Genomic DNA, 54111 nt, shown 5'->3' on the forward strand with positions numbered 1-54111 from the left:
CCTCGGCGGCCACGGCCGAAAAAGGTCGTGCGGTGCTGGATGCGGCGGGCAGGGCACTTGCACAACTGCTGTCAGAAATTGAGCAGCTTCCTCTGTCCATCCTGGTGGATACGTCCGCCGCGTAATCTGTCGTCGGTGCCGTTGCAGGTGCCGCCACCTGCACCAAACTGGCACAGCCATTGCTTTCAGCACCGGCATGCTCACCGATACGCTCCAAATTCCGTCAACTTCTGACAAAGGGGTCGATCCCTTGTGGCAACACCAGCTGGGGCTGTTGCTGGAGTCCACCGGAGAAGGCATTTTTGGCATCGATATGGACGGACTGTGCGTCTTTATCAACCGGGCCGGCGCGCGCATGCTGGGCCGCGAGCCCCACGCGGTGTTGGGCTGCAACATGCACGACCTGACGCACCACTCGCATGCCGATGGGTCGCCCTACCCGGTGACCGAGTGCCCTATTTTCAAGGCCTTTCGCCAGGCGTTGCCCTGCCGTATTGAAACCGAGGTGTTCTGGCGGCAGGATCACACCGCGTTTGCCGTCGAGTACACCAGCTATCCGCTGGTGGACGGCTCCGACGTGCGCGGCGCAGTGGTGACCTTTGTCGATATAACCGACCGCAAACAGGCAGCGCAGGCTTTGCAGCGCGCCAATGCCGACCTGGCGCGCGCCAACGATGAACTGGAGTTGCGTGTGGGCGAGCGAACGCAAGAGTTGTCGGTGGCATTGGGTCAGTTGCGTGAGCTGGCGGCCTACTCCGAAAAAGTGCGGGAAGACGAACGCACCCGCATAGCCCGCGAGGTGCATGATGAGCTGGGCAGCTTGCTGGTGGCGCTCAAGATGGACGTGAACTGGATGGACAAGCGTCTGGGCGAGCAGCAGCAGCGCGCACCGCTGGAGGCACAAGCCATGCGCACCCGGTTGCGCTGCAAGTGCCAGAACATGAGCCGCCTGATCGAATCGGCGGTGGACAACGTGGGGCGCATCATCACCGACCTGCGGCCCAGCATTCTGGACCACCAGGGTCTGTGGGCGGCGCTGGAGTGGCAGGCGCATGAGTTTGCGCAGTCCGCCGAATTGAAGCTGGACTGGGCCATGCGGGGTGTCGAGGGTATCGAGTTGCCCGAGCCGCAGGCCATGGCGGTGTTTCGCATCTTTCAGGAAATGCTCAGCAACGTGGGCCGCCACGCACGCGCCAGTGCACTCGACCTGCGCATACAGGTAGACGATGCGGTGCTGACGATTGCCGTGCAGGACAACGGTTGCGGTGCGGCGGCCCAGGCGTTTGAAGCGCCGACGGCCTATGGCGTGATGGGCATGCGCGAACGGGCCCGGCATTTTGGTGGTCAGCTGGATATTTCAAGTGAAATAGGCCACGGGTCCACGTTCTGCCTGCGGTTGCTGCTATTGAATGCATAGCATGATCCGTATTTTGATTGGTGACGACCACCGTATCGTGCGCGAAGGCCTCAAGCAGGTATTCGCGGACGCGCCCGAGGTGGCTGTGCTGGCTGAGGCGCAAACTGGCCCGCAGGTTCTGGATCAGGTCCGCATGCTGGGTGGTCCAGCCGGGCTGGACCTGGTGTTGCTGGATATCGCCATGCCTGGCAGTGACGGTCTGGAAGTGCTCCAGATTCTGCGCCGCGAGTACCCGGCGCTGCCGGTGCTGATGCTCAGCACCTACCCGGAAAAGCAGTACGCGGTGCGCTGCATCAAGTTGGGTGCGGGCGGCTACCTCAACAAGAGTGCAGACCCGGACGATATGGTGGCGGCCGTGCGCAAAGTAGCAGGCGGCGGCATGTACGTGACCCCGGCCACGGCGGAGGCACTGGCTGCGGCCATGGCGGCGGCGGCGGCCCGTCCGGGTAGCGGGGCTGGAGGCGCTGGCGGGGTGGAGGCGCTGTCGCACCGGGAACATCAGGTGTTTCGCCTGCTCACAGCCGGGCACACCGTGAGCGAAATTGGTGCACAGCTCAAACTCGCGCCCAATACCGTGAGCACTTACCGGGCACGAATTCTGGAAAAAACCGGTGCCAAGAACGATGTGGAGCTCGCGCTGTTCGCCGAGCGACACACCCGCGCTACGCCTGCGACGGAATTGCCTCCGCTTTTGTAGGGCCAGCCCTACAGGGCGTCGTGCCACACGGTGCGACTTGGGGTGTGGGGCCATTCCCGGCGCCAAACTGGCCCGCACCTTGCAATGACTTCGGCATCAACTCGACGAGGTGTGCCATGTCCGAATTCTTCTCTCCCTATGATGCCGACCGTCCACTGATGCTCAAGTGCAGTTGCGGGCGCGAACATTCCGTCGCCGACCACCATGCCGAGGTGGCTGCCGACAGCGCCGCCATCGAGCTGCGTCGTCGCAGCGAGACGGCCGAATTTGAGGCCTACAGCAACGAATTCATTGAAGCTACCCTGGTGAAGGCGCTGTTTCCGCAAGACGCCGTGCGCCGCCGTTTTCTGAAGGCCGTGGGCAAAAGCACGGCCATGGCGGCCATCGCCAGCGTGCTGCCCATGGCCAGCATGCAGGCCATGGCGCAGGAAAAACAGGGTGCGCTGGAGAAGACCAATCTCAAGATCGGCTTCATTCCCATCACCTGCGCCACTCCGCTCATCATGGCCCACCCACTGGGCTTCTACCAAAAGCAGGGCCTGAATGTAGAAGTGACCAAGACCGCAGGCTGGGCGCTGATCCGCGACAAGATGATCAACAAGGAATACGACGCCACGCATTTCTTGTCGCCCATGCCGTTGGCGATCTCCATGGGTCTGGGCTCCAATGCCACCCCCATGAATGTGGCCACCATCCAGAACATCAACGGCCAGGCCATCACCATGGCCCTCAAGCACAAGAACAACCGCGACCCCAAGAACTGGAAGGGTTTCAAGTTTGCCATTCCGTTTGAGTTCAGCATGCACAACTTCCTGCTGCGCTACTACCTGGCCGAAGCGGGCCTGAACCCCGACACCGACGTGCAACTGCGCGTAGTACCACCCGCCGAGATGGTGGCCAACCTGAAGGCCGGCAACATCGACGGCTTCCTCGGCCCCGATCCTTTCAACCAGCGCGCGGTCTACGAAGAGGCCGGTTTTATCCACGTGCTTACCAAAGACCTGTGGAATGGCCACCCCTGCTGCGCCTTTGGCACCAGCACCGAGTTCATCCAGAAAAACCCCAACACCTTTGCCGCGCTGTACCGTGCTGTGTTGACCTCTGCCGCCATGGCACGCGACCCCAAGAACCGCGAACTCATAGCCAAGGTGATCGCACCAGCGCAGTACCTCAACCAGCCCGAAGCCGTGCTCAACCAGGTGCTCACCGGCAAGTTTGCTGACGGCCTGGGCAACATCAAAAATGTGCCTGACCGTGCCGACTTCGACCCCATGCCCTGGCAGAGCATGGCGGTGTGGATGCTCACGCAGATGCAGCGCTGGGGCTATGTCAAGGGCGACGTCAACTACAAGCAGATCGCTGAAAAAGTGTTCCTGTTGACCGACGCCAAAAAGCACATGAAGGCGCTGGACCAAAAGGTGCCCGATGGCGCTTACCCCAAGTTCAAGATCATGGGCAAGGAGTTCGACGCCGACAAGGCCGCCGCCTACGCCAAGAGTTTTGCCATCAGCAAGGCGGCCTAGATGACGGTCTGGCGTTCCCTCAACTTTCGGGCCGGGTTGCTCTCGGTGCTGATTCTGCTGCTGGTACTGGGAATCTGGTACGCGGCCACCGGATCCACGGCGGCGGCCACCAGCTCGGCGGGCATGACACCCGAGCAGATCGAGTACGCCAAGATGATGGGCAAAGACCCCGGCAACGCCAAGGCCGCCGGGTTCCCCACACTGGGGCAAATGGGCACCACGGTGTGGGGGCACCTGTCCAACCCGTTCTATGACAACGGCCCCAACGACAAAGGCATTGCCATCCAACTGGCCCATTCCCTGGGGCGTGTGGGCCTGGGCTTTGGGCTGGCTATGCTGGTGGCCATTCCGCTGGGCTTTGTGATTGGCATGTCGCCGCTGATGCGCAAAGCGTTGGACCCCTTTATCCAGGTGCTCAAACCCATCAGTCCGCTGGCGTGGATGCCGCTGGCGCTGTACACCATCAAGGACTCGTCCATTAGCGGCATCTTTGTCATCTTCATCTGCTCCATCTGGCCGATGCTGGTCAACACGGCTTTCGGCGTGGCCTCGGTCAAGCGCGAGTGGCTTAACGTGGCCAGCACACTGGAAGTGAATCCGCTGCGCAAGGCCTTCCTGGTGATCCTGCCCGCGGCGGCACCCACCATCCTGACCGGCATGCGCATCAGCATGGGCATTGCCTGGCTGGTGATTGTGGCGGCCGAGATGCTGGTGGGCGGCACCGGCATTGGCTACTTTGTGTGGAACGAGTGGAACAACCTGTCGCTGACCAATGTGATCTTTGCCATCGTGTTGATCGGTGTGGTGGGCATGCTGCTCGATATGGCTTTTGCACAACTGCAAAAGGCGGTGACCTATGTGGAGTAATCGGTAATGGAAGGCTTTCTCAAAATAGAAAACCTGGGCAAGACCTATGTTCCTGGCAAGCCCGTGTTCGCGGATGTGTCGTTCGCACTGAACCGCGGCGAGTTTGTCTGCATCATCGGCCACTCTGGCTGCGGCAAGACCACTATCCTGAACGTGCTGGCCGGTCTGGACACCGCGTCCGACGGCTATGTGTTCATGGACAACCGCGAAGTCTCCGGCCCCAGTTTGGAACGCGGCGTGGTGTTCCAGAGCCACGCGCTCATGCCCTGGCTGACCGTGCGCCAGAACATTGCGTTTGCCGTGGTGTCACGCTGGCCCGAGTGGCCTCGTGCCAAGGTCAATGTGCATGTAGAAAAGTTTGTCGCCATGGTGGGCCTGAGCGCGGCCATCGACAAAAAGCCCAGCCAGCTTTCCGGCGGCATGAAGCAGCGCGGGGGCATTGCGCGCGCCTTTGCCATCCAGCCCAAGATGCTGCTGCTGGACGAACCCTTTGGCGCGCTGGATGCACTGACGCGCGGCACCATCCAGGACGAACTGATGGGCATCGTGCGCGAAACCCGGCAAACCGTCTTCATGATCACCCACGACGTGGACGAAGCGATTCTGCTGGCCGACCGCATTTTGCTCATGAGCAATGGTGCCGAGAACGACACCGGCTACAAACCCGGTGGAATTGCCGAAGTGGTGGTCAACCCGCTGCCACGCGAGCGCAAACGGGCGACCCTGCACCACCTGGACGGCTACTACGACCTGCGCAACCACATCGTCGATTTTTTGGTGACGCGCGCCAAAGCCCATTGATCTATTCGTCTTATTCACTTACCTCAACCGACACAGGAGTCTTTATGAACCGCATGGAAGTTACCGAGAAAATCATCACCGCCAAAGTTGCCAAGGGCATCCAGTGGGCCGACGTGGCCAAGAAGGTCGGCCTGTCCAAAGAATGGGTGACCGCTGCCTGCCTGGGCCAGATGACGCTGGACGACAAGCAGGCCAAGATCGTCGGCAAAATCTTCGGGCTCACCACCGAAGAACAGAAGTGGCTGCAAGTGGTGCCCTACAAAGGCTCGCTGCCCACACCGGTGCCCACCGACCCGCTAATCTACCGCTGGTACGAGATCGTCAGCGTGTACGGCACCACCATCAAGGAACTGATCCACGAAGAATTTGGTGACGGCATCATGAGCGCCATTGACTTCAGCATGGACATCGTGCGCCAGCCCGATCCCAAAGGCGACCGTGTGAACGTGGTGCTGTCGGGCAAGTTCTTGCCGTACAAGCAGTACTGAGAGGTTTAAATCCTCTGGTCAGGGGTGCGCCGCCTGCGCCACAACGCGACAACCTGACGCTGTGCGTCCGCGACGAACAATACTAGCGGGCAGCGCCCGACACCAACGGGAAAGCTGCAGGATTGCGTATGGACTGCACCGACAAATCGACATCCAACTCTGGCCAATACAAATGGTCAGGGGCAGGCCATTGAACATCTGATATTTGCTCAATCGTGCTCTTTCGAAACCAGGGAAATTGGTCGAAAGGCACGAGTAATTCTTCGTCTGCAAGCAGCAGCCAAAACCCATGTTTCGAGATGTGGGTAACTTCAACCGCCGAAGTGGTGGTTCCAGGCATCCTGAATCTCCTTTAAATGCGCGTTCACAACTGCTTGCGCTTGACGGATTTGCGCAGCAGAGAGGCCCGTGTGGTTGGCTAAAACCACTTGCGGGGTAAGCCAGAACTTAGCTTCGCCATCAGTGTGCGCAACATGCACATGAATGCGCGTTTCTTCACGAGAAAAGAAAAAGAGACGAAACTGGCCGTCGCGAACAATGGTTGGTGCCATCTAGCTACTTTAACCAACTTTCTATCCAGCAGCACGTTGGAATTGACAGGCGCTGCACCGCTTCATGGTGCGCAGCGTCCACCGACCCGCTGATCTACCGCTGGTGCCAGCCCGATTCCAAAGGCGACCGCGTGAACGTGGTGCTGTCGGGCAAGTTCTTGCCGTACAAGCAGTACTGAAGGGGGGGCTCAACTTCGGTTGCGCAGCGGTTGGCGGTACCGACGTGCCAGTCACGGAGCACGGTGGCTTATTTTTACCCGGGTATTATTGACAAATCAATTTTACCCGGGTATTATTGGGCCATCCAATTCAGGCCCGATCTCACCGTGATTGATACCGCTACTCCTTCCTATACCAGCTTCAACGGCCACAGGCGCATCGCCTCTGGCAGTTTGCCCGTCAATGCATTGACTGTAAAACATGCTCTGGCGTCCGGCGCACTCACTCCGCTGCTGACCTTCTGCGACCAGACAGGCCAAGTTGTTGATCTCGACATTCGAGGCAGCGATGCCGAGATGTTGGCACGTCTACCTCCAGAGGGGTACCTGCTTCATGGACACGAATCGGCACGGATTGATTCCGGGGAGTCTGGTGAGCCACGTGGCCGTGGCCGGCCAAAGCTTGGGGTTGTCGCGCGAGAAGTCACGCTACTGCCGCGCCACTGGGATTGGTTAGCTACACAGCCAGGCGGTGCATCTGTGACTTTGCGGAAGCTGGTTGATGAGGCACGCCGGACCAATGCGGACCGGGACAGGCAACGCCGGGCGAATGAATGTGCTTACCACTTCATGTCAGCCATGGCGGGTGATATGGCTGGCTTTGAAGAGGTCTCGCGTGCGCTGTTCGCGAACGACGCGGCAAAGTTCTTCCAACAGACCGAAGCCTGGCCGGCAGACGTTCGCGATTACGTCAGGTACCTGGCTTACCCGCTACCGATGACAGAGCTGCCATCGCTTACGCCGTGACTCATTTGGAACAAAAGGATTGATGATGACAAACAAACAAGCGCTGAAACGGCAGTATCTGGAGACGAAAACCCGAGCCGGTGTCTATGCGATCCGTAACCAGATCACGGGCCGGGCGTTGGTGGCAGGCAGTACGAACGCTCAGGGAACACTCAACCGACATCGTTTTGAACTGCAGCATGGACTGCATCGCAATGCGAGGCTTGCGCAGGATTGGGTCGAGCATGGCGAAACCAACTTTCTCTTCGAGGTGCTTGACATGGTCAAACCCTGCGAAGACCCAACGTTCAATGCCGCACAGGAATTGGAAATGCTGGTTGGCCTCTGGCGCCAGGAAGTCCCTTGCCTTGGCGAATTCAGCTACGACAAACCGAGAGGCAAACCATGATGAACACGAATCTCGACTTCTGTTTGGCGCTACATCGTGCCCATGCCAGCCTGCAACTCAAGCTTGACAACGAGTTGGGCACATACCATGGCATCCATTTCAACGACTTCGCGCTGCTGAATTTGCTCGCGCAAGCGGACGGTGGTCGGGTCAGCATTCCGGAACTCGTGCGTCCGCTTGGTCTGCCTCAATCGGCTGTGCTGCGTCAGTTGATCGTGCTCGAAAAGATTGGCCTTGTGGTGCGCGAGGGTGCAAATGGAAATCGTCAAGTTGTGTTGCGTCCAGCCGGGCGTGCGCTGGTGAACGCCGCACGCGAGACCGCCGATAGCATTTGCACCGAAGCCGTTGAATCAATCGCCCCTGCAGTGGTAGCGACGGTTTCCGCAGCACTGGAAACGCTTGCACACACGCCAACCTTGGCACTCTCATGAATCGAAGCGCTCCCCAAAAGCGCACGACCCAAGAACATTGAAGGACCACACGCCATGCCCAAGACTAAAGCGAACGGAATTGAAATTGAATACGATTCTTTTGGCAATAACGAGGCGCAAGCTGTTCTGCTGATTTCCGGTCTGGGTACGCAGATGATTCGCTGGAGCGAAACGTTTTGCCAGATGTTGGCAGAACAAGGCTACCGCGTGATTCGCTTTGACAATCGCGACGCTGGCCTTTCAACGCACTTCGATAGCGCATCCATGCCAGATCTCGCTGCAATTGCCGACGCAGTCTCTCGCGGCGAAACGCCCAATGTCCAATATACGCTGTTCGATATGGCGAACGACGCAGTGGGACTTCTCGACTCGTTGAGGATCACACGCGCGCACGTGGTTGGGAGATCAATGGGCGGAATGATCGCCCAACTGATGGCCAGCGAGCATGGTGAACGCGTTCTCTCTCTGGTTTCCATCATGTCGAGCACTGGCAATCGTGATCTGCCGGGAGCCAGCCCTGCAGTGATGGCGGCGATGACATCGCCCGCGCCACATCCTTTGAAAGACGAACAGGGCTATCTCGCACATTGCGTTGCCTTTTCTCAAACGATTGCCGGGCGAGGCTATCCGTTCGACGAATCCGCTCAACGTGACCAAGCCTTGGCTGAAGTCATACGCGCATACAACCCCAACGGGTTTTGGCGGCAACTCGCCGCCATCGCAGCAACCGGTGACTTAAGAGAAAGACTGGCCAACATAACGACTCCGACGCTTGTGTTGCATGGGTCAGACGACCCACTCGTTCCTGCGGAAGCTGGAAAGGACACGACGGCCCATATTCAAGGAGCCCAACTACTGATCGTCGAGGGAATGGGCCACGATCTTCCACCCTCGTTGTTCGGGTTTGTGGCCGGCGTCATCGCAGATAACGCACGCCGCAGTTTCAACCCATTGGCAATTCCGAGAAAAATAGGCCTCTAGCCCTCGTGGAATATGCGCAAGCAGCTATCAAATAGATAGCGAGCAGCAGTTGCTGCTTCAGGCACAGACAGCCGTTACTCCGGCGCTTCCACCGACCCGCTGATCTACCGCTGCTACGAAATCGTCAGCGTCTACGGCACCACCATCAAGGAACTGACCCACGAAGAGTTTGGCGACGGCATCAAGAGCGCGAGCGCGACTCCAAAGGCGACCGCGTGAACGTGATGCTGTCCGGCAAGCGCCTGCCGCACAAGCCGTACTGAGGGGTTTGAATGCCTCGGTCAGGTGCGCGTTTCTGGTTTTCGACATCGACCCATTGGCTGTGTAGGTGGGTGATGGTCAGTTTTGGTGATGACTGTCTCGCCCCGTCTGACTGGGAACGGTCAGACGATTTTTGTTTTGACCGGCAACAGTCGCGCCAGAAACCGACCTTTACGGTTTCCATTCGTGTGATCGCAAATGGCAGATTGCGGGTATTCCCAGAACTACCGCCAATAACGGGAGTGGGCCAGGTGCAGTCTGTCAGTTCTGCAAGTTGCATGACTGCTTGAGACCCTTACCGGCTGTTCACACGGTATCGTCGTCAGTCAGGTATGCCGCGGTAGGAGTCAGTCAGAAAATCCAGCAAGAAATGCTTGTCACTGCCGTTGCAGTCATTGAAACCTAAGCGGGCCATCTCATTTGCAGACATTGAGACTGATGGTGACTGTTTCCGGATCAATTTTTGAATCTCCATCAATTGTGGAATTTCGTTAAGAAGAACGACAAAGCAAAGCTCTCAAGACCCTATACCGTGGGGTGCCGGGGCCATATGGGCAATGCGGCTGAATAGCTGCTCGTAGGCCACCTCCACCGGATATTTGCCGGTCAGGGCATCGCGGTTGCTTTGGAACGCGGCGTCCAGTTCTTCCCAGTCAGCGGGCGTGAGCGACTGGCGCGCGGCCGGCAGGATGACGCTTTCTTCCAGTGCCATGTGCTCACGGTAAAAGCGCAGGTAGCGGTCGAACACCTCCACAAAGCCTGGGCGGCGCAACTCCCCCATGAACCCCCAACCCATCAACAGGTGCTGCAGTTCGCGCACCGCGGCTTCGCCCTTGGAGTGGTCCATATCCAGCTTGGCAATAGTTTCAAGCGTCTGCGGCGCGCGTTGGGCCACCAGCGGGAACAGCAATTCGGTTTCCTTGCGGTGGTGCAGGCGCTCGGGAAACTCGTCGATGTAAAACAGCATGGCGCGCAGGCTGTCAAAGAAGCGGCCTGGCTCCTCACCAGGCCCTTTTCTTACCATCAGGCTCATCGTTTGCAACAGCACCGACAGAGCGTTGTGTTCGTCAAGAATCACCCGCAGGGCTCCTGGTGTTTTCATTTTTTGTTCCGGTAAGGTTGGCCTGTTCTCACACCCGCTCCAGCACCAGCGCAATGCCCTGGCCCACGCCTATGCACATAGTGCACAGGGCGTAGCGCCCGCCTGTTGCATGCAGGCGGTTCACCGCGGTGGTTGCCAGGCGCGCACCGGAGGCACCCAGCGGATGGCCCAGCGCAATCGCACCGCCCCAGGCGTTGACGCGGGCATCGTCGTCCTGCAGCCCCAGCATGCGCAGCACGGCCAGGCCCTGGGCGGCAAAGGCTTCGTTGAGTTCGATCACATCCATCTGTGCAAGCGTCAAGCCGGTCAGGGCCAGCACCTTTTGCGTGGCCGGTGCCGGGCCCATGCCCATGACGCGCGGGGCCACACCGGCGGTGGCCATGCCGACAATGCGCGCTCTGGGTGTGAGTCCATTCTTTGCAGCGCTGGCTTCGCCGGCCAGCAGCAGAGCACAGGCGCCATCATTGACACCACTGGCATTGCCGGCGGTGATGGTGCCGTCAGGACGCACGATCGGTTTGAGTTTGGCAAGTGCCTCCAGCGTGGTGACGCGCGGGTGTTCATCCGTATCCACCAGCAGAGCATCGCCCTTCTTCTGGGCAACCGGCACACCGACAATCTCGCGCGCAAAGTGCCCCGCCTGCTGGGCGGCCAGCGCGTTGAGCTGGCTGCCCAGAGCCATGCGGTCCTGTGCCTCGCGTTCAATCTTGTAATCGGTAGCCACGTTCTCGGCCGTCTCGGGCATGGAGTCCACGCCGTACTGCGCCTTCATCAACTTGTTGACGAAGCGCCATCCGATGGTGGTGTCGTACACGGCGTTGTTGCGGCTGAACGCACTCTCGGCTTTGGGCATGACAAAGGGCGCGCGGCTCATGCTTTCCACACCGCCGGCAATCATCAGCGTGGCCTCGCCGGCCTTGATGGCGCGCGCAGCCGTACCAATGGCGTCCAGACCGGAGCCGCACAAGCGGTTCACTGTTGAGCCGGGCACCTCCAAGGGAAGACCTGCCAACAAGCTGCTCATGCGGGCCACATTGCGGTTGTCTTCACCGGCCTGGTTGGCGCAGCCGTAGATCACGTCGGTTATGGCGGCCCAATCCACGTTCGGGTTGCGTGCCATCAGGGCGCGCAGGGGAATGGCACCCAGGTCGTCGGCACGCACGCTGGAGAGCGCGCCGCCGTAGCGGCCAAAGGGGGTACGAATGGCGTCGCAGATAAAGGCTTGGTTCATGTCAGTTCAATCGGTGTGATGGGATGAAAGGCGGCTCAGGCCTGTACGGGCAGGCCCAGCAGACGCTCCAGTTCGGCATGCTCCAGACCTTCGACCTTGTCGATCAGCTTCAGGCCGGTGGGCGTGCATTCCAGCGTTGCCAGATCGGAGTAAATGCGTTTGACGCAGGCAATGCCGGTGAGCGGATAGCTGCAGCTCTGCACCACCTTGCTCTCGCCCTTTTTGCTCAGCAGGTCCATCATCACCCAGGTCTGCTTGGCACCGATGGCCAGGTCCATGGCACCGCCCACGGCGGGGATGGAGCCCGCCTCGCCGGTGCTCCAGTTGGCCAGGTCGCCTGTGGCCGAGACCTGGAAGGCGCCCAGCACGCAGATGTCCAGGTGCCCGCCGCGCATCATGGCGAAGCTGTCGGCGTGGTGAAAGTACACGCCGCCGGGCAACAGAGTGACCGGCTGCTTGCCGGCGTTGATCAGGTCGTAATCTTCCTGGCCGGCCGGAGGGGCTGCCCCCATGCCGAGGATGCCGTTCTCGCTGTGCAGCACCACCTCCATGCCGGGTGGAATATGGTTGGCCACGGTGGTGGGCATGCCGATGCCGAGGTTGACGTAGGCACCGTCGAAGATGTCTTGCGCGACGCGTTGGGCCAGCTGGTCTTTGCTGCGCTTTTGGTAGAGGCTCATGGTCTGGTGTTTCTGGATGAGGGCTTTAGGCAGCTTGTTTGAAACCACCGGCTTGGGTGGCGATGCGGTCAATCCGGACGATGCGGGTGACGTGGATGCCCGGGGTAACCACCGCCTCCGGGGCTAAGCTGCCGAGCTCCACAATCTCATGCACCGTGGCAATGGTGCGCTTGGCAGCCGTGGCCATCACCGGGCCAAAGTTGCGCGCCGCCTTGCGGTAGACCAGGTTGCCCCAACGGTCACCCGCCTCGGCCTTGATCAGGGCCACATCGCCATGGATGGGATATTCGAGCACGTAGGATTTGCCATCAATGACACGGGTTTCTTTCGGCGTTCCGCCGGCCTGCAGGGCCAGCTCGGTGCCGTAACCAGTGGGCGTGAAGAAGGCCCCTACACCGGCACCGGCAGCGCGCAGGCGCTCGGCCAGGTTGCCCTGGGGCACCAGTTCGAGTTCGATCTTGCCGCTGCGGTACAGCGCATCAAACACATGCGAATCGGCCTGGCGCGGGAAGCTGCAGATGATCTTGCGCACGCACCCGGTCTTGAGCAGTGCGGCCAGGCCAGTGTCGCCATTACCGGCGTTGTTGTTGACCACGGTGAGCTCGCGCGCACCCTGCTCGATCAGACCGGCAATGAGTTCATTGGGAATGCCTGCGGTGCCGAAGCCGCCAATCAACACGGTGGCTCCGTCCTGCACGCCGGCCAGGGCCTGTTCAATCGAGGGCGCTATTTTGTTAATCAAAGACCTGCTCCTGTAATGCAAAAAATGACGGGGTCACTTCAGCTGCAACCTGCGAGCCGTGGGGAACAAAGTCCAACCCCAGCGCTGCTGCACAAAGCCCCACAGGCCTTGCTTGAAATAGACCGTCATGACGATGGCAAGTAGCCCCAGACCAATCAGGTACCAGGTGCCGTACTCGCTGAAAAACTTGTTCATGGCCCAGAACACCAGGGCGCCGACCAGCGGGCCTTCAATGCGTCCGATGCCACCGATGACGACCATGAAGATGGCAAAGGCCGACCAGTTGACGCTGAAGGCCGCATCCGGGCTGATGCGCAGGTTGCCCACAAAGTAGAGGGCACCGGCCAAACCGGCACCGAAGGCCGCGACGGCATACACCGCCAGCTTCATGCGCCCCACGGCAATGCCCTGGGAGCGTGCCGCCACCTCGTTGTCGCGGATGGCCAGCAGTGCCAGGCCCTGCTTGCTGCGCAGAAACAGATAGACCAGGCTGATGGAGGCCACCACGCAGGCCAACGCCATCCAGTAGGTAACGGACTCGCGGGTGGCCTTCTCAATGCCGCGCAAGGCTGTCAGCGTGGTGCCCGAACCGCCCCCCACCGCCGACACATTGGCAATGCTCAGACGCGCCACCTCGGCAATCACCCAGGTGCCAATCGCGAAGTAGCCGCCTTGCAGGCGGAACGCCACCCAGGACACGGGAATGGAAATCAGCCCTGCGACGATGGCGCCCAGCACCACAGCGACAAAGGGATTGACACCCCAGAAGTTGCCCAGCGACAGCATCACGTAGCCGCCCAGGCCGAAGAAGGCCTGCTGGCCGATGGAGACCATGCCGCCGTAGCCGGCCATCAGGTTCCACATCATGGCGAAGATGAAATAGCAGGCGATCTCCACAAACTCGCGCATCCAGCTGGACTCCCCCCAGAAGGGCAGGCTGGCCGCAAAGGCCACCAGCAGCACAGCAAAGGCGAGCAGCGCCAGGCTGCCGCGGGTGCCGCGCACCACGGTATAGGACGGATGGATGGTTTCCATGTTGCTCAACCTCGGGTTTTGGGAAACAGGCCCTGCGGACGCAGCACCAACACAAATAGAAACATCAGATGCCCGCCCCAGATACCCCAGCCCGGGTCCAGGCGAAAACCCACCTGTTGGGTCAGGCCCAAGAGCATGGCGCCGGCCAGCGTGCCCCAGAAGCTGCCCATGCCGCCCATGATCACGGCCTCAAAAGCGAATAGCAGCAGGGCAGGCCCGTCGGCCGGCGACACCGTGGTGCGTACGCCCTGCAAGGAGCCAGCCAGGCCCACCAGCACAAAGGCCAGGGCGGTGGCCAGGGCATAGACCTTGCGGGCATTGAGCCCCATCAGTTCGGCAATTTCACGGTCATCGGAAACGGCGCGAAAGGTGCGTCCGAGGGCGGTGGACTTGAACATCCATTGCAGGCCGGCCGTAACGGCCATGGCCAGCGCCAGGCTCACCACTGGCAGGAGCCCGACCGACAGCTCGGGGCTGAAGGCAATGCCCTGCGTGCTGAAGCCGCCGGTGTCGATGGAGCGCGGGTCGGCCGAGAACAACTCCAGCAACAGGTTTTGCACCACGATGGACATGCCGAAGGTCACCACCAGCGAGGGCAGCGGGTCCTTGCCCAGGGTGCCGTTGAGCACGTAGCGCTGCAGGGCGTAACCCAGCAGCCAGGCCAGAGGCAAGGTAGCCAGCATGGCCAGCCAGGGCGACAGCCCCAGGTTCACCAGCGTCAGCGTCGAGAAGGAGCCCAGGATGATGAAATCTCCGTGCGCCGTATTGGTCAGGCGCATGACGCCAAACATGAGCGACAGGCCCAGTGCAAACAGGCCGTAGAGCCCGCCCAACAGCACGCCTTGAATAATTGTTTCCATGCCTCAGACTCCGAAATAGGCTTGACTGATCTGCTCACGCGTCAGATCGCCCGAGCTGCCTTGCAGCGAGACCAGGCCTTCCTGGAAGCAGTACAGGCGTTGCGAAACACGCCGGGCCATAGACACGTCCTGTTCCACGATCACCACCGTCATGCCTTCGGCGGTAATCAGCGGCATGGCGTTGTAGATCTCGCGGATGACGATCGGTGCCAGGCCCAGCGATAACTCGTCGCACAGCAGCACCTCGGGGTTGCTCATCAGCGCGCGGCCCAGGGCCACCATTTGCTGCTGGCCGCCCGACAGCGAGGTTCCCGGTGCATGGCGCTTTTCTTCCAGAATCGGAAACATCTGGTAGAGCCGCTGCAGGCTCCAGGGCCCCTTGCGCTGGGCACAGGCGCCCATCAACAGGTTCTCTTCCACCGACAGCGAGGGGAACAAGCGCCGGCCCTCCGGCACCATGGCCAGGCCCTGGCGCACGATGTGGCCGGGCGCCATACCGCCTATGGCCTGGTCCTTCCAGGTAATCGACGGGCCGGCGGCCTTGACCAGACCGGTGAGGCACTTCAAAAAGGTGGACTTGCCGGCACCATTGGCGCCAATGATGGCCACCAGTTCGCCGGCGTGCAGTTCAAAATCGATGCCGAAAATGGCCTGGGCGTCGCCGTAAAAGGCCTTGAGCTGGTGGGTTTTCAGAACAGCGGCCATATCAAACCTCCATGCCCATATAGACGCGCTGCACTTCAGGGTCGTTCATTACGTCGTGGGGCTTTCCTTCGGCCAGTTGCTGGCCGAAGTTGATTACAAATAAACGGTCAGCCACCGACAGCAGTGCATGCACCACATGTTCAATCCAGATCATGGTCACACCGCTGGCCTTGATGCGTTGCAGTTCCTCGACCAGCTCAAGGGCTTCGTGCTCGGTCAGTCCGCCGGCGATTTCATCGAGCAACAGAAGCTCCGGTCCGGTGGCCAGCGCGCGCGCCAGTTCCAGGCGCTTGCGGTTCAACAGGGTCAAGGAACCCGCAGCCTTGTTAGCCTGCGGCATCAACCCGGTTTGCTCCAGCACATGCACTGCCGTGTCCCAGGCCGCGCGTTCGGTCTGGCCACCACCAAAGCTGGCGGCAGTCACCAGGTTCTCGAACACGGTCATGTTCCCGAAAGGTTGCGGCACCTGGTAGCTGCGGCCAATGCCACGTCGGCAGCGTAGGTGGGACGGCAGGGCCGTCACATCCTGGCCGTCGTACTCCACCCGGCCGGAGTTCACAGCCACATCACCCGAGATCAGGTTGAAGAGCGTGGTCTTACCGGCGCCGTTGGGCCCCAGTATTCCTAAGGTTTCACCCTTGTTTACGGACAGCGAAATGCTGTCTGTGACCTTGAGTGCCCCGTAAGATTTACTGACGGAATGAAGTACGAGCAGAGCCATACGATGCGTGCCTTGTTTTAGAGAGGCATCACGGCTTTGAGCCAGAAGGCCTGGCCTTCCGCCCGATTCACCACACCGGATTCCTGCTGGAATTTGGCAGTCACAAACCAGCCTTTGCCGCTGTCGTATTTGATGGATGGGCCCACAGCGAATGCCGCGCCCTTGTTGTTGGCCACCGTATTGCCGTTCAGTGTGTCATCGGTAGTCTGCTGGTACAGATAGCCGCCTATGCCCACTACCCAGCCATTGCCCAGACCCCAGCCCAAGGCGTAGTCGACGATCAACTCCTGGCCGTCCCGGTAACCGGTGGCATCGTTTTGGCCGTTGAAGGTGTACATGATTTTTGCATCGGCATTAAGGCCGTTGGGATCGATGTAGCTGACGCCATACACCGGCTGGATCGCCCAGTGGTTCTTGCCGATATTGGCCAGATCGGTCTTGCTATAGGCACCGGTTGGTGTAATCACATCAATGGCCGCCACGGTGTGCAGCTGGGGGCTGTAGTGGTAGCCCAATGCGGCTCCCAGCACGATGTCACCGTTGCTGCTTTTAGTCTGGCTCAGACCCGGTACCGTGACCGATAAGTTGACGATTGGCAGAATCGAATGGAAGGCCAGTGAGCCACCCATGACCGTTTCCTTGGTGACATACACAATGCGCGGCACCACGGCGGTCGCGGTCACCTTGAATCCGGGTGGCGTGGCATCGTTGCCGCTGTTGTCACGCAACTTGGAGGTGGTGTAGCTTTCCACGTAGGTCATGCCATACAGGCCGGGGGGAGGCAAGGCACAGCACACGAAGTTTTCGGTGCCGACCGGGTACACCGAGGTGCCGCCCTCGGTTGCGTTGGCCAGGGATGCGACCGCCAGCAAGGAGGTCAGCAAGGTGGAGAAGGTTGTCTTGTTCATGGGATTTATGGAGTTGAATGCAAACGTAGTTCGGGCGTGATGGGCTTAGATCAGGCGCAGGGCACCGCCCACGGGGATGTTCTTGGCTGCTTCGTTGTTGACCAGGGTGAGCTCGTACTTGTACTTTTTGCCCTTGCCCCACTGACCCAATACCAGTGGTGTCTTGCTGACGTTCTTGAAGGGCCCTTGGCCACCCCAGGCGACGTCGCCGACCACGGTCTTGAGCTTGCTGGCGGCTACCGCGTCGCGCACATCGCCGGCCTTAAGCGACTTGCTGCGCTTGAGGGCATCGGATGCCACTTCAAAGAGTGCGTGCGCAAAGGCCAACGGTTGCAACCACTGCTTCTTGGTGCTGGCTTCATACGCATCGGCCAGGGCCTTGGAGCTTTGTCCGGTCAGGCTGGAGGAGAACGGGTGCGACGGGCTCCACCACACTTCGGTGCTCAGGCCGTCACCCAGGTCACCCAGGGATTCAATCGCCATGGGGTGCATCAGGGCTTTGCCGAAGGACACCACCTTGGGGTTGAAGCCTTGTTGCTTGGCCTGGGTTAGGAAGGTCTTGGCATCCGGCGGGATGATCACGCCTGTCACAATTTCCACGCCTTCTTTTTTGAAGGCGGAAATCTGCGCGCTGAAGTCCTGCGTGCCACTCTGGAAACGGCCCGGGTCGGTGAGCGTGAAGCCCATCTGCGCCAATGGCTTGGGAAAGCCCAGTTCCTTGTCGCCCCAGGCATTACCGTCGCCGTCGTTGGGAAACAGAGCTCCCACCTTCTTGTTGGTCTTCACGCTCTTCCAGCCGTTGGTGAAATTGGCGATCACGTCTTCCAGGCCCCAGAAGAAGTGGAAGGTCCAGTTAAAGCCTTGGGCCGGATTGCCCTTGCGGCCAAAGAACCAGGGCTGCCATGGCACCACGCTGGAGATGCAAGGTATTTCGTTGAGTTCGCAGGCGTCGCTCACCGGGTTGGCGGTCTCTGGTGTGCCGGCCGTCAGGATCAGAGCAACCTTGTCCTTCAGGATCAAATCGTTGGCCACTTCACCAGCGCGGTTCGGGTTGGACTGGCTGTCCTTCAGAACGATCTGCACCTCGTGGCGCTTGCCGCCGATAACAATGCCGTCCTTGAAGGCGAACTTCATCTGCTCGATCACCCACTTGTCGGTTTCACCGAAAGAGGCCAGCGCGCCGGTCTGCGGCGAGACGTAACCGATCTTGACGGTGACAGCCGCGAAAACCAGAGGGGTAGCGCCCGCTGCGGCAACCGCGGCCAGGCCCTGTGCGAAATGTCTGCGTGTCATGCTCATGTCTATCTCCTGTTGTAAGAATGGGGACTCAAACCACGGCTGCCGGCACGCGGACCAGATGCAGCTGTGACATCACTTCATCAAACTGCTGTTGCAGCGTGTCGGCGTTGTTGGCGGTGGCGGCCACGTAAAAGTCCGGGCGCATCAACACGTACTTGGCGCCGATGTCGCCCAACCACTGGGCGTAGGTGCCGTTGACGTCCACGGCATCGCAGGCGGTGCCGGGCGCGCCGATCTTCACGGCGATGCCTTCGAGTAAAGCGAATTGCTCGCGCTGCTCTTCGGTCAGTGCAGCTGTCGGGTCGGTATCGAGGCCGATTAGCACCCAGCCCTGGCCTACGGCCTGGTCAAAGCGGTCACGCACGCCCCGGGCTTCCACCACGCCCTGCACCGACAACTCACCCGCATGGGCGGCATCTGCACACCAGGCACCATGGCCTAGGTGACAGATGTCGGTCGGCACCGGCTGGTTGTTGCGGGCGGCCAGATCGGCCTTCATGGTGGCGTCGCGCTCGGCTGCCTGCTGTTCGTCGGTGATGCAGATGATCTTGCCGAGTTCCTGGCTGAAGTTGATGTAGTGCTTGGCGTGCTCCAGGCGCTCGCTGGTGTAGCTGTCCAGCAGTTCGAGACCGGACTTGCCTTCAAGGATGGCGTTCAGACGCCAGCCCATGGCCACGGCATCGCGCATACCGGCACACATGCCTTCGCCGGCAAACGGGGGCATAAGGTGGGCGGCGTCGCCGGCCAGGGCGCAACGGCCCTTGTGCCAGACCTTGGCCCAGCGCGCCTGGAAGCGGTAAACGGCGCTGCGCTCCAGTTCGGCATTTTCCGGAGTCAGGCCCCAGGGCTGGAGCAACTCCCAGGCACGCTGTGGTTTTTGCATGTCTTCCGCCGTTTCGTTGGGCAGCAGCATGTATTCCCAGCGGCGGCGACCCGGACCGCCAGGCACGATTGTGGTGGGGCGTTTGGGATCGCACAGCTGCCACTGGGCAGGCGTGGTCTTGTATTCGCCCTTGGGGATCATGTCCAGAATCAGCCAGTCGAAGAAATAGCCGCGGTCTTCGTTTTCGATGGACAGGCTTTCACGCACAAAGCTGTTGGCGCCGTCGGTACCGGCCACGAACTTGGCACGAATGGTTTTGCATTCGCCGTTCATTCCGACTTCTTCCGGATTCTTCTTCAGCGAGAGGGTGACGCCGTCGGCGTCCTGCTCCAACCCAACGCCCTGCCAGCCGCGCAGCTGGGTGATGTTGAGGAGTGTGTCGGCAATGCGCGTGAGGCGCGCTTCCAGATCCGGCTGGTTAAACCAGTAGCGCACGCGCCAACCGGAAGCCGAAGTGCTTTGCCAGTCGACGATCTGCAGGTTCTCACCTTGCGCGTCTTTCCAGTAATACAGCTCGTCGTGAAAATTTATGGCCGCATCGTTCTCGGAGTCGATCCCCAAGGTGGCCAGGATGCGTGCAATTTCGTGGTCATAGGTTACGGCGCGGGGACGGCCGTAGGCCTGGGTCCAACGCTCGATCAGTGTGACCCGCTTGCCGCGCTTGGCCAGCAGGATCGCCAGTAGCGTGCCCACAGGGCCGCCGCCGACGATGGCCACATCCGTATTGAAGCCGGTGCTGCTTTGTTGGGTTGAAACGCCCATATCTGTCTCCTTTGGAAGTGAATGCAAGAACGCAAGTGCGATCCCTCGTATCGCCGGGGGCTAACGCCGTCCGACTGCCCCACTCATCAAAAAGGACACAGATCGCATTAGCCTAGAACCGAGTCAGAATTTAAGTCACAACTGAATGACGTTCATTTATGGTTTACCCTCAGTTATGGCATTGATTCTGAAAGACTGAATTCCACTTTTGTTGAATTGGCCCCTGAGGGGGCTGGTGTGACTCGGCTCGCTGGAGCGCATGGGACGGTGGTGTGGGTAAGGCGCTGCGGGCGAAAGCCGATTTGTGCCATTCAGGCAAGAGCGCGTTCGTATTAGACTTGTCGTCATTCATGAGGATTTACGACGCGATGGCAACAACAGAAGAACCGCAAGAGCCGCAAGAGCCAATGGGACGCGTTGCACGCAGGCAGCAGCGCAACCGCGAAGCCCTTATTCAGGCTGCCAGCGTTGTCATGACCGAAAAGGGCGTGGACGGCGCCACCATGCTGGAAATCGCGGAGCGCGCCGATGTGGGGGCAGGCACGGTCTACAACTACTTCAAGTCCAAAGACGACCTGGCCATCGCCGTACTGGAGGAAATGATGCACAGCCTTGCACTGCGCATTGAAGAAGCTACCAAGCCCTTTGAAGACCCGGCACAGGTCTACGCTTTTGGCATCCGTACGGTGCTGGAAACCGCCATTTCGGATGTGCGCTGGAAGCAGATGCTTTACCGGTCGGAGGTCATTTCAGATGCGCTGTTCCGGCGCATGGGCCCTTTTGCCATCCGTGATTTGCGGCGGGCCACCGATGCGGGTCGCTTCAAAATCCCCAACGCGGAGTTGGTGTGGCGGTTGACGGCGCACGCCATCGTCGGCATAGGCCTGGCCATCACCACCGATGCGGTGCCCGCATCCTCCATCGAGCAGGTGATCGTACGATTGCTGTGCATGACGGGCATTGGCTCGGATGCCGCAATCGAACTGTCCACCCGCCCGCGCCCGGTGCTGCCAGCCTAAAGCGGCTAATCCGGCCGCACGCCCTCAAAGGCGCACTGCAGCAGGGCGCGGATGTCGTTGCGCTCTGCCACACCAAAAGGTCGTGGATTCCAGTAGGGGTTGCTCACGGCAATGTCGGCTGCGCGGTCGAGATCGCTCTCTTGCATGCCGATATCTCGCAGGGAAACGGGTGCGCCATTGTCTTTGGCCAGGTCATACAACCCGGCGGCCGCGCTCACGTTGCCGCCCAGTGCGCGTTCAATCCGCTGCATGGCTTTCGCTGCGGCCTGCGCATTGAAGACAATGGCTTGTGGCAGGACCACGGTATGCACTTCGGCATGGGGCAGGTTGAAACTGCCGCCCAGGGTGTGGCACAGCTTGTGGTGCAAGGCCATGCCCACGTTCCCAAGTACCGAGCCGCATAGCCAGGCGCCATACAGCGCGTTGGCGCGGCCTTCGATGTCGTCACTCCGTTTGCGGATGGCGGGAATGGCCTGGGCGATGGCGCGGATGCCCTCTTCGGCCATCAGATCCATGACCGGGTTGCTGTCCTGCGCGTACAAGCCCTCGGCCGCGTGCGCGATGGCATTCATGCCGCTGGTGACACTCATGGTCACCGGCAGACTGAGCGTGAGTTCCGGGTCGTAAATGACGGTGCGGGGCAGGACGCGCGGGTCTTTGCCGGTCTTCTTCAGGCCGCCTTCGGTGATGCCATAAATCGGCGTCATTTCGCTGCCTGCATAGGTGGTGGGAATGGCAAGAATCGGCAACCCGGACTCCAGGGCGATAGCCTTGCCCAGGCCGGTGGTCGAACCGCCACCGATGGCAACGGCACAGTCCGCGCCCAGGCGCTTGGCTTCTTCCCGTGCCTCGCGCGCCGTCTCAATCGGCACGTGCATGACGGCACGCGCAAAGATGCCCGCGGCACGTGAGCCCAGACGATCGGCCACCATCTGCGCCTGTTGCACCTGCTCCGGGGTCGACAGGACCAGGGCGCGTTTGGCGCCCAGCAGTTCAATTTCCCGCTCCAGATGCGCGAGTGATCCGGCACCGAAGACCACCCGTGAGGGCTGGCCGTTGTAGACAAAGTTTTGCATGGGGTTCTTTACTGAGGATGGCCTGGGGCCATCAGGTGATTTCGTAGTCCACCTGGTGTCTGGCGATACGCATATCGCCAATCTCCGCCTTGACGCGCAGGTGTTCGGGATGGACGGCATAGGCGGCAAGCGCCTGTGCGGACTCAAATTCGCTGTAGAGGACCACATCGCAGGCGTAATCGACGTGGCTTTGGTCCACGCCGATGTGCAGCTGCAGCAGCCCGGGGATGCACCCGTTCAGGCTCTCGAAACTGTGACGCAGGGTTTCGATATGGCGGGCCTTCTGCTCGGAAGAGTCGGCGCGCACGTTCCACATCACAATGTGTCGGATCAAAAGGGGCTTCCGTCAGGGGTTGGCAGGAAAGCCGGCTTTTTGCGGCCACAGGTTGACGAAGGCGTGCACCGAGGTGCTGGCATACAGACCCGAGCCGTTGAAAGGCTCGGCATGCAACCAGGCCTGCGCCTCCTTGCGGGAGTCAAAGTCAATCACCAGCAAGCTTCCCACCATGGCCAGTCCATCGTCGCTGGTGAGCGGCCCGGCAAAGGCAATGCGGCTCTCCACCTGTGCCAGATAGGCCTTGTGTAGCGGGCGCATCTGCAGGCGCTGATCGGAGGCGCCGGGTTTATCCAAAAGCATGAAGCTGTACAACATGTGGTGCCTGCCTACTTGGAAGGGTTCAACATAAAGTCGTAGTCCAGCCGGTAGCTGCCATCGGCTTGCTCCACCCAGTCGGCCACCAGGGACTGGCGAACACCGAAGACCACGTCCGAATCCAGATACTGGTCACCATCGCGAAACACGTGCGTCACCAGCGTTTCATAGCCCTTGGCCTGAATCCGGAAATGCAAATGGGCCGGGCGCCAGGGGTGGTTATTGGTGGCCATCAGCATTTGTCCCACCGGGCCGTCATGCGGAATCGGATAGGCCACAGCAAGGGTGGAACGGAAGTGGAAATTGCCCTCTGCATCGGTGTGCAGCACGCCGCGGTTCTGCGCGTGATCAATGCCTGGATGCTGCACGTCGTACATGCCGTCGTCATCCGACTGCCACACATCCAGCGTGGCACCGGCCACCACCTCGCCACCAATTCCGGTGACCTTGCCGCGCACAAAACAGGGGGCACCCTTGGCGCCGTTCGAGATGTCATCACCCAGTTCAAAGTTCGGCGCACCCTCGACGTGGAAGGGGCCGAACACCGTGGCTTCGGTGCAGCCTGCGGGCTTGTCGTTGTTCATGGCCACGGTCAGCATGGACAGGCCCAGGGTGTCGGACAGAAGGATAAATTCTTGGCGCTTGTCGTTGGTGATGTGGCCAGTGCGGGTGAGGAAGTCAATGCCTTTTTCCCACTCGCCTTCGGTCAGCTTCACGTCGCGGGCAAAGCCGTGCAGGTGTTGGACCAGGCTGGTCATGATTTCCTTGAGCCGCGCATCCGGCGTGCTGGAAAAACGGGCAATGACGGCCTGGGTGATGTTGTCCTGGTTCAAGTTACGCATGTCTTTTGTCTCCTCAATATTCTTTGTGTAGGGGTTGGGCTGGTGGAGACCGAAGTCTATAATTTCAATATTGAGTATGTAAGGTATGAAAATGCAATACTCTTTTCCACAAATCGGAAAGGTTCGCTATGGATAGGCTCAAGGAACTGGAACTGCTGGTGCAAATTGCAGACACCGGGAGTCTGAGTGGCGCGGCCCTCAAACTCGGTCTGTCCAATCCGGCAGCCACCAGGTACCTAGCCGCACTCGAAACCCGCTTGAACGCACGCCTGGTAGAGCGCAACACGCGCAGGCTCTATCTGACCAGTGAGGGGCGCGAGCTATGCGAACGCGCCAAGTTCATCCTCACCGAGTTGCAAGAGGCCGAGGCCGCGGTCAACGCCAACACCCTGAACCCGACCGGCGTGTTGCGCGTGAGCGCTTCGCTGTCCTTTGCCATGCAGATGATTGCGCCGCGCCTGCCCAATTACCGCAAGCTGTACCCCAATGTACGCATCCATATCGAGACCGCCAACCGCTACCTCGACATGATTGAGAACGACATCGACGTTGCCATTCGCACGCGCGAGTCTGAGCCCGACAGCAACATCACCATACGCAGCCTGGCCAAAACCCGACGCGTTTTAGCGGCGTCCCCTGGCTACCTGGCCGCCCGGGGCGTGCCGCAGCACCCGGAGGCGCTGGATCAGCACGACCTGCTGCTGTATGTGTACGCCAATAACCCCAACGCCCTGCACTTCACGCGCGGCGCAGAAACCAAGATCATGACGGTCCAGGGAATGCTGGAATCCAATGACGGCCAGGTGCTGCGCGCCGCCGCGCTGGACGGACTGGGCATTCTGGTGCAACCCAACTACATCGTCTATGACGACATCGTTGCAGGACGGCTGGTGCCGGTGCTCAGTGAATGGGACCTGCCCCGGCTGCAAATCAATATCGCCTTTGCCAGCAGAAAGCATCTTTCAGCCAAGGTCCGATCCTTTATCGATTTCATGGTGGACGAGTTCGAGCAGAACGCCTATGAGCGTAAATGGACCAGCTACATGGGCCTGGATTCACCGAAAGATTGAAGTTGCTTAGCCTGACTTAAGCTGACTTATTTGCCCTTCAGACCGTCGGTAGATTTCAAACGGCAGTTTGCGGGTTTGAAAGCAAGGAACATCACCCTTGAGATTCGATGTATAAACACCTATACACCCAAACACTGGAGAAATCATGGAGTCAGTCCGCTGGAACATTGCTGTGTCGCCGGACACGGATCAGTCCGTACGCATGTTCATTGCTGCGCAGGGCGGTGGTCGCAAAGGCGACCTGTCGCGCTTCATCGAGGAGGCGGTGCGTTCCTACTTGCTGGAGAAGGCTGTCGAACAGGCCAAGACGGCGGCCGGTGGCATTGGCGAGTCTGACTTGAACGACCTGATCGACGAGGCGGTGCAATGGGCGCGTGAGCATTAATGCGGGTCATTCTGGACACCAATGTCCTGCTCGGCGCCCTGATTTCACCGCACGGAGCGCCTGACACCATCTACCGTGCCTGGCGCGCGGCCCGCTTCGAACTGGTGACCTCGACTGCCCAGCTCGACGAACTTCGGCGTGTGAGCCGCTACCCCAAGCTCAAGACCATCTTGCCAGCCCATCGCGTGGGCACCATGGTGAACAACATGCAACGTGCCATTGTCCTGGGCACTTTGCAGCCTCCCCCGGATGGCATGGACCTGAACGATCCGAATGACCTTTTCCTGCTTTCGATGGCATTGGCCAGCGAGGCAGATTACTTGGTTACCGGAGATCGTCGCGCCGGTCTTCTGCAGCTGGGGAGCGCTGGTCGCACGCGCATTGTCTCGCCTGTTACCTTCTGCAAAGAAGCACTTTGAGGGCATGCAGAGGAATCCTCATGATGTTCATGTCGCAACAGCTGCTGGTTTCTTGGGTTTATTTGGTCGTTTGCGAGCTGTTTTGAATTCGGCGACTACGGTGCCCACATCAACGCCTTTCGCGGCAAGCAAACGATCCAATGTCTTGCTCGCTTTCTTAAGCGAGGCAACGTCTGCCTCCGCTTGACCATGGGTCGGAATGAAGTAACCAACGGTTTGTCCATGGCGCGTCACCGCCACTGGCGTGCTGGACGCAATGAACTCGGCCAAGCCGGCACGAAATTCCCGAATACCGACCTTGGTGACTTCCATTTCTTGTTCCTTTGGCGTCAAACGTGGCATTTGTGAATCAAAGTGTACACAAACGGCAAAAGACCCATTGCCGACGTATACCGGATTCGCATAAAACCCACAGGAAAGAGGGAAGCTGACTTTCGATTTCGCCGGAAGCAGTCGCTCGCCGTCAGTGCCTAAAACTTGGAAGCAGTCAGCCAAACGGCGATGCCATTTTTCTTGGTTGTCCGGCTCCTGGGCAGCGTTAGAGGGTAGTCGCCTCCGGTTGCTTCATGGAAGTTCAATGACAAGGTTTGAATTACCTGCCAGGCGTCCAGGTATCTGTCGGTGCTACAAGAATGCATGCACAGCGCAAAACCAGTGATCTAGCCAGACGGTGGTTAATTCCACGCTGCTGTAGCCGTCATTTCTGCTTGGCAAGCCACTGGTCGAACCGAGTGATTTCTTTCTTTTGTGCAGCAATAATCTGCTTGGCCATCGCCTTCATGGCAGGTGATTTTCCTTGCGCAAGCTCAATTTTTGCCATGTCCACACCTTGTTGATGGTGAATTTTCATCATCATCGCAAAGTCCTTGTCGATGTCGCCGGTGATCTGCATCTTCTGCATGTTGTCCATGCCCGTCATCATCGCCTGCTTCATTTCTTCGGAGCCGATATTGCTTTGCTGCATGTGCCCTTGCGCCATGCTGGCAGATGCGCCAGGTGCGGGTGAGGGTTGCGCCTGTACTGCAGCAGACACGAGGCAGAGCGCCGTGAACGGCACCAAGCCAAACGCCCGGAGTGATTTGATCATGTTGGATTTCATGGATAGGTCTTTCAATATGGAATGGGGGCTAACGAGCCATGCTGGCACAGGCGTCAGCACAGCGTTGACAGGCTTGCGCGCAGCGCTGGCAATGCTCCATCGCGTGTTTGGCGCACTCACTGGCGCAACTTTTGCACACTTGGGCGCAAAGCGAACAGACCGCCTTCACGTGGTCGTCACTGCGTGCGATCGACGCGGCGGCAAGGCGGCACACATCGGCGCATTGCAAGTCCAGCGCGATGCAACGAACCATTGCTTTGGGGTCCTCCTCTTTAAGGCAAGCGCTGGCGCACTCAAGGCAGGCGGCGGCGCATTCGTTGCAAGTAAGTAGGCATTCTTTGTCGATTTGACTAAGCATTTCAATCTCCGGTAATCAATTGGACGGTCGGCAGCGCATCGTGGAGCCGTTTGCACCAGCAGTCTGTGCGCTGACACACTCAGAATCATGGAAAGAAAAGGATTCACCCCCAAGCGTCGAAGTCTGTGGCCGCGAAGGAGCGAGTAGTTCAGATCGTCGGCAGTCAGAAACGGGTCTGCTGCTGAAATTCGTTTGAAAGACTTGTCGGCACAGCCGTCACCCTCAAGAACAGGTTGTAAGCGGTAGTAGCCATTTGCGATCTGACTCCTCCAAACTGGCCATAGGCGCTGTCATAGCCCGGCGCTCGGACCGCCGTTGTGGGATGACTGTGATGCGCAAACGGTTGACGGTGTCGAAATCGAGCCGGATTGGGACCTGGCAGCCCAACCCGCGCCGGACCATGAGGTGGACCAGCGTGTCAACTGGTGAGGGATCGAGATAGCGATTTCGCAAGCGCTGTGGGTCAAGCTGAGTCTGGCACTTCAGAGAAGCCGACTTGCCGAAAAGCCTCTGGCCATTGGCAAACTGCGACCGCTCAAAAAGCGCAGCTCAAAGGCGTTTGGTGGCCCCAAACCCGTGCAATGCTTGGCTTCATGCGGTTGAATTTCCTATCCGTCACGGGCACCTCAGGCGTGTCCTGCACCAGATTGTCAGCATCGTCGCGGCTCCCGGTCAGCGCTCGCGCATAACGGCTCAGGCGAGGCACCCAGGTCAGCAGTTCGTCGTTGCCGCCTTGGCCACCGAAATAATTTCAAATGGCCGTGTTTTCCGGGTTTTGCACCTCGTCGCTGGCTGTTTACAGTCGCGCTGGAGTAGGGCGCCCTGTCACTTCATCATCATGCCGTCCATCATCATCGGCATATCTTTCATGCTGACCATGCCATTGCTGTCTTTCTTCATCTTGTCGAACATCGCCTCGTAATGTTTCATGAACTCCTCTTTGGAGATCATTCCGTCATTGTTGGTATCCATCATCTTCATGCCCATGCCGCCTTGCATGCCCATGCCGTCCTTCATGGCGCCATGCTTCATCATGCCATCCTGCGCGCATCCCGAAAAGCCAGCGCCAAAAAGCACCGCGATCAAGCCAGTAGAAATCAGTTTTTTCATAGTGAACTCCTGTTAATCAACAGACATGCCGGATTCAAATGCCAATAGTCGAATCGCCCCGACAAATAGCGACGCCCTCCTCGTTACTGGGTTCGACTAACCGTGACTTTAGCTGGAGTTTCAGTTTTCCGGTAGTTGTCGGCTATGAATTCTGGTTCGTGTAACGCGGACGCCGCGCGCGGTGAGAGTGAATCGAGAATCAGCGGGGCGGTGGCGTGTGATTCATCCCGATGAGGAAAATGCCCGCTGTGCGCAAACCAGTGCAGCCGTGCATCGGGAAACATGTCCATTGCCAGCCTTGCCCGACTTGTAAAACAGATGCGGTCGTGCCGGCCCCAGCCGGTGACCAGCGAGGCCTTGATCGACCCGCGCGGCGCAACCTGTTGTGTCTCGCCATATGGCCAACTCACAAAATTGGACCGGCGTCCGCTATGACCGCTTGGGACAAAATGGATCAACTCCAAGTGTCGCAGCGACCGATCGGTTACGCAGCATTGCCGCCATAGATTAAAAGACGGCGAACACCCACCTTGGTCCAAAATTGGGTTACCAGCAGTCAAGCCAAAACGACCGACTGCACTACCTTTCGAAACCGTCGTAGCATTGACGATTGTGAGAAAAACAGACCTCTAGCCCTCGTGAAATATGCACAAGCAGCTACTAAATCAATAGCAATCAGCAGTAGCTGCTTGGGGCACAGACAGCCGTTACCCCGGCGCTCCCACCTGTCGGCTGGGCTCTGCGCGGGCAAAGGCGTCCAGCGTGCTGCACTGGACCACGATGCGGTCGATCGTGGGGATGTTGGGCACATCAATCTTGAAGACCCGCATCACGGCCACCACGCTGGCCAGGCAGATGTCGGCCATGGTGGGCACGTCGCCATGGCAGCACAGGCCGGTTAGCGGCTCATTGGCCAGGCGCTGCTCCGCGGCGGCCAGCCCGGTGCCAAACCACTGGGTGTGCCAGCGCCGCCACGCGGCTTCGTCAAAACCGCCCTCAGTAGTGAGGTATTTTTTGACCCGGGCGCGGTCATGCCGGTCGGCGGGCAGCAACGCGGGCAGTGGCTTGGTTTCTTCCAAAAATTCCAGTATCGCAAGGGACTGCGTGATGGGTGCGTGCTCCGGCTCCGCCAGCGTGGGCAGGCCGCCCAGGGGGTTGATGCGCAGGTAGTCGGCGCTGCGCTGCTCGCCCGCGTCCATGTTGATGAACTTTTCGTTGGCCACCAGGCCCTTGAGGTTGAGCGCCACACGCACCCGGAAGGTGGCCGACGTGCGCCAGAAGGCATAGAGATCAAACACGGGGGAATCGGCCATATCAATGCAGCGTCAGTGGCAGCGAAGTCGTTTTCACCCGCACCACGGCGGGCCGCACTTTGTAGGGCACGGGTTCGCCACCGCAGATGTCGGCCACGATGGTTTTAACCTGGCGGGCTATCGGTTCAATGTAGCGGCTGGCCTGCCCGTGCACCGTGATGCAGTCGCCCTTGCGGTAAACGCCGCGCTCCATCTCGGCCTGTGTCAGCCCGTAGGCATAACAGATGTGGGCAGTGGAGTCGCTCAGGTCGCCGGGGTCGCCAGGGTTCGCAAGCACGATGCGACCCCGGTTGAGCCCCAGCAGCTCGGACATCAAATGCAGCATTTCGCGCATCACCACGCTGGGGGCCAGGCTTTTGCCGATCAGGCGCATCACTTCGCGCATCAACAGCAGTTCCTGGGCGCGCCACTGCGCATCGGCCGGGGTGGCCGCGTCAGCCGCAGCGATGGGGGGTGTCAGATCAGGATTCACGCCCTGTTACAAGCAAGAAGCTGGCCTGTTCCTTCTGTGCGGCGGCGTTAATCCGGATTTCAGCACTGACCCACCGCAGCATCCCCACGGCGCCAGCACGGGCTCAGTGCATTGCGGTCCCGCTGCGGGATGCCATCCATAGTGATTTGCGCAACCGCGGTGTCGAAGCCGCGCACGCCTTGTTTGTCGAGCTGCAGTCGCAGCACCCAGCCGCGGCGCTGGTTGGCGTTGTCGGTTTCCTTCATCACGAAATTACCCACGCTGTAGACGATGGGCTTGCCCTGGTAGTGCTCGATTTCCTGCGTGACATGTGGGTGGCCGCCAATCACCGCGTCGGCGCCGGCATCCACCATAAGCCGGGCCAATTCGCGCTGGCGGGCGTTCGAGGTCAGCTCGTTTTCCCAGCCCCAGTGCATCACCGGGATGACCAGGTCAGCTTTGTACACCGTGCGGGCCTTCTTGATGTCGGCGACCACTTGTTCGTTTTCGCTCCAGGCAACACCCGGTGCGTTGTAGTCGGCCTCAAAACTGCGCGGCATGAATTCGTCGTAACCCAGCAGCGCAATGCGCAGACCTTTGCGCTCGATGATGAGCGGGGTGTGGGCCTCTGCCAGCGTGCGCCCGCCGCCGAATTGGTCAAGACCGGATTGCTCCAACAGCCCCAGCATTTCAGCAAAGGCCTCGCGGCCAAAATCACCGGAATGGTTGTTGGCCAGTCCCAGGGCATCAAAGTGGCGCTTGAGTACGGGCAAGGTGCGGGGGTGTGCGCGGAAGGTGTAATTTTTGTCGCCTGCCGAGCCGGTGGTGGCCACCACACACTCCAGATTGGCGAGGCGAATATCGGCGCTTGCAAACAGCGCGGCAAAGTCGGCAAACGGGTCGCCTCCACGCTCGATCAGCTCGCCCGCTGAATCATCCAGCACGACATCGCCTGCGAAGACCAGGCTGACCGGGGCTGGAACTTCTGCCGCACAAACCAGCGTGCACGTGGCCAGGCACAGGGGCAGTGACAGAGACAGCATCCAACGGCGCAAACCGGGCTTCATGGCTGGACTCCTTCCAGCGTGCAGCTATACATCAGCTCGCGTTCAACGGGCCCGGAGAAAAGATGCTGCTCGCCCGTCAACAGATACGGTGCGGGCGAAGTCTGGAACGGCGGTCGGTAGGTGGCCTGCTGAACCAGGATGGGCTGGCGGCGGGCATCCAGGTAGGCGTAGAGCTTGATGTAGTCCACTTTGGCGGCCGTACCGACCATCACCGCCTTGAAGCGAAAGCGCCCGCCAATATCGACCGACTCCACCGGGTAGGGGTCGGCCACCGGGCGGGCTTCAATGACATGGGTGGTGCCGGCGTAGCTCACATCGCAATGCAGGAGCGGCGCTGCGTACACGGCAGGGGCCAGCAAAAGACCGGCAATTCCAAGGGTGGCTAAAAGGTTCGAGCGTGGGTGTTGCATGGCGTAGAGCATGCCGCACATTTTGCGCCGTCAGCGTATTCCCCGGATGTAGCGGAGTTGGTTGGCGTCGTTGGGGAGCGCGGCAGTTGCCATCCCGACAAATTTCTCTGCGATAGTGGCCGCCGGGGGCGTCGGTGCCAGGGTTGCCTCCAGCTTGGCGGCCCATTCGCCCAGGTCGGTGTGACCGTCCTTCTCGGCACTGGCCCGCGCGAAACGGACGATCTCTGCCGCGTAATCGGCATTGCTCGCCATCCACTCGGTGTCTGTGACGCGGCCGGTTTTACGGCGCAACAGCACGTGCAAGTGGGCGGCTATGGCGATTTTTTCACTGGGCAGCATGGCGGTCTCCTTCAGGTTCCCATTTGCTCTCGGTGCTGGGAAATGTCCAGCCCCGCGTCCTCGGATGCGTCATCCACACGCAAGCCAACAATCACTTTGGTAACCCACAGCAGCAGGATGCTCATGGTGGCGCTGTACAGCAGTACCGCGACCACTCCCAGCAGTTGGATGCCCACGTCACCCTGCACACCCGAGATGGTTCTGTTGGCCAGCAGACCGGTCATCAGGGCGGAAGCGGGGGTGACGAAGCCAGCCGCGGGCGTGATGGCGACCAATCCCGCGACCAGGCCCGAGCTCAGGCCAAGCAGGGACGGGCGTTTGCGCACAATCCACTCGCCCAGCATCCAGGCAATGGCACCGGCTGACGCGGCAATGTGCGTGACGGCCATGGCCAGACCCGCCCGGCCATCCGCGGCAACGGCGGAGCCGGCATTGAAACCAAACCACCCCACCCACAGCAGGCCCGCGCCGGCCATGGTGAATCCGAGGTTATACGGTTTGAAGGGTTCCTTGCCATAGCCTTTGCGCGGCCCGAGCACATAGGCGCAGACCAGCCCGGAAACACCCGCGTTGATGTGGACTACCGCGCCACCGGCGAAATCCAGCACCCCCATTGTTGCGAGCCAGCCACCCGGCTCCCAGACCCAGTGGGCCACCGGTGCGTAGACCACGATGGACCACATGCCAGTGAACCACAGCATGGCGGAAAAGCGCATGCGCTCCACCAGGGCGCCCACAATCAGGGCTGCCGTGATGATGGCAAACGTGAGCTGGAACATGGCATACACCGACTCCGGCACATTGGGAGCCACATGGCTCACCGCCACTTTGCCGGCCTCTTTGAGGTAGTTCAGCCCGCTGAACCACAGGCGGCTGCCGTCACCCAGCCAGGGGCTGCCCGGGGTGAAGGCGATGGAGTAACCCACAGCAAACCACAGCAGGCTGACCAGTGCGGCCACCGCCACGATGCTGGCCATGGTGTTGAGTACGTTTTTTCTGCGCACCATGCCACCGTAAAACAGCGCGATGCCGGGCAGCGTCATCAGCAGCACCAGTGCCGTACTGGTCATCATCCAGGCGGTATCGGCGCCGTTCAGGCTGTCCTGTGCTACCAGTCCAGGGTGGGTGGGGGTCTGCCCCCAGGCGGCAACACTGAAGCCCAGTGCGCATGCCAAGAGCCATTTGCGTCCGATTCGGTGCATCCTGTTCCTTTTTGACTTGTATCAAGTCATCAAAGCACAAGACGTGCCACCCCGGTGCGTTGCTCAGGCGTAGGTAATCCACGGCGCGTGTTCGGCGCTGTCCAGGTGGGGCAGGGTGTTGAAGGTCAACAGCATGTGGCGTTTGGGCGTGAAGGCAAACTCGGTAATCGCGCTGTTGCGGATGCGCATGTTGAGCGCAATCGTGGTCTCGGGCGCTGTACCCAGAATGTGCCCTACGGCGGTGGAGATGGGTCCGCCGCTGCTGACGATGAGCACGTTGCCGGTGTGGTTCTTGCGCACATGGTCCAGCGCGCTGGTGACGCCGTGCACGAACTCGGTGTAGGTGGGCATGCCGTGGGGACTTACGACTCCATTCATCCACTGGGTGAGGCCATCGCGCAGCAGACCGAAGTGGTGTTTGTAGAGCTCGGGTGTGTCGGGCTTTTCCAGTGGATGCGGGTGCACCGTCGCAATCACCGCTTCGCTGTCGTATTCGTTGAGCCCCGCCCAGGGCAGGGCCTGCGTATCCATGCCGGAGCCCTCGCGGATGCCTGCCCAGGTTTGCGCGTGGCGCTTCAAAGTGCCGGTCAGCACCGCATCAAACTGCAGATTTTTTTGCTTGAAGTACGCGCCCAAACGCACGCTTTGGCGCGCCCCGAGTTCGCTCAAATTGTCGTAATCAGCGGCTCCGAATGAAGCCTGCCCGTGTCGTACCAGATAAAGATTTCCCATGGAACGAATCTAAGCCCATTCGGGCATGGGCCCTTGTCAAGCATGCGACAACAGCTATCAATACGGTAGCAAAGGAGTCACCCGCCCAACAGCGTTTGTGCAAACACCGCGCTGTCCACATTGCCGCCGCACAGGGTGATGCCCACCGTCTGGCCGGTCAGCCGCTCGCGCTCCTGCATGGCGGCAGCAAAGCTGGCAGCGCCTGCGCCCTCGGCCACATTGTGGGTGCAGGCAAAAATGTCGCGCATGGCCTGGGCCACTTCAGCGTCCGTGACCTGCACGATGTGGTCCAGCTGGCCTTGCATGACGTGCAGCGCAGCAAGGTCTGCGGTACGGCAGGCCATGCCGTCGGCCAGCTCCGTGGTGACCGGCGCACTCACCACATGGCCCGCGGCAAGTGAATCGGCGTAGGTGGTGGCGTGTGCACTCACCACGCCGACGATGCGCGCCGGGTGACCCAGCGCGCGTTTGGCGGCGATGGCCGAGCAGGCCCCTGAGCCCTGACCGATGGGCACGTACACCACATCGAGGTGCGGTACGGCCTTGAAGAGTTCCCACCAGTAGGTGGCTACGCCGCGCAGCAGGTCCGGGTGAAAGCTGGGCACCATGTGTGCGCAGCGTTGCCCGGCCAGCGCCATGGCGTGTTCGCGGCTTTCCTGAAAATCGGTGCCGTGCTCAATCAGCGTGACGCCCAGCGCACGCATGGCGGCGTTCTTTTCCAGCGAATTGCCGTGGGGTACGACGATGGTGCAGGCCACCCCGTGCGCGCGTGCTGCCCAGCCCATGCTCTGGCCGTGGTTGCCGCGCGTGGCGCTGATCACCTCGCGCGGTAGGGTGCCGCTGCGCGCCAACTGGTCAAAATAAGTCAGGCCACCGCGAATCTTGAAGGCCCCGACTGGCGTGTGGTTCTCGTGCTTGACCCAGCAGGCCGTACCCAGTTTTTCCTGCAGCAGGGGCCAGGCGTATTGCGGCGTGGCGGCAAATTCGCGGTACACCACCTGGGCGGCGGCTTCGATGTCCTGGAGTGTGGGCAGGTTCATGGGTGCTTACAGCGCAACACGGCCGTCGATGCAGGTGACCGATTCACCGCCCACCCACACCTGGCCGCTGGCATCGCGCTCAATGAACACCCGCCCCTCACGGCCCAGACAGGTGCCCTGGCTGGCCAGGTAGCGCTCGGGAGCATGGCCATCGGCAATCAGCCACTGGGCCAGGCTGGCATTGAGGCTGCCGGTGACCGGGTCTTCGTTGATGCCAACGGGGGCGGCAAAGGCGCGCACTTCGACGGTAGGCTCCAGGGCGACTTCGGTGCTTTCAGAGGCCGGTGGGTGAGAAAAAGCACGCGCCTCGCGGTTGGAGCGTGCTATCAAAGCAGGAGCGTCTTGCGCAGGATCCACGTGGGCTACACCCACTTTTAGCCCTAAATTTTTGATCGCAAAGTGGTCAGGGGTGAGTTGCAGTACGGTCTGTGCGCTGTCGAGTAGCAGGCCCAGCCAACTGGTGCCGTTGTCCAGCACCTGCGCGGTCACGATGTGCTGGGCTTTGAGGCCCAGCGCGGCGGCCACCTGGGCCAGCACCATGGGGCTGGGGGCGCTGCGCCGGAGGGGTGGTGCGGCAAATGCCAGGCGGTTGCCTTCACGGCGAATGGCCACCAGCCCCACCTGGCATTCCTGCACGATGCGGTGCGCCGTTTGCGCAACTCCACCGGCCTCCAGCCATGCGTGGCAGCTTCCCAAGGTGGGGTGGCCGGCAAAGGGCAGCTCGCCGCCGGGCGTGAAGATGCGCACCCGGTAGTCTGCGCCCCCTTTTCTGCCGGCCTCGGTGGGGGGAAGAATGAAGGTGGTTTCGCTCAGGTTGGTCCACTGGGCAAAGCGTTCCATTTCCGCCTGCGAGAGGGCGGCCCCGTCCAGCACCACGGCCAGCGGGTTGCCGAAATAGGGTTTGCCGGTGAAGACGTCGACTTGTTTGAAGGGGCGCGATGTCATGCTGCTGCCTGTTCACGGATGGCAGACGCCAGTGCCGCCACACCGCGGTGGATTTCTTCCACGCTGGGGGTTACAAACGACAGGCGCAGCGTGCGCGGGTCGCCATGGTCGGCATAAAACGGCGCACCGGGTACAAAGGCCACACCCTTGTCCACCGCGCGCGGCAGCAGTTGCACCGCGTCCATGCCTTTGGGCAGGCGTGCCCACAGGAACATGCCGCCTGCTGGGGTGTTCCAGGTGAGGCGCTCGTCAGCGGGCACGCTGGCGTCAAGGCCAAAGTGGTGTTCCAGTGCCTCCAGCATCGCATTGCGTTGCGATTTGTAGAGTGCGCGGATGGTGGGCACATGGCGGTCCAGAAAGCCGCCTCGCATGACCTCGGTAATGATGCGCTGGTTGAAGCCGGGACTGTGCAAATCAGCCGCCTGCTTGGCCTGCAGCAACTTGGGAAACACCGCTTTGGGCGCCACCAGAAAGCCCATGCGCAAACCGGGTGCCAACACCTTGGAGAATGAGCCCAGGTAAATACAGCCCTCGGGGTTGCGCGCGGTGAGCGGCAGGGGTGGCGGGGTGTCAAACCACAGGTCGCCATAGGGGTTGTCTTCAATCAGCGGCAGGCCCAGCTCGGCGGCCGCGCTGGAGAGCGCCGCGCGGCGGGCCTCGTCCATGCTGCGGCCGGTGGGGTTCTGAAAGTTGGGCAGCACGTACAGAAAGCGTGCCTTGTCGGTGCCCGTGCCGCATTGCAGGCGCAAGTCCGCCACGTCCACACCGCCATCGTCACTGGCCACGCTCACCACCTGCGGCTCCATGGGCATGAAGGCCATGATCGCGCCCAGGTAGGTGGGCGACTCCACCAGAATGCGGCTGTCGGCATCGACCAGGATCTTGGCCACCAGGTCCAGCCCCTGTTGCGAGCCGGTGGTGATCATCACCTGCGCCGGGTCCACATTCCAGGGCAGTTGGGCCGCCACCATTTCACGCAGTGGCGCATAGCCTTCGCTGGAGGCGTATTGCAGCGCACCCTGTGGGTCGTCCTTCAACACTGTGGCACAGGCGGCTTCAAATTCCGCGACGGGAAACGTGCGGGGCGAGGGCAGACCGCCGGCGAAGCTGATGATGCCGAGCTTCTCCGTGACCTTGAGGATTTCGCGGATGACCGACGGGTTCATCTTGGCAGCGCGGTGGGCCATGGTCCAGAGGGTGGTGCTGTTTGTCATCTTTTAGAGTTTTTCAAGAAACGATCTGAAGCAGAAAGCGTATCACCACGTGGGTGGGTGTACGGGTTTGCAAAAACGCCACATGTCGCCATGGTGGGTTATGCCGGGGGCCGATTTCTGGGCCTTTGACAGTATGAGGCCCCTGGCATAACCCACTGTGGCAGGCACCAAGCAGGAAGCTGAGAGCGGTATTGGCTCTAGGTGTCATGCGAAACGACCAGGCGACTGCTGGTGACCGGCATTTTTTTGCCAACAAATACGGTGGCAATCACCGCCAAACTGAAGCCGACCGTAACGGCATCCAGCTTTTCACCCAAAAGCGGCACCGCAAACAGCATGCTCAAAAACGGCTGCACCAGTTGCACCTGACTGACCCGCACTGTGCCGCCCAGCGCCAGGCCCCGGTACCAGGCAAAAAACCCCAGCCACATGGAGAACACCGCCACATAACCAAAGCCCCACCAGGCGCTGGCCTTGAGCGGCGCGGTGGGCCAGGTCACGATGGACAGTGGCAGGGTGAGCGGCAGCGCTATCAGCAGTGCCCAGCAGATCACATGCTCGGCGCGCATGTGGTGCGACAGCCGTGCGCCAAAGCCGTAGCCCACGGCGGCGCACAGCATGGCCGCCAAGAGCAGGAGGTCGGCGAACTGGATGGTGGGGCCGCCACTGGATGCGCCCGCATTGCCGCCGGAGCGGAGCATGGCAAAAGCCACCACCAGTGCGCTACCCAGCGCGGCGCACAACCAGAAACCGGTCGAGGGACGCTGCCGGTGCAAAAACGCACCGACGGCCGCAGTGGCCAAGGGCAGCACCCCCACGATCACGCTGGCATGCACGGCTTCCACATACCGCATGGCCACCGAGGTAAACAAGGGGAAACCAAACACCACGCCCCCGGCGGTGATGGCCAGTGGAACCCAGTCGTCCCGGCGGGGCAGCGGCGCGCGCGTGGCCAGCAGGAATGCGGCGGACAGGGCTGCGGCCACCACGGCCCGCCCAAAGGCAATGAAGTAGCCGGACATTTGGGGCGCATCGGGCGTGCCCACGGCGAGTCGTGTCATGGGCAGGGTCACCGAAAAGATGACGATGCCCAGCAGACCGATCCACAGGCCCTTATGGATGTCGTGCGCGCTGTGGGTCATAGTGTGAGCATCCACAAGGCGGTTGCCACGAGTACCAGTGCCATGGACCGGTTGAACCACGCCAGGCGCCCGCCTGTGCCGTTGGGGCCGGACAGCCAGTTGCGCAGCAGCGAGCCGGCCAAGGCATAGGTGAGGTTGCTGGCAAAGGCATAGACCAGCATCACGGGCAGCACCACCGCCATGCGCTCGACCGCGTCAGCGCGCCCGGCGATCCAGCCGCTCACAATGGCCAGCGCCAGCATCCAGGCCTTGATGTTGACAAACTGCAGCGCCATGCCCTGCAGGAATGTGACGTTGAGATGGGCTGCATCGGCGTCGCTGAGCTGGCGCGACTGCGCCAGTCTGGAAGCCAGCCACAGCAGGTAGGCCACCCCGATCACTTTGATCGCCCAGCTCAGCAAGGGCACGGCCACCACCAGTGCGCCCAGACCCAGTGTGCACACCAGCAGCAAAGCGCCCCAGCCCACGGGTACCGCACACACAAAGGGCAGCGCCCGACGCAAGCCGCGGTTGGCAGCCAGCGCCGTGGAGAGGGTGGTGTTGGGTCCCGGCGTAAAGCTCATTGCCGTGGCCAATACCAGTAAAGCTGAAAATTCTTGTCCATTCATGTGGCAGACTTTATAGTCAAAACCAGCACAGAACCAGTACAGTTCTGCCGGTCAAATGTTTATCTGTATTGTTGGGCTGGGCAGCACAGGCCCATTCAGGAGCCATTCGCAACCAAGGTATGCCATGTTGATGAAGTCCGCATCCCAGTCGCTCACCGAGCAGTTGAGCAACCGCTTTGCCGAGCGTATTCGCACCCGCTTGCTGGCGCCCGGCGCACGGTTGCCATCGGTGCGACTGTGCGCGCAGCAGCAGGGCGTGAGTGCGTCCACGGTGGTGGCCGCGTATGACCAGTTACTGGCGCAGGGGCTGATCGAGGCGCGCAGAAACCGGGGATTTTATGTGCGGGAAGTGGCCGCAGCCCCCGAATCCATTGCGCAGACAGCTACTGATTTTGTAGCGCTTCCCATTCCCCGCAGTGGCTTTCAGGCGCAGCATGTGCCGGTCAATGCCACCGCGCTGATCCGCGGCATGTTCCATGGCAGCTCCGACAAGCCGCAACCCGGCATGGGCGTGTTTCCGCCCGACTGGCTGGAAACCACCTTCATGCCCGCCGCCGTGCGCAAGGTGTGCAGCAGCCGGGCCCTGCAATCCCTTTCGCTGCAATACGGGGAGCCTGCGGGGGACAGTGGCTTGCGCCAGGCACTGTCCCAGAAACTTGTATCGTTGAACGTGCCCGCCAGCCCCGGTCAGATTGTCACCACCGTGGGCGCCACCCATGCGCTGGATATTGTGAGCCGCACCCTGCTGCGCGCGGGCGACTATGTGATGGTGGAAGAGCCCGGCTGGGCGATTGAATTTGCGCGCCTGACCGCGCTGGGCATGCGCATTTTGCCGGTGCCCCGCAGGGCCGACGGGCCGGACCTGGAGGTGATGGCGCGCTACTGCGCGCTGCATAACCCGAAGTTGTTTGTGAGCGTGAGCGTGTTTCACAACCCCACCGGGTTTTGTCTCACGCCAGGTGGTGCCCATCGCGTGCTGCAACTGGCCAACCGGCACAACTTTCACATTGTTGAAGACGACACCTACAGCCATCTCGCGCCCGAGCACGCCACGCGCCTGTGCGCGCTGGATGGCTTGCAACGCACCATTTATGTCAGCGGGTTTGCCAAAATTCTGGCACCGGGCTGGCGCGTGGGCTTTCTGGCGGCACCACCGGACCTGGTGGAGCGTCTGATTGACACCAAGTTGCTGGCCACGCTGACCACGCCCGCCCTGCTGGAAAAGGCGCTGGCCTGGTGTATTGACCAGGGCCAGCTGCGCCGCCATGCCGAGCGCATCCGCACCCGGCTGGATCAGGCGCGCGGGCGCAGCGTCAAGCTGGCATTGGCCCACGGCTGCAGTTTTGCGGCACCCCCGGCGGGTTTGTTTGGATGGGTGGATACGGGAGTGGATACCGATGTGCTGGCGCAGCGCATGCTCGATGAGGGCTATTTGCTGGCGCCTGGCGCCCTGTTTCATGCCGAACGCCAGCCCAGCACGCTGATGCGCATCAACTTTGCGACGACCCAGGACGCGACGTTTTGGCAGGCGTTCAGCCGTTTGCGCGCAGAGCAGTAGTTCAGGTTGCGGCCAGCGTGCGCAGGAGCGCGCGGTTGACCTCGTCTGCGGGCATTTTGTGGGCCGCGCACACCTCATGGATCATGCCGGTATTACCGGACTCCAGGGCTGTCGCAACTTCCAGCCAGGCTGCATAAGGGCCGGTTTGCCCCACGATGGCCGAAGCAATACGCCCTGGCAGCGGCAGGCGGCTCATCGCGGCACCCAAGGGTTCTCCCAGCAGCAAATCCAGCTGCGAGAAGATCCCGCACAAAAACACTTCGCGGCGTAAATCGTCTGCGGTGCCGGCATCGGCCAGACGCTCCATGATGCGCGCGCGCCACACCATGGCGGCGCGAATCGGGTCCAGATTGGGGTCGCTACTGGCGTGCGGCATCTGCGCCATCAGCCAGGCGCGCAACTTGGAGTAGCCCATGACCATCAGACCCTGGCGAACGCTGTCAACCTCGCTGCGCGCACCCAGGTGCGCAGAGTTGGCATAGCGTAAAAAGCGATAGGTCAGCAGAGGCTCGTCACCCATGCGGTGCTCCAGTGCTTCCAGAGATTCGTCGGAATCAATGGCTTGCACCAGTGCCATCAGCACCTGTCGCGCTGGCTGGATTTGCCGAAAGCGGTAGCCGTGCAGAATTTCTTCCACTGGCCACCCTGCAACGCCCGCAACCCCCTGGCGGTCCAGTGCATGTTCAAGCAGCGCCTGGCTGGCCAGACCCTGGTAATAGCTGCCCGCGACAACCGGGCTGGCCATCTGGGGCGGCACCCCCATGCCTCCATCCTGTTGCTGGCGCAGCGATGCACGCAAGGCGCCCAGCGCCTGATGGGGGCTCAGTGTGCGCAGGGTGTGTTGAAACCATTTCGCGGTATCGGGCAGGGGGGCCGTGCCTGGCTCGCCGGTCCACACCAGCGGCAAACCGCGCTGCTGGGCTTTGCGGACACGTCCCGCAAGCAAGGCATCCTGCAGAAAACGATCGTCTATCTCGATCCACGGTCCTTGCGCCGGGGCGTGGTCCAGCAAGTCGCCGAGCAAAGCCATGGGCTGCGCATGCAGCAATAGCCGGGGTGCTGATTCGGGCCACAGCTCGGCAATTGCGCCGAGTAAATGGCGGGCATCAATGGAGCCGCCATGGGCAGAATCCACAAACAGCCGAACGCCGGTGCACTTGCGCCAGTGGTTCCAGACCGGCTCGTAGCCCAGCGTGATGCTGCCGAGAACCGAATCGGACATGCGCCTATCCGATGTAGTTAAACAGGGACAGCTTCTGAACCTGGGCGTAGGACTGCAGCGCCGCCTGATAGCCCGTTTGCTGGTTCTGAAAGTCGGAAATGCCCTTGACCATGTCCAGGTCCTCCGCGCGGGAGCGGTCACTCTCCAGCTGAATACTGCGTTTATCCTGATTGGAACTGATGCGGTCGGCACGGTTGAGCAGATCCCCAGCCTGGCCGCGCACCGCTGAAATGCGGCCCATTCCAATGTCGATGTTGCCCAGTGCCTGACTGACCGCTTGGGTGGCGGCATTGTTGTTGGCGGCGCTGCCGATGTCGCGAATGGCATCATCCAGGACGCTGAAAATGCTGGGGTTGGGGTCGATCTTGATCGTGTCGCCCACCGCGGGTGTGCCCTTGATGTTGAGGGCCAGCCCCGCCATGCCGACCACTGCAATATTGGCAGCCTGGGTTGACGGGTATCCGGGCGCCGTTTGGGCGGTCACCGTTCCGGGAGGCGTGGCGGTCAGGTTGTAGGACACCGAAGTCGTGCCGGGCACGGTGGTGGTGTCCACAGCCGTAATGGCAACCGAATAGGTCGCGCCATTCACCGCTGCGGCACTGGTCACCGACACACTGTCCGTTGTCAGAGTCCGGGTGCTCGGGATGGTACTGACGCTGACGTTGTAAACCCCGTCGCGATTGGCTTGCAGCATGAACGCACTGTCACCATCCAGCGCAAAGGGGATCGCAATTTCTGAACTGGCGGTTTGGCCCGGCAGCCCGTTGAAGGTGTAGTCGGGCGCCGCCGCCTGGGGGCCGACAAAAGGCGTCAATGCACTGGCCAGCGCGCCAAACAGGGGTTGCCCATTGGTGTCCTTGCGGTTGGCCAGCGCAAAAACCTGGTCGCGCAAGCCGCTGAGTTGTCCTGCAATGCTTTTGCGTTCGGATGCCGAGTAGGCGCCGTTACCTGCGCTGACCACCAATTCGCGAAAGTTTTGCAGCGCATCGTTGACGTCACCCAGCGTGCTCTCGGCCTGGGTGATGGCGCTTTTTTGTGCGTCGAGTGCGCGCTGGTCGGTCTGGATGCGCGAGATACGGGTCAGCGCACGCTCGGCCTGGGCGGCGGCGGTCGGGTCGTCGCTGGCAGTGCTGACGCGCTTGCCAGAGGTCAGGTGTTCCTGTGCATTGGACAGCGCGGTCTGGCGCGACATCAGGTTGCTGCGCGCCGTGTCGTAGGTGTTGGCAGAGCCTAGCCGTGAAAAGGATGGGGTGGTCATGTGCTTACTCCTGGTGCGGCCGGTCGATCAACGCATACCCTGGATCAATGTGTCAAAAATGCTTTGTGCGATCTGGATCATCTTCGCCGAGGCCTGGTAGGCCTGCTGGTATTGCAGCAGCTTGGCGGCTTCTTCATCCAGATTCACGCCAGAAACACCGGTACGTTCCTTCTCCAGATTGGATGCGATCGAGGTCGAAACCTCTGCTGCGTAGTTGGCGCTCTGGCCGCGGATACCGACTTGTGCAATCAGACCGGCGTAGCCGTCGCTCAGGGCAGCACCGTCAAACAAGGCCATGTCGCGCAGGCCCATCATGGCGCTGGCGTTGCCAGCATTTAATTTGAGGTCCAGCTTGCCAGCGGCTGCCAGAACCTTGCTGTTGCCCACCGTGAATGTGTCACCTGCTTTGGGCGAACCCTGCAAGGTGACGGACCACTGTGACAGCGGGTTCGTTGCCGGGACCGTGCCTTCTATGGGCACACCCGGTGTGTAGGTATAGGAAGTGGCGTTGGGGACCGGCAGCTCGTCGCTGCGGGTAAAGCTGTTGGCGCCCGTGAAGGTCAAAACGACCGGGGTGAGCGCGGGCGGGTTGGACCGCGCCGTGAGCGACACCTGCTGAAGACTGCCCGTGTTGCTGGTGCCCATGCTGCCCGCCACCGGGCTGGCTACCGCCAGGGCGCGGGGAGTCGAAAATTCGCGACTGATGTTGCTGGCCGAGGTGCTGAAGGGTTTGAGCAGGAAGCGGTCACCCGCTGCGGCAACGCCTGCGCCCTTGGTGATGCTGATGCCATCGACCGTGACCGGGTTGGTCACACCAAAGTCGAAGGCGGTTACCACACCATCCGAGCGGCGGGTGAGGGAGCCCTGGGTCGCGTTGCTGAAGTTGACCTCGTAGTCGGAGGCCGCAAATTTGGTGGTGTCACTGATCGCCAGCGCCAAACTGGTGGCACCTGCGTTGACCTGTGCGGGCGCGACGGGTGTCAACACGTTCTGGCTGCTGAACGCCGTGGGGCTGAAGATGTTGCCACCGGCGTTGCCGTCCAGGTCCAGACCCAGCGCATGCTGGGTATTCATTTCGGTGCTGATCGCCATGGTCAGCCGACCCAGCAAATTGCGGCCTTCCACCAGGTCGGTGTTCTGGAATCGCAGCAAGCCTGACACCTCGCCCCCACCCAGCGTGTTCTCGTCCAGCAGGGTCGTGGCACCGTTGCGGGTGATGGCCAGCTTGTTGCTCAGCGTGCCCCCGAATTCCTGCTTCAGCGACACAGGCGATACCGTCGTGCCCAGCACCAATGCCTGGCTGCCGCCGATAAAGATACCTACCGTGCCATCGTCCGCGGGAATGGAGCTGGTTTGAATGTATTGATTCAAATCCCGCACCAATTGGTCCCGACGATCCAGCAGGTCGTTGGGGGGCTGGCCGTTGCCATTCACCCGTGCAATCTGGTCGTTCACCCCCGCAATGCTTTTGGCCAGGCTGTTGATGGCGTCGATTTTCTGGGTGAGCTCCTGCGTGACGCCCTGTTGCAGGTCATCGAGCTGCTGAGAGGTGGCGCGCATGCGGGCAGCGGTCTCATCCACACGGGTCAGCACCACGGTTCGGGCGGTGAGGTCGGTGGGGGCGCTGGCAACGTCCGAAAACGCGTTGAGCATGTCGTTGATGGAGGCGCCCAGGCCGCTGGCGCCGCCGGGAAACAGGCTCTCCAGCTGCTTGAGTTTGTCGGCTCGGGTGGTGTCTGCCGATTGCGTGGCACCGGCCAGGGCCGACTGGCGCGTCAGGAACGCGTTGAAATTGCGCTGGATGGTCTGTACATCGACACCCTTGCCGATGTATCCCCCCCCCGTGAACTGCCCCTGAACGGTCTCCAGAATGACGCTTTGGCGGGAGTAACCCGGCGTATTGACGTTGGCAATGTTGTTGCCGGCGGTCTGTAGCGCAACCTGGTTGGCCTGCAGTGCCCGTGTGCCGATGTTGAGTATTCCCATGGTGGAGTCCTGTGTCAGGCCTGCGCGCGACGGATCTGCAGCGTGGTGTTGATGGCACGGCTGAGCTTGGCCGCATAGTCCGGATCCGTGGCGTAGCCGGCTTTTTGCAGACCGCTGGCAAAGGCGTGGGCAGAACCGGTTTGTTCGCGTGCCTTGGCGTAGCGGGGGCTCTCGGAGATCATGCGGGCATAGTCTTTGAACGAATCGGCGTAGGAGTCATACGCGCGAAAACGCGCCACTTGTTTTTGGGGCACGCCGTGGACATATTCGGTGGTGGTGACTTCGGCCACCTTGCCGGTCCAGCTGGCACCCGCCTTGATGCCGAACAGGTTATGGGAGGACGCTCCTCCCTTCTGCTTGATCTCATGCTTGCCCCACCCGGTTTCATGACCGGCCTGGCCCAGCATGAAGCCGGCGGGCAGGCCGCTGGCCCGCTCGGCCTCATTGGCTGCGGCGGAATGCTGGTTCACAAAGCTGGACTGACTCTCGCTGGGTGCGCGGGTGGTTTTGCTTATGGCTGATGACGGGGCCGATGATGGCGAGACCGCCGCGCTTTTACTGGTTTGGGAAGCGCCCGCAGGCGGTGTGCCCATCTGGCGGGTCAATTGCTGCTCGATCAGGTCCGACAGACCGCCCGACTTGCCGGACATCTGCACGGCAAACTGCTGGTCCAGCAGGTCGGTGCCCAGGTCGCCGCCGGGGCTGTCAAGCATGCCCGACTTCATGGTGGCTTCACGCATGCTTTTGATCAACTCGCGCATGAACAAGGACTCAAACTGCTTGGCCGTCTCCTTGATGGCGCTCTTGCTGTTCTTGCCCGCCTCCAGTTTGAGCGCGCCCAGCGACTGCGTGTCGGCCGAGAGCGCCTGGGGGTTGGAGATGGACCCGTAGCTCATGTCAGATCACCTCAAGTTCGGCGTTCAGCGCGCCAGCGGACTTGATGGCTTGCAATATTGCCAGCAAATCCTGCGGCGTAGCGCCCAGCGAGTTCAGTGCCTTGACCACATCCGCCAGTTTGGTGGCCTCAGGCAGCTGAATCAGCTTTCCGGGTGTCTGGTTGATGTCGATGTTCGCCTTCTCCACGACGACGGTCTGGCCACCGGTGGACAGGGCGTTGGGCTGGCTGATGATGGGGGTGGAGGAAATAGTGACCGTCAGATTTCCGTGCGCAATGGCACACGGGCCCAGGGTGACCGCCTGGTTGAGCACGATGGAACCGGTGCGTGAATTGATGATGACCTTGGCAGCCGCAATGGAGGACTGCACTGGCAACTCTTCCATTTCTGCCAGAAAGGTAACCCGATCATTCGGGTTGACAGGGGCATTGACCTGCACGGTTCGACCGTCGAGCGCCTGGGCCACGCCCTCGCCGAATTTGCGGTTGATCGCCTGCGCAACCCGGTGGGCCGTCTGGAAATCGGTGGCATTGAGGCTCAGACTGACGGTGGGGCCTTCCTGCAAGGCGGTCGGCACGGAGCGTTCAACCTGCGCGCCGTCCGGAATGCGACCCACGCTTAGGTGGTTAACGGTGACCTTGCTGCCACCGGCGGCAGCGCCTGCACCGGCCACAATCAAATTGCCCTGCGCGAAGGCGTAGACCTCGCCATCCGCTCCCTTGAGCGGCGTGCCAATCAGGGTTCCGCCTTTGAGGGATTTGGAGTTGCCCAAGGAGGAGACATTGATATCCAGCGTTTGCCCTGGCCGGGCAAAGGCGGGCAGCTGGGCTGTTACCAGCACCGCCGCGACGTTTTTCATTTGCAATTGGGCCAGTTGCGCCGTGGGCAAGGTCAGCCCCAGTTGTTTTAGATAATTGCTCAGGCCCTGCGTGGTGTAGGGCATTTGCGTGGTCTGGTCACCCGTTCCATCCAGGCCAACCACCAGTCCGAAACCCGTCAACTGGTTGCTGCGCACGCCTTCAATGGAGGCGACTTCCTTGATGCGGGCAGCCTGAACGTTCCCGGTGAGCGCCAACCACAGCGCCATGGCCAACACAACCAGTGGGAGCAGGCCGGTGCGTGTCGATGGGGTGATCCGAGGTTTCATGTGCAGAGCCAGTAAGCAGGGCGATCCGACTGGATCTGTTACCCCTCGGCACTATTCTGGATAACTTTAGAAAGGATGAAAGTTCAAAAAGAACCGTGATAACCAGCCAACTGTTTGGGCTTCACCTTGCGGACCGCGACCGCGCGACTCCACGCGCACGTTGGCCACCTGTGTCGAGGCAATCACATTGTTGGGTTGCAGCAGCCGGGGGTCCACCGTGCCCGAGAAGCGCATGACGTCCACATTCTGGTTGACGCCAATCTGCTTTTCACCGGCCACAATCAGGTTGCCATTAGGCAGGACTTCAATGACCGTAGCGGTGATCGACCCGGTGAACGTGTTGGCCGCCTCCGTGCCGCCTTTGCCCGAAAAGTCATTGTTCGTCTTGGCTGCCATTTCCAGGTTTTTGAGGTCAACGCCGATCAGACCCGGTAGCGGTGGGGTGATCGCGGTGTCGATGGACGTATTGCGGTTGACCGTGGATTTCGAGACCTGGCTGGCGGCCAGGCTCTCCACGATCTGAATCGTCACCGTATCGCCGAGCAACCGTGCGCGGCGGTCTTCAAAGGTCGGGCGGTAGCTCACGGGCTGGTAGATGCTGCCGTTGTGGGGTCGCGGCACCGCCGCGGCGGCGGCGGGCGCAGCCACCAGCTTGGGTTCGGCAAAATCGACGGACACCTTTTGTGGCAAGGGCGCACACGCGCCACACAACAGGCCCAAGGCACTCAAACTGGTAAGAAATAGGCCTCTGGCCCCCGTGGATAGTGCGCCAACAGCTACGTTTTTCATAGCAATTCTCACAGCTGCCCGAGTTTTTGCAGCATCTGGTCCGACGTTTGAATCGCTTTGGAGTTCATCTCGTAGGCGCGCTGGGTCTGGATCATGGTGACCAGCTCCTGCACCACATTGACGTTGGAGGTTTCCACAAAACCCTGCATCAGCGAGCCGATCCCGTTGGTGCCCGGTGTACCCGCATTGGGCTGGCCGGACGCCGCGGTTTCGGCATAGATGTTCTGGCCTTTGGGCTCCAGCCCCGGCGTGTTGACGAAGTTGGCCAGTGCAATGGTGCCGATGGACTGCGGCGCGGTGGACCCCGGAATCGAGGCGGTCACGGTACCGTCCGTGGCGATGGACACATTGGTCGCATTGCTGGGAACGGTGATGCCATTGGATACGGGCAGACCACCGGCCGTGACCAGGCGCCCCTGGTTGTCAATCTGAAAGGCGCCATCGCGGGTGTACCCAATGGTGCCATCCGGCATGGTGAGCTGGAAGAAGCCATTGCCCTGGATGGCGACATCCAGGTTGTTGCTGGTCTGCTGCAAGTTGCCCTGCGAAAAATTCCGGCTGGTGGCGACGGTGCGCACACCCAGGCCCACCTGCAAACCGGTTGGCAAGGTGGACTGCTCCGAGGTGTTGGAACCCACCTGGCGCAGGTTCTGGTACATCAGGTCTTCAAAAACCGCGTGCGACTTTTTGAAGCCGTTGGTCGATACGTTGGCCAGGTTATTGGAGATGACGTCCAGCTGCATTTGCTGGGCTTCCATGCCGGTCTTGGAGATCCACAGTGAATTGATCATGGCAATAGTCCGTGTTGGGTGAGAGGGGGATACGCGCGCTTAGCCTTGCAGGCTCAGCAATTGGCCGGCGGATTTGTCGTTGGACTCGGCGGTTTGCAGCAGACGCATCTGCGTTTCAAACTGGCGCCCGGCCTGGATCATGCTGACCATGGTTTCAATCGGGTTGACGTTGGAGCTTTCCAGCGCGCCGACCTGCAGCCGGGCGTTGTCGTCGTTGTTCAGGGGGTCGCCTGAGCGCGCCCTGAACAGCCCGTCTTCGCCCCGCTTCAACGGGTCTTCGCCGGTGGGGGTGACCATTTTCAGACGCCCGATTCCATTGGCGGGCTGGTTGCCTACTTTGGCGCTGATGTTTCCATCGTTTCCGATGGACAGTTCGGCGCCCGCAGGCACGGTAATCGGGGCGCCGCCATTGGACAGAACCGTCAGGCCACTGCCCGTGACCAGCGTGCCATCTGCCGTTACGTCGAAGTGCCCGTTGCGGGTGTAGGCCTCATTGCCATCCAGCCCCTGGACACTGAACCAGGAATTGCCTGCGGTCATGGCATCCATGCTGCGGTCGGTGCGTTGTGCTGATCCTGGTGCGTCCAGGTAGCCCGCAGTGGACTCCACGGCGAACACCCGTGTAGTCGCACCTTCGCCGAGTAGCGGCACAGCGCGATACGTGGACATTTCGGCGCGAAAGCCGTTGGTCGATGCATTGGCCAGATTGTTGGACAGGACCGCCTGGCGGTTTGCTGCCGCGTTGGCGCCCGACATGGCTGTGTAAATGAGACGGTCCATGGGGTATTACTCCGTTGCGTCGTGTGCGGGCGGTTAGCGCAGATTGACCAAAGTAGACATGACCTGGTCCTGGGTTTTGATGGTTTGCGCGTTGGCCTGGTAGGCGCGCTGCGCGGTCATCATGTTGACCAGTTCGGCGGTGAGGTCCACGTTGGACTCTTCAACAGCCCCAGCCCGTAGTGAGCCGAACTTGCCTACGCCCGGGTTGCCCTGCAGCGGTTGACCGGACGTGAAGGTTTCAACATATTCACCGCCTCCTACGGGTGTCAGCCCCTGCTCGTTGCGGAAGCCGGCAAGGGAGATCTGACCTCTGGCCTGCGTTTGTCCATTGGAATAGCGGGTGGTGATCGTGCCGGACGGTGAAATGGTGATGCCCGTCAGCTCGCCCGAGGTATATCCGTTCTGGGTCAGGTTCGATACGTTGAAGCCACTGCCGAACTGGGTCACTTTGGATACATCCAGCGTGGCGGCAATGCTGGGTGTAATCAGTGACGGTGTGGCGATCGTCAATGCTTGCGGTGCTGCCGGAGAGGTGAGCTTTCCTGCGGCATCAAACTGCATCTGAAACAGCGGGGCGCCGCCCGTGGGCACATCGTAGACATTCCAGTTGTCGGTTGTTGTGGACGCAACGCGTTCGAAATACAGACTGACGGGTACTTTCGCTCCCTGCGAATCAAAGGCGGTCAGCGAGGTGCCGTAGGTGGTGCGCGGTGTTGGCGGAACGGCGACTGCGGCTACGGCAGCACGTGAATCCAGATTGAATTCAGCCGTGATCGTTGTGGTGGCACTGGCGGCAATGGGCGCGCCGGTAGGCAACGTCATCTTGACAGGCGTAATGCTGGTGGGCGCTCCGAGCAAATCGGTGGTGTAGCCCATGACATTGGCACCGGTATTGGTGATGATGTTGCCATCCTTGTCCAGTTTGAACTGGCCATCGCGGGTAAAGGCCGTTGAACCGTCGGTTTTCGTGACCTGAAAAAAGCCACCGCCGTTGATGGCCACGTCCAGGTTGTTGCCCGTGATGTTGATGTTGCCCTGGGTAAATTGTTGGGAAACGGTGGCCACGGCCACCCCGATTCCGGCGGTTGAACCGCCACCACCACCGCTACCAATGGATGAGGCCACCAGATCGGCGAATTCGGCGCGGGATGATTTCATTCCCACTGTATTCGCATTGGCAATGTTGTTTCCGATGACGTCCAGACTTTTGCTGGCGGCGTTCAAGCCGGAGAGACCTGTTTGAAAACTCATGGTGTATTCCTTTTACAAAATGGCTTGAATGGTGTCGTAGGCCACCGGGTCACGCCCTTTGAGTTGCACACTCATCGCAGTGCCCGTGTTGCCAATAGAGACGATGGTGTCGCGAACAAGGGATGTGGCAGACACGGCTTGTGTCCCGTTCGTAGCGGTGACTTTGAAAGTCGGGCTGCCCGAGCCGGTGTAGTTGGAGGCGTCCCACTGGAAATCGTGACGGCCCGCCGTCATGGCGCCCAGGTTCAGCGTATCGAGCAACTGGCCGCCCGGGGACAGAATCTGAACGCTCACTTTGTCGGCGTTGGAAGGCAGGTCAATGGCTCCCTTGGCGGCGCCGGCGTCCACCGCAAGCGTGTTGCCGTTCACCAGAACGTCGTGCCCAATCAGTGACGCACCTTGCAACAACTGCATGGAGTTGAATTGCGTGCCAATCGACTTCATGGTCTCGTTGAGTTGCTGAATGCCGGTGACCGTGTTGATTTGCGCCATCTGGCTGGTCATCTGCGCGTTGTCCATGGGGTTCATGGGGTCCTGATTGTTGAGTTGTGCAACCAGCAGTTTCAGGAAGCGATCCTGCGAAGCGGTGGCATCGCTCTGGGCCGTTTTGGCGGTGCTCGCAGTTCCGGTCAGTGTGGACGCGGTGGTGGATGAGGTAACACTGGTAGTCATGTTGAGGTTCTTTCAGGTTCACTGACCCATTTGAAGGGTCTTGAGCAACAGCGTCTTGGCGGTGTTCATGACCTCGACGTTGTTCTGATATGACCGGGAGGCGGAGATCATGTTGACCATTTCCTCCACCGGGTTCACGTTGGACTGCGTCACATACCCGTCCGCGTCGGCCGATGGGTGCGTCGGGTTGTGTGTGCGACGCATGGGCTCGTTGCTTTCCTTGATGGCGTTCACGCGTACGCCCGACGAGGCGTCTGACCCCATGGGTACGGTTTCAAACACCACTTGCCTGCTCTTGTAGGCCTGACCGTCTGGCCCGGCCACCGCATCGGCATTGGCCAGGTTGCTGGCGACAACGTTGAGGCGTTGCGCCTGCGCACTGACCGCGCTACCGGAGACGTTGAAAATGGAAAACATGGACATGGTTTTTCTCCGTGGTCTGGTGTGCTGGCGCTACTGCCCTTGAATGGCGCTCAAGATCGCCTTGGACTGGCCGTTAATAAAGCGCAGGGTGGCTTCATAGCGAACGGAGTTGTCGACGAAATTGGCGCGTTCGCGGTCCAGATCCACACTGTTGCCGTCCATCGCGGGTTGCGTCTGCACGGTGTAATCGAGCCGGGTACTGCCCCCCAGACTGCCGGTGCTGGACTGCATCGCGATGTGCCGGGAATGGGTCGTTCCGTCAGGTGATCCGCCCGATGGCGCGCTCGGAGACAGTGACAGGGAGCTCCCCCCCATGGCGGCGTTCATCGCTTCCTTGAAGTTGATGTCGCGCCCGACGTAGCCCGGCGTGTCGGCGTTGGCGATGTTGCTGGCGATAACGCGTTGCCGTTCTGCGCGCAGCACCAGGGCTTTCGAATGAAAGTCCAGCGCGTTGGTCATGTTGACAGGCATAAATCACCTTTTAAGGGAGGGTTTTCAAGCGGTATGGCAAGGCGCAACCGTTTGACGTGGGGCAATTATGAGAAAAGCTTTAGTTTTCTAGCGTTTGAATACAGGGGCGAAAGCCGGGTAATTGGGGGGTTTGCTGTCTTGCCGGAATCTCTATAGTTCTCTGGCGCAAGGAGCCAAACATGTCTTATCTATCCCGTCAAAACTTATTGAAACGGCTGTCCGCCGCAGTCGCGTGCTGCATGGGCGTCTTCCTGCTGTCTACGAATGCAACGGCACAACAGCAGCCGGGCACCGAGTTCCAGGACATCACACAGACATGGTTGCGCAGCGCGGTTGCTTCTGCGCAACCCGCAGGCCCTGCGGCGCTTCGCATGGACGTGACGGTAGGCAGCCTGGATAGCCGGTTGAAACTGGCTGCCTGTGGAAATATCGAGCCCTACCTGCCACCCGGGTCACGGTTGTGGGGCAAGACCCGCATTGGACTGCGCTGTGTGGACGGTATGAGTCGCTGGAATGTTTCGCTACCCGTAACCGTCAATGCGTTTGGCAAGGCTTGGGTGATCAAAGGGCAAGTGCCTGCGGGCACTGCCTTGACCGCGGCGGACGTGGTGGAGGTCGAGGTCAATTGGGCGGAGGAGGCCAGCCCGGTTTTGAGGGATCCGGCGCTTTGGATGGGTCAGATCGCAACCCGGTTGCTCACGACGGGGCAAACGTTGCGCCAGGGCATGGTCAAGCCGGCACAGGTTTTTCAAGCCGGTGCGCAGGTCCGTGTGCTGGCTCAGGGGTCCGGGTTTCAGGTGACTTCTGACGCGCAGGCCCTCTCCGCAGGTGTTGTGGGTCAGCCCGCCCGGGTTCGCATGGAAAGCGGGCGGGTGACGTCCGGCACAGTACTGGATACCCGAACAGTGCAAATTGACCTGTAAGTTCCGGATTTCATGCAAATAGTTCTAAAGTCAGTCATGATTGGGTCGATAGCATATGCACGAGGCTACGCGTATCGTAGTTTTGGAGAACGCAATGAAAATCGGTCAACCCCAAGATACTTCTGTTTCAGCAACGCAGGCCAACACGGCTACCGCCCAAAAAGCAGGGCAGGGGAACAGTGCGGCTGGAGCCGCCAAAGCGACGGCAACCGAAAGCACCCGGTCAGCCGGTGTGGCAGTTACGGTGTCGAATCTGGCGCGCGGTCTGGAAAAAGCCAACCGGGGCGAAGCTGCGGACGTGGACACCAAGAAAGTGGCGACCATCCGGGCTGCGATTCAGGATGGAACCTACGTGGTCAATCCCGAAGCCATTGCGGACAAATTACTCTCCAACGCGCAGGAAATGCTCAACCGAACCGTACGCTGAAGCCGCGCGAGGCCTGCGCGTACCCCAACGTGCAAAGGCCCTGAAATGTCAGTTATTACTTTAGACGATCAACTCGACCTCCTTGAACTGCAGTTCACCGAGGTCGCTTCTGCGTTGGTGGATGGCAATCCCGATGCCGTTCAGTCTGCCGGAGCGAGGCTGCAACATCTGGCGGTGGGGCTCGTTCAAATGGCCGATGAAGTGGGGCGGAACCGGCTGGCAGCGCCCATGCGGGCGCAACGGATCAGGGCGTTGGCAAAAGGACTGCCGGCTTTGCGTGAGAACTTGTTGCGCCGTGCGGCGTATGTCGATCGCGCACTGGAAGTGGTGGTGCCAACCGCTCCCCCGTCTACCTATGTGGGTCGCAACACCTACGGAAGCGCCATGCGCCAATCCGGCGCTTTCAACGTTCTATCCGCTTAATCCGCCAGCACGCATCGCTGGCGGTTTCAATGTGACCGCATTTTTGCCCGCAGGCGGGCTATCGACTGGCTGTGCAACTGGCATACGCGGGATTCGGTTACATCCAGAACTGCGGCGATTTCCTTCAGATTCATGTCCTGTTCGTAATACATGCTCATGATGAATTGCTCGCGCTCTGGCAATCCCTTGATGGCCAGCACCAACGATTCGCGCAGACGCTGATCCCGCAACATGTTCAGGGGGTCGGCTGCGGTGTCTGCCACATGGCGGTCCAGGTAGCTGTCATCGTCCTCGCTGTTGCGC

At 60.7% G+C, this 54111-nt stretch carries 66 protein-coding genes and 2 pseudogenes (2 of these 68 running past the window's edge); 21 read left to right on the forward strand and 47 right to left on the reverse strand.

Annotated elements, in window-relative coordinates; genetic code table 11:
* The 7 genes from AC097W_RS19085 to cynS form a co-directional block, all read left to right on the forward strand.
* A protein-coding gene (locus AC097W_RS19085) for a creatininase family protein (RefSeq protein WP_479604220.1) crosses the window boundary here: on the forward strand, window positions 1–125 show its end. The gene continues 724 nt to the left of window position 1, outside the view; the window shows 125 of its 849 coding nt (coding positions 725–849); its start codon lies beyond the left edge, outside the window; it ends in the stop codon at window positions 123–125.
* Between the two features lie 71 nt (window positions 126–196).
* Window positions 197–1417 (forward strand): sensor histidine kinase, encoded by a 1221-nt coding sequence (locus tag AC097W_RS19090; RefSeq protein ID WP_479604221.1) that lies wholly within the window; start codon window positions 197–199, stop codon window positions 1415–1417.
* Window positions 1410–2114, forward strand: a complete 705-nt coding sequence (locus AC097W_RS19095) for a response regulator (RefSeq protein ID WP_479604222.1) — start codon at window positions 1410–1412, stop codon at window positions 2112–2114. The genes AC097W_RS19090 and AC097W_RS19095 overlap by 8 nt, the downstream gene beginning before the upstream one ends.
* 116 nt (window positions 2115–2230) lie before the next feature.
* A complete protein-coding gene (locus AC097W_RS19100) occupies window positions 2231–3637 on the forward strand; it encodes a CmpA/NrtA family ABC transporter substrate-binding protein (protein WP_479604223.1) in 1407 nt (468 codons plus the stop codon).
* The gene (ntrB, locus tag AC097W_RS19105; protein ID WP_479604224.1) at window positions 3638–4504 is read left to right on the forward strand and encodes a nitrate ABC transporter permease; all 867 of its coding nucleotides are present in this window, start codon (window positions 3638–3640) and stop codon (window positions 4502–4504) included.
* Between the two features lie 6 nt (window positions 4505–4510).
* Entirely contained in the window at window positions 4511–5305 is a 795-nt protein-coding gene (locus AC097W_RS19110) for an ABC transporter ATP-binding protein (protein WP_479604225.1), read from the forward strand.
* Window positions 5306–5349: 44 nt separating this feature from the next.
* Window positions 5350–5793: a cyanase gene (cynS, locus tag AC097W_RS19115; RefSeq protein ID WP_479604226.1), complete on the forward strand. Its 444-nt coding sequence runs from the start codon at window positions 5350–5352 to the stop codon at window positions 5791–5793.
* An 82-nt stretch (window positions 5794–5875) separates the two neighbouring features.
* On the opposite strand, the gene AC097W_RS19120 is transcribed toward cynS, so the two are convergent.
* Both AC097W_RS19120 and AC097W_RS19125 read right to left on the reverse strand, forming a co-directional pair.
* Window positions 5876–6133, reverse strand: coding sequence for a DUF2442 domain-containing protein (locus AC097W_RS19120; protein WP_479604227.1), 258 nt, complete (start codon window positions 6131–6133; stop codon window positions 5876–5878).
* Window positions 6105–6344: a DUF4160 domain-containing protein gene (locus AC097W_RS19125; RefSeq protein ID WP_479604228.1), complete on the reverse strand. Its 240-nt coding sequence runs from the start codon at window positions 6342–6344 to the stop codon at window positions 6105–6107. Before AC097W_RS19125 ends, AC097W_RS19120 begins: the two co-directional genes overlap by 29 nt.
* Before the next feature lie 107 nt (window positions 6345–6451).
* On the opposite strand from AC097W_RS19125, the pseudogene AC097W_RS19130 reads away from it, so the two are divergent.
* The 6 genes and pseudogenes from AC097W_RS19130 to AC097W_RS19155 form a co-directional block, all read left to right on the forward strand.
* A pseudogene (locus AC097W_RS19130) lies at window positions 6452–6523 on the forward strand (cyanase); the annotation flags it as partial.
* Between the two features lie 147 nt (window positions 6524–6670).
* Window positions 6671–7309 (forward strand): DUF2239 family protein, encoded by a 639-nt coding sequence (locus AC097W_RS19135; RefSeq protein WP_479604296.1) that lies wholly within the window; start codon window positions 6671–6673, stop codon window positions 7307–7309.
* Window positions 7310–7331: 22 nt separating this feature from the next.
* Window positions 7332–7697 carry a GIY-YIG nuclease family protein gene (locus AC097W_RS19140; RefSeq protein ID WP_479604229.1) on the forward strand — a complete coding sequence of 122 codons (366 nt, stop codon included), beginning with the start codon at window positions 7332–7334 and terminating at the stop codon, window positions 7695–7697.
* Entirely contained in the window at window positions 7694–8128 is a 435-nt protein-coding gene (locus tag AC097W_RS19145; RefSeq protein ID WP_479604230.1) for a MarR family winged helix-turn-helix transcriptional regulator, read from the forward strand. Before AC097W_RS19140 ends, AC097W_RS19145 begins: the two co-directional genes overlap by 4 nt.
* A gap of 54 nt (window positions 8129–8182) precedes the next feature.
* A complete protein-coding gene (locus tag AC097W_RS19150) occupies window positions 8183–9109 on the forward strand; it encodes an alpha/beta fold hydrolase (RefSeq protein ID WP_479604231.1) in 927 nt (308 codons plus the stop codon).
* A gap of 90 nt (window positions 9110–9199) precedes the next feature.
* A pseudogene (locus AC097W_RS19155) lies at window positions 9200–9372 on the forward strand (cyanase); the annotation flags it as partial.
* Between the two features lie 515 nt (window positions 9373–9887).
* Here AC097W_RS19155 and AC097W_RS19160 read toward each other — a convergent pair.
* The 11 genes from AC097W_RS19160 to mhpA are packed head-to-tail and all read right to left on the reverse strand — an operon-like array spanning window position 9888 to window position 20298.
* Window positions 9888–10472 (reverse strand): hemerythrin domain-containing protein, encoded by a 585-nt coding sequence (locus tag AC097W_RS19160; protein WP_479604232.1) that lies wholly within the window; start codon window positions 10470–10472, stop codon window positions 9888–9890.
* Between the two features lie 28 nt (window positions 10473–10500).
* Window positions 10501–11703 carry a 3-oxoadipyl-CoA thiolase gene (pcaF, locus tag AC097W_RS19165; RefSeq protein WP_479604233.1) on the reverse strand — a complete coding sequence of 401 codons (1203 nt, stop codon included), beginning with the start codon at window positions 11701–11703 and terminating at the stop codon, window positions 10501–10503.
* A gap of 35 nt (window positions 11704–11738) precedes the next feature.
* Window positions 11739–12383 (reverse strand): 3-oxoacid CoA-transferase subunit B, encoded by a 645-nt coding sequence (locus tag AC097W_RS19170; RefSeq protein ID WP_479604234.1) that lies wholly within the window; start codon window positions 12381–12383, stop codon window positions 11739–11741.
* Window positions 12384–12408: 25 nt separating this feature from the next.
* Window positions 12409–13125, reverse strand: coding sequence for a 3-oxoacid CoA-transferase subunit A (locus AC097W_RS19175; protein ID WP_479604235.1), 717 nt, complete (start codon window positions 13123–13125; stop codon window positions 12409–12411).
* 33 nt (window positions 13126–13158) lie between these two features.
* Window positions 13159–14160: a branched-chain amino acid ABC transporter permease gene (locus tag AC097W_RS19180; protein WP_479604236.1), complete on the reverse strand. Its 1002-nt coding sequence runs from the start codon at window positions 14158–14160 to the stop codon at window positions 13159–13161.
* A 5-nt stretch (window positions 14161–14165) separates the two neighbouring features.
* Window positions 14166–15020, reverse strand: coding sequence for a branched-chain amino acid ABC transporter permease (locus tag AC097W_RS19185; RefSeq protein ID WP_479604237.1), 855 nt, complete (start codon window positions 15018–15020; stop codon window positions 14166–14168).
* Window positions 15021–15023: 3 nt separating this feature from the next.
* A complete protein-coding gene (locus AC097W_RS19190; protein WP_479604238.1) occupies window positions 15024–15725 on the reverse strand; it encodes an ABC transporter ATP-binding protein in 702 nt (233 codons plus the stop codon).
* Between the two features lies 1 nt (window position 15726).
* Window positions 15727–16446, reverse strand: coding sequence for an ABC transporter ATP-binding protein (locus AC097W_RS19195; protein ID WP_479604239.1), 720 nt, complete (start codon window positions 16444–16446; stop codon window positions 15727–15729).
* 17 nt (window positions 16447–16463) lie between these two features.
* Complete coding sequence (locus tag AC097W_RS19200; protein ID WP_479604240.1) at window positions 16464–17354, reverse strand: SphA family protein; 891 nt, start codon at window positions 17352–17354, stop codon at window positions 16464–16466.
* 45 nt (window positions 17355–17399) lie between these two features.
* Window positions 17400–18653, reverse strand: a complete 1254-nt coding sequence (locus tag AC097W_RS19205; protein ID WP_479604241.1) for an ABC transporter substrate-binding protein — start codon at window positions 18651–18653, stop codon at window positions 17400–17402.
* A gap of 28 nt (window positions 18654–18681) precedes the next feature.
* A complete protein-coding gene (mhpA, locus tag AC097W_RS19210) occupies window positions 18682–20298 on the reverse strand; it encodes a bifunctional 3-(3-hydroxy-phenyl)propionate/3-hydroxycinnamic acid hydroxylase MhpA (protein WP_479604242.1) in 1617 nt (538 codons plus the stop codon).
* Between the two features lie 368 nt (window positions 20299–20666).
* On the opposite strand from mhpA, the gene AC097W_RS19215 reads away from it, so the two are divergent.
* Window positions 20667–21317 (forward strand): TetR/AcrR family transcriptional regulator, encoded by a 651-nt coding sequence (locus AC097W_RS19215; protein ID WP_479604243.1) that lies wholly within the window; start codon window positions 20667–20669, stop codon window positions 21315–21317.
* Window positions 21318–21322: 5 nt separating this feature from the next.
* Here AC097W_RS19215 and AC097W_RS19220 read toward each other — a convergent pair whose 3' ends face one another.
* The 4 genes from AC097W_RS19220 to AC097W_RS19235 are packed head-to-tail and all read right to left on the reverse strand — an operon-like array spanning window position 21323 to window position 23887.
* The gene (locus AC097W_RS19220) at window positions 21323–22393 is read right to left on the reverse strand and encodes a maleylacetate reductase (RefSeq protein ID WP_479604244.1); all 1071 of its coding nucleotides are present in this window, start codon (window positions 22391–22393) and stop codon (window positions 21323–21325) included.
* A gap of 31 nt (window positions 22394–22424) precedes the next feature.
* A complete protein-coding gene (locus tag AC097W_RS19225) occupies window positions 22425–22727 on the reverse strand; it encodes a Dabb family protein (RefSeq protein WP_479604245.1) in 303 nt (100 codons plus the stop codon).
* Between the two features lie 12 nt (window positions 22728–22739).
* Window positions 22740–23045, reverse strand: coding sequence for a YciI family protein (locus AC097W_RS19230; RefSeq protein ID WP_479604246.1), 306 nt, complete (start codon window positions 23043–23045; stop codon window positions 22740–22742).
* 11 nt (window positions 23046–23056) lie between these two features.
* On the reverse strand, window positions 23057–23887 hold the full coding sequence (locus AC097W_RS19235; RefSeq protein WP_479604247.1) for an intradiol ring-cleavage dioxygenase: 831 nt from the start codon (window positions 23885–23887) through the stop codon (window positions 23057–23059).
* 128 nt (window positions 23888–24015) lie between these two features.
* Here AC097W_RS19235 and AC097W_RS19240 point away from each other — a divergent pair, with 128 nt between their 5' ends.
* The 3 genes from AC097W_RS19240 to AC097W_RS19250 all read left to right on the forward strand — a co-directional run bounded on the left by AC097W_RS19240 (window position 24016) and on the right by AC097W_RS19250 (window position 25761).
* Entirely contained in the window at window positions 24016–24957 is a 942-nt protein-coding gene (locus tag AC097W_RS19240) for a LysR family transcriptional regulator (protein ID WP_479604248.1), read from the forward strand.
* Between the two features lie 145 nt (window positions 24958–25102).
* The gene (locus AC097W_RS19245) at window positions 25103–25342 is read left to right on the forward strand and encodes a ribbon-helix-helix domain-containing protein (protein ID WP_479604249.1); all 240 of its coding nucleotides are present in this window, start codon (window positions 25103–25105) and stop codon (window positions 25340–25342) included.
* Window positions 25342–25761 (forward strand): putative toxin-antitoxin system toxin component, PIN family, encoded by a 420-nt coding sequence (locus tag AC097W_RS19250; RefSeq protein ID WP_479604250.1) that lies wholly within the window; start codon window positions 25342–25344, stop codon window positions 25759–25761. Before AC097W_RS19245 ends, AC097W_RS19250 begins: the two co-directional genes overlap by 1 nt.
* 27 nt (window positions 25762–25788) lie before the next feature.
* Here AC097W_RS19250 and AC097W_RS19255 read toward each other — a convergent pair whose 3' ends face one another.
* The 17 genes from AC097W_RS19255 to AC097W_RS19335 all read right to left on the reverse strand — a co-directional run bounded on the left by AC097W_RS19255 (window position 25789) and on the right by AC097W_RS19335 (window position 38791).
* Window positions 25789–26256, reverse strand: a complete 468-nt coding sequence (locus AC097W_RS19255; RefSeq protein WP_479604251.1) for a hypothetical protein — start codon at window positions 26254–26256, stop codon at window positions 25789–25791.
* 202 nt (window positions 26257–26458) lie between these two features.
* Entirely contained in the window at window positions 26459–26818 is a 360-nt protein-coding gene (locus AC097W_RS19260) for a DUF305 domain-containing protein (RefSeq protein ID WP_479604297.1), read from the reverse strand.
* A 70-nt stretch (window positions 26819–26888) separates the two neighbouring features.
* Complete coding sequence (locus AC097W_RS19265) at window positions 26889–27218, reverse strand: four-helix bundle copper-binding protein (protein ID WP_479604252.1); 330 nt, start codon at window positions 27216–27218, stop codon at window positions 26889–26891.
* 535 nt (window positions 27219–27753) lie between these two features.
* Window positions 27754–27936, reverse strand: a complete 183-nt coding sequence (locus tag AC097W_RS19270) for a hypothetical protein (protein WP_479604298.1) — start codon at window positions 27934–27936, stop codon at window positions 27754–27756.
* A gap of 107 nt (window positions 27937–28043) precedes the next feature.
* Complete coding sequence (locus AC097W_RS19275) at window positions 28044–28328, reverse strand: hypothetical protein (protein WP_479604253.1); 285 nt, start codon at window positions 28326–28328, stop codon at window positions 28044–28046.
* Window positions 28329–29035: 707 nt separating this feature from the next.
* Window positions 29036–29641, reverse strand: coding sequence for a glutathione S-transferase N-terminal domain-containing protein (locus tag AC097W_RS19280; RefSeq protein ID WP_479604254.1), 606 nt, complete (start codon window positions 29639–29641; stop codon window positions 29036–29038).
* Between the two features lies 1 nt (window position 29642).
* Entirely contained in the window at window positions 29643–30113 is a 471-nt protein-coding gene (locus AC097W_RS19285) for a hypothetical protein (protein ID WP_479604255.1), read from the reverse strand.
* 59 nt (window positions 30114–30172) lie between these two features.
* A complete protein-coding gene (locus tag AC097W_RS19290; RefSeq protein ID WP_479604256.1) occupies window positions 30173–31159 on the reverse strand; it encodes a CapA family protein in 987 nt (328 codons plus the stop codon).
* The gene (locus tag AC097W_RS19295) at window positions 31156–31569 is read right to left on the reverse strand and encodes a hypothetical protein (protein ID WP_479604257.1); all 414 of its coding nucleotides are present in this window, start codon (window positions 31567–31569) and stop codon (window positions 31156–31158) included. The genes AC097W_RS19290 and AC097W_RS19295 overlap by 4 nt, the downstream gene beginning before the upstream one ends.
* Before the next feature lie 30 nt (window positions 31570–31599).
* Window positions 31600–31908 carry a hypothetical protein gene (locus AC097W_RS19300; RefSeq protein WP_479604258.1) on the reverse strand — a complete coding sequence of 103 codons (309 nt, stop codon included), beginning with the start codon at window positions 31906–31908 and terminating at the stop codon, window positions 31600–31602.
* Window positions 31909–31919: 11 nt separating this feature from the next.
* Window positions 31920–33110 (reverse strand): ammonium transporter, encoded by a 1191-nt coding sequence (locus AC097W_RS19305; RefSeq protein ID WP_479604259.1) that lies wholly within the window; start codon window positions 33108–33110, stop codon window positions 31920–31922.
* Window positions 33111–33173: 63 nt separating this feature from the next.
* The gene (locus AC097W_RS19310; RefSeq protein WP_479604260.1) at window positions 33174–33842 is read right to left on the reverse strand and encodes a histidine phosphatase family protein; all 669 of its coding nucleotides are present in this window, start codon (window positions 33840–33842) and stop codon (window positions 33174–33176) included.
* Between the two features lie 77 nt (window positions 33843–33919).
* On the reverse strand, window positions 33920–34882 hold the full coding sequence (locus tag AC097W_RS19315; protein WP_479604261.1) for a threonine dehydratase: 963 nt from the start codon (window positions 34880–34882) through the stop codon (window positions 33920–33922).
* Between the two features lie 6 nt (window positions 34883–34888).
* Window positions 34889–35827, reverse strand: coding sequence for a PhzF family phenazine biosynthesis protein (locus AC097W_RS19320; protein WP_479604262.1), 939 nt, complete (start codon window positions 35825–35827; stop codon window positions 34889–34891).
* Window positions 35824–37041 (reverse strand): aminotransferase-like domain-containing protein, encoded by a 1218-nt coding sequence (locus AC097W_RS19325; protein WP_479604263.1) that lies wholly within the window; start codon window positions 37039–37041, stop codon window positions 35824–35826. Before AC097W_RS19325 ends, AC097W_RS19320 begins: the two co-directional genes overlap by 4 nt.
* A gap of 197 nt (window positions 37042–37238) precedes the next feature.
* Window positions 37239–38183: a DMT family transporter gene (locus AC097W_RS19330; RefSeq protein ID WP_479604264.1), complete on the reverse strand. Its 945-nt coding sequence runs from the start codon at window positions 38181–38183 to the stop codon at window positions 37239–37241.
* The gene (locus AC097W_RS19335) at window positions 38180–38791 is read right to left on the reverse strand and encodes a LysE family translocator (protein ID WP_479604265.1); all 612 of its coding nucleotides are present in this window, start codon (window positions 38789–38791) and stop codon (window positions 38180–38182) included. Before AC097W_RS19335 ends, AC097W_RS19330 begins: the two co-directional genes overlap by 4 nt.
* A 124-nt stretch (window positions 38792–38915) precedes the next feature.
* Here AC097W_RS19335 and AC097W_RS19340 point away from each other — a divergent pair, with 124 nt between their 5' ends.
* A complete protein-coding gene (locus AC097W_RS19340; RefSeq protein ID WP_479604266.1) occupies window positions 38916–40349 on the forward strand; it encodes an aminotransferase-like domain-containing protein in 1434 nt (477 codons plus the stop codon).
* 1 nt (window position 40350) lies between these two features.
* On the opposite strand, the gene AC097W_RS19345 is transcribed toward AC097W_RS19340, so the two are convergent.
* The 12 genes from AC097W_RS19345 to flgB form a co-directional block, all read right to left on the reverse strand.
* Window positions 40351–41571 carry an HDOD domain-containing protein gene (locus tag AC097W_RS19345; RefSeq protein ID WP_479604267.1) on the reverse strand — a complete coding sequence of 407 codons (1221 nt, stop codon included), beginning with the start codon at window positions 41569–41571 and terminating at the stop codon, window positions 40351–40353.
* A gap of 4 nt (window positions 41572–41575) precedes the next feature.
* Window positions 41576–42829 (reverse strand): flagellar hook-associated protein FlgL, encoded by a 1254-nt coding sequence (gene flgL / locus AC097W_RS19350; protein ID WP_479604268.1) that lies wholly within the window; start codon window positions 42827–42829, stop codon window positions 41576–41578.
* Between the two features lie 27 nt (window positions 42830–42856).
* Window positions 42857–44815 carry a flagellar hook-associated protein FlgK gene (gene flgK / locus AC097W_RS19355; RefSeq protein WP_479604269.1) on the reverse strand — a complete coding sequence of 653 codons (1959 nt, stop codon included), beginning with the start codon at window positions 44813–44815 and terminating at the stop codon, window positions 42857–42859.
* Between the two features lie 14 nt (window positions 44816–44829).
* Window positions 44830–45711 carry a flagellar assembly peptidoglycan hydrolase FlgJ gene (gene flgJ, locus AC097W_RS19360; RefSeq protein WP_479604270.1) on the reverse strand — a complete coding sequence of 294 codons (882 nt, stop codon included), beginning with the start codon at window positions 45709–45711 and terminating at the stop codon, window positions 44830–44832.
* Window position 45712: 1 nt separating this feature from the next.
* Window positions 45713–46798 (reverse strand): flagellar basal body P-ring protein FlgI, encoded by a 1086-nt coding sequence (locus tag AC097W_RS19365; protein ID WP_479604299.1) that lies wholly within the window; start codon window positions 46796–46798, stop codon window positions 45713–45715.
* 126 nt (window positions 46799–46924) lie between these two features.
* Complete coding sequence (locus AC097W_RS19370) at window positions 46925–47647, reverse strand: flagellar basal body L-ring protein FlgH (RefSeq protein WP_479604271.1); 723 nt, start codon at window positions 47645–47647, stop codon at window positions 46925–46927.
* A gap of 8 nt (window positions 47648–47655) precedes the next feature.
* Window positions 47656–48438: a flagellar basal-body rod protein FlgG gene (gene flgG / locus AC097W_RS19375; RefSeq protein ID WP_479604272.1), complete on the reverse strand. Its 783-nt coding sequence runs from the start codon at window positions 48436–48438 to the stop codon at window positions 47656–47658.
* Between the two features lie 39 nt (window positions 48439–48477).
* Entirely contained in the window at window positions 48478–49218 is a 741-nt protein-coding gene (locus AC097W_RS19380; RefSeq protein WP_479604273.1) for a flagellar basal body rod protein FlgF, read from the reverse strand.
* Window positions 49219–49251: 33 nt separating this feature from the next.
* Window positions 49252–50469: a flagellar hook protein FlgE gene (flgE, locus tag AC097W_RS19385; RefSeq protein WP_479604274.1), complete on the reverse strand. Its 1218-nt coding sequence runs from the start codon at window positions 50467–50469 to the stop codon at window positions 49252–49254.
* 12 nt (window positions 50470–50481) lie between these two features.
* Complete coding sequence (locus AC097W_RS19390) at window positions 50482–51141, reverse strand: flagellar hook assembly protein FlgD (RefSeq protein ID WP_479604275.1); 660 nt, start codon at window positions 51139–51141, stop codon at window positions 50482–50484.
* 18 nt (window positions 51142–51159) lie between these two features.
* Entirely contained in the window at window positions 51160–51564 is a 405-nt protein-coding gene (gene flgC, locus AC097W_RS19395; protein WP_479604276.1) for a flagellar basal body rod protein FlgC, read from the reverse strand.
* Window positions 51565–51594: 30 nt separating this feature from the next.
* Window positions 51595–52035 (reverse strand): flagellar basal body rod protein FlgB, encoded by a 441-nt coding sequence (gene flgB, locus AC097W_RS19400; protein WP_479604277.1) that lies wholly within the window; start codon window positions 52033–52035, stop codon window positions 51595–51597.
* 179 nt (window positions 52036–52214) lie between these two features.
* Between flgB and flgA the strand changes: the two genes are divergently transcribed.
* The 3 genes from flgA (at window position 52215) to AC097W_RS19415 (ending at window position 53808) form a co-directional block, all read left to right on the forward strand.
* The gene (gene flgA, locus AC097W_RS19405; protein ID WP_479604278.1) at window positions 52215–52958 is read left to right on the forward strand and encodes a flagellar basal body P-ring formation chaperone FlgA; all 744 of its coding nucleotides are present in this window, start codon (window positions 52215–52217) and stop codon (window positions 52956–52958) included.
* 94 nt (window positions 52959–53052) lie between these two features.
* On the forward strand, window positions 53053–53385 hold the full coding sequence (gene flgM, locus AC097W_RS19410) for a flagellar biosynthesis anti-sigma factor FlgM (protein ID WP_479604279.1): 333 nt from the start codon (window positions 53053–53055) through the stop codon (window positions 53383–53385).
* A 45-nt stretch (window positions 53386–53430) separates the two neighbouring features.
* On the forward strand, window positions 53431–53808 hold the full coding sequence (locus AC097W_RS19415) for a hypothetical protein (RefSeq protein ID WP_479604280.1): 378 nt from the start codon (window positions 53431–53433) through the stop codon (window positions 53806–53808).
* A gap of 26 nt (window positions 53809–53834) precedes the next feature.
* Here the strand turns inward: AC097W_RS19415 and AC097W_RS19420 are convergent, their stop codons facing one another.
* On the reverse strand, window positions 53835–54111 hold the final stretch of the coding sequence (locus tag AC097W_RS19420) for an RNA polymerase sigma factor FliA (RefSeq protein ID WP_479604281.1). Its footprint extends 440 nt past the window's final position; the window shows 277 of its 717 coding nt (coding positions 441–717); its start codon lies beyond the right edge, outside the window — the gene reads right to left on this strand; the stop codon is at window positions 53835–53837.

The sequence above is a fragment of the Rhodoferax sp. GT1R46 genome (assembly GCF_056521285.1).

Excerpts from the sequence above, each read along its gene's own strand:
- AC097W_RS19090 (WP_479604221.1), top strand. The coding sequence starts at position 197 with ATGCTCACCGATACGCTCCAAATTCCGTCAACTTCTGACAAAGGGGTC.
- AC097W_RS19095 (WP_479604222.1), top strand. The coding sequence starts at position 1,410 with ATGCATAGCATGATCCGTATTTTGATTGGTGACGACCACCGTATCGTG.
- AC097W_RS19100 (WP_479604223.1), top strand. The coding sequence starts at position 2,231 with ATGTCCGAATTCTTCTCTCCCTATGATGCCGACCGTCCACTGATGCTC.
- ntrB (WP_479604224.1), top strand. The coding sequence starts at position 3,638 with ATGACGGTCTGGCGTTCCCTCAACTTTCGGGCCGGGTTGCTCTCGGTG.
- AC097W_RS19110 (WP_479604225.1), top strand. The coding sequence starts at position 4,511 with ATGGAAGGCTTTCTCAAAATAGAAAACCTGGGCAAGACCTATGTTCCT.
- cynS (WP_479604226.1), top strand. The coding sequence starts at position 5,350 with ATGAACCGCATGGAAGTTACCGAGAAAATCATCACCGCCAAAGTTGCC.
- AC097W_RS19120 (WP_479604227.1), bottom strand. The coding sequence starts at position 6,133 with ATGCCTGGAACCACCACTTCGGCGGTTGAAGTTACCCACATCTCGAAA.
- AC097W_RS19125 (WP_479604228.1), bottom strand. The coding sequence starts at position 6,344 with ATGGCACCAACCATTGTTCGCGACGGCCAGTTTCGTCTCTTTTTCTTT.
- AC097W_RS19140 (WP_479604229.1), top strand. The coding sequence starts at position 7,332 with ATGATGACAAACAAACAAGCGCTGAAACGGCAGTATCTGGAGACGAAA.
- AC097W_RS19145 (WP_479604230.1), top strand. The coding sequence starts at position 7,694 with ATGATGAACACGAATCTCGACTTCTGTTTGGCGCTACATCGTGCCCAT.
- AC097W_RS19150 (WP_479604231.1), top strand. The coding sequence starts at position 8,183 with ATGCCCAAGACTAAAGCGAACGGAATTGAAATTGAATACGATTCTTTT.
- AC097W_RS19160 (WP_479604232.1), bottom strand. The coding sequence starts at position 10,472 with ATGAAAACACCAGGAGCCCTGCGGGTGATTCTTGACGAACACAACGCT.
- pcaF (WP_479604233.1), bottom strand. The coding sequence starts at position 11,703 with ATGAACCAAGCCTTTATCTGCGACGCCATTCGTACCCCCTTTGGCCGC.
- AC097W_RS19170 (WP_479604234.1), bottom strand. The coding sequence starts at position 12,383 with ATGAGCCTCTACCAAAAGCGCAGCAAAGACCAGCTGGCCCAACGCGTC.
- AC097W_RS19180 (WP_479604236.1), bottom strand. The coding sequence starts at position 14,160 with ATGGAAACCATCCATCCGTCCTATACCGTGGTGCGCGGCACCCGCGGC.
- AC097W_RS19185 (WP_479604237.1), bottom strand. The coding sequence starts at position 15,020 with ATGGAAACAATTATTCAAGGCGTGCTGTTGGGCGGGCTCTACGGCCTG.
- AC097W_RS19190 (WP_479604238.1), bottom strand. The coding sequence starts at position 15,725 with ATGGCCGCTGTTCTGAAAACCCACCAGCTCAAGGCCTTTTACGGCGAC.
- AC097W_RS19195 (WP_479604239.1), bottom strand. The coding sequence starts at position 16,446 with ATGGCTCTGCTCGTACTTCATTCCGTCAGTAAATCTTACGGGGCACTC.
- AC097W_RS19200 (WP_479604240.1), bottom strand. The coding sequence starts at position 17,354 with ATGAACAAGACAACCTTCTCCACCTTGCTGACCTCCTTGCTGGCGGTC.
- AC097W_RS19205 (WP_479604241.1), bottom strand. The coding sequence starts at position 18,653 with ATGAGCATGACACGCAGACATTTCGCACAGGGCCTGGCCGCGGTTGCC.
- mhpA (WP_479604242.1), bottom strand. The coding sequence starts at position 20,298 with ATGGGCGTTTCAACCCAACAAAGCAGCACCGGCTTCAATACGGATGTG.
- AC097W_RS19215 (WP_479604243.1), top strand. The coding sequence starts at position 20,667 with ATGGCAACAACAGAAGAACCGCAAGAGCCGCAAGAGCCAATGGGACGC.
- AC097W_RS19220 (WP_479604244.1), bottom strand. The coding sequence starts at position 22,393 with ATGCAAAACTTTGTCTACAACGGCCAGCCCTCACGGGTGGTCTTCGGT.
- AC097W_RS19230 (WP_479604246.1), bottom strand. The coding sequence starts at position 23,045 with ATGTTGTACAGCTTCATGCTTTTGGATAAACCCGGCGCCTCCGATCAG.
- AC097W_RS19235 (WP_479604247.1), bottom strand. The coding sequence starts at position 23,887 with ATGCGTAACTTGAACCAGGACAACATCACCCAGGCCGTCATTGCCCGT.
- AC097W_RS19240 (WP_479604248.1), top strand. The coding sequence starts at position 24,016 with ATGGATAGGCTCAAGGAACTGGAACTGCTGGTGCAAATTGCAGACACC.
- AC097W_RS19245 (WP_479604249.1), top strand. The coding sequence starts at position 25,103 with ATGGAGTCAGTCCGCTGGAACATTGCTGTGTCGCCGGACACGGATCAG.
- AC097W_RS19250 (WP_479604250.1), top strand. The coding sequence starts at position 25,342 with ATGCGGGTCATTCTGGACACCAATGTCCTGCTCGGCGCCCTGATTTCA.
- AC097W_RS19265 (WP_479604252.1), bottom strand. The coding sequence starts at position 27,218 with ATGCTTAGTCAAATCGACAAAGAATGCCTACTTACTTGCAACGAATGC.
- AC097W_RS19275 (WP_479604253.1), bottom strand. The coding sequence starts at position 28,328 with ATGAAAAAACTGATTTCTACTGGCTTGATCGCGGTGCTTTTTGGCGCT.
- AC097W_RS19280 (WP_479604254.1), bottom strand. The coding sequence starts at position 29,641 with ATGGCCGATTCCCCCGTGTTTGATCTCTATGCCTTCTGGCGCACGTCG.
- AC097W_RS19290 (WP_479604256.1), bottom strand. The coding sequence starts at position 31,159 with ATGAAGCCCGGTTTGCGCCGTTGGATGCTGTCTCTGTCACTGCCCCTG.
- AC097W_RS19295 (WP_479604257.1), bottom strand. The coding sequence starts at position 31,569 with ATGCAACACCCACGCTCGAACCTTTTAGCCACCCTTGGAATTGCCGGT.
- AC097W_RS19300 (WP_479604258.1), bottom strand. The coding sequence starts at position 31,908 with ATGCTGCCCAGTGAAAAAATCGCCATAGCCGCCCACTTGCACGTGCTG.
- AC097W_RS19305 (WP_479604259.1), bottom strand. The coding sequence starts at position 33,110 with ATGCACCGAATCGGACGCAAATGGCTCTTGGCATGCGCACTGGGCTTC.
- AC097W_RS19310 (WP_479604260.1), bottom strand. The coding sequence starts at position 33,842 with ATGGGAAATCTTTATCTGGTACGACACGGGCAGGCTTCATTCGGAGCC.
- AC097W_RS19315 (WP_479604261.1), bottom strand. The coding sequence starts at position 34,882 with ATGAACCTGCCCACACTCCAGGACATCGAAGCCGCCGCCCAGGTGGTG.
- AC097W_RS19320 (WP_479604262.1), bottom strand. The coding sequence starts at position 35,827 with ATGACATCGCGCCCCTTCAAACAAGTCGACGTCTTCACCGGCAAACCC.
- AC097W_RS19325 (WP_479604263.1), bottom strand. The coding sequence starts at position 37,041 with ATGACAAACAGCACCACCCTCTGGACCATGGCCCACCGCGCTGCCAAG.
- AC097W_RS19330 (WP_479604264.1), bottom strand. The coding sequence starts at position 38,183 with ATGACCCACAGCGCGCACGACATCCATAAGGGCCTGTGGATCGGTCTG.
- AC097W_RS19335 (WP_479604265.1), bottom strand. The coding sequence starts at position 38,791 with ATGAATGGACAAGAATTTTCAGCTTTACTGGTATTGGCCACGGCAATG.
- AC097W_RS19340 (WP_479604266.1), top strand. The coding sequence starts at position 38,916 with ATGTTGATGAAGTCCGCATCCCAGTCGCTCACCGAGCAGTTGAGCAAC.
- AC097W_RS19345 (WP_479604267.1), bottom strand. The coding sequence starts at position 41,571 with ATGTCCGATTCGGTTCTCGGCAGCATCACGCTGGGCTACGAGCCGGTC.
- flgL (WP_479604268.1), bottom strand. The coding sequence starts at position 42,829 with ATGACCACCCCATCCTTTTCACGGCTAGGCTCTGCCAACACCTACGAC.
- flgK (WP_479604269.1), bottom strand. The coding sequence starts at position 44,815 with ATGGGAATACTCAACATCGGCACACGGGCACTGCAGGCCAACCAGGTT.
- flgJ (WP_479604270.1), bottom strand. The coding sequence starts at position 45,711 with ATGAGCTACGGGTCCATCTCCAACCCCCAGGCGCTCTCGGCCGACACG.
- AC097W_RS19365 (WP_479604299.1), bottom strand. The coding sequence starts at position 46,798 with ATGGCGCTGTGGTTGGCGCTCACCGGGAACGTTCAGGCTGCCCGCATC.
- AC097W_RS19370 (WP_479604271.1), bottom strand. The coding sequence starts at position 47,647 with ATGAAAAACGTAGCTGTTGGCGCACTATCCACGGGGGCCAGAGGCCTA.
- flgG (WP_479604272.1), bottom strand. The coding sequence starts at position 48,438 with ATGATCAATTCACTGTGGATCTCCAAGACCGGCATGGAAGCCCAGCAA.
- AC097W_RS19380 (WP_479604273.1), bottom strand. The coding sequence starts at position 49,218 with ATGGACCGTCTCATTTACACAGCCATGTCGGGCGCCAACGCGGCAGCA.
- flgE (WP_479604274.1), bottom strand. The coding sequence starts at position 50,469 with ATGAGTTTTCAAACAGGTCTCTCCGGCTTGAACGCCGCCAGCAAAAGT.
- AC097W_RS19390 (WP_479604275.1), bottom strand. The coding sequence starts at position 51,141 with ATGACTACCAGTGTTACCTCATCCACCACCGCGTCCACACTGACCGGA.
- flgC (WP_479604276.1), bottom strand. The coding sequence starts at position 51,564 with ATGTCCATGTTTTCCATTTTCAACGTCTCCGGTAGCGCGGTCAGTGCG.
- flgB (WP_479604277.1), bottom strand. The coding sequence starts at position 52,035 with ATGCCTGTCAACATGACCAACGCGCTGGACTTTCATTCGAAAGCCCTG.
- flgA (WP_479604278.1), top strand. The coding sequence starts at position 52,215 with ATGTCTTATCTATCCCGTCAAAACTTATTGAAACGGCTGTCCGCCGCA.
- flgM (WP_479604279.1), top strand. The coding sequence starts at position 53,053 with ATGAAAATCGGTCAACCCCAAGATACTTCTGTTTCAGCAACGCAGGCC.
- AC097W_RS19415 (WP_479604280.1), top strand. The coding sequence starts at position 53,431 with ATGTCAGTTATTACTTTAGACGATCAACTCGACCTCCTTGAACTGCAG.